Origin of the sequence: Myxococcus sp. AB025B (assembly GCF_006518215.1) — a bacterium.
GTDB lineage: Bacteria > Myxococcota > Myxococcia > Myxococcales > Myxococcaceae > Myxococcus > Myxococcus fulvus.
Map to the genome: position 1 here is coordinate 1 of NZ_SRLW01000024.1, position 53,038 is coordinate 53,038.

The window sequence follows — 53,038 nt, forward strand, 5'->3', positions numbered from 1 at the left end:
CGCCTGCGACATCCCCCACCAGTCCACCGTCACCACCACCATCCGCGTCGCCTGCACGAACGGCCGCACGAACGAGCCGTCCGCCTCACCCTGCCCGCCGAAGAAGCCGTGCCCGTACTGGAGCAGCCGCACCGGCGCCACGCCCTGCCCCCAGACACTCCGGGGAATCTGCAGCGTGAAGGGCACCTCCGCCTCGCCATTGCGCCGCACCCGCCCCTCGGCATCCCGCGCCAGCAGCGCTCCGGGCTGCGCCGTCTCCATGAACAGCGGCACCCGCAGCGTCCCCCTGATGCGACGCGCGATGTTCGCGTCCACGTCGTTCGTCACCTCCGTCACCGTCACCACCGGCGGCGTGGCCTCCATCGCCTCCATCGCCAGCCGACGCACGTCCAACATGTCCCGCGTGACGTTCTCCTCGGTCTCCGTCGTGAAGTCCCACGCCAGCTGCAGCTCCGCGCGCGGCACTCCCGCCGCCTCCAGCGCCGGGAAGATGTCCGCCTCGTAGCGCCGGGCCAGCGGCGCCAGCAGCGCATCCCCCGCCGTCTGTCCATCCCGGATGCGGCGGAAGCCCTCCGGCACCGGCACCGGCGCGCCGTCCTTCGCCTTCAGCCCGCGCAGCGCCACGATGTAGCGCGTCCCACCCTTCAGCCGCACCGCCGGCCGCACCAGCAGCGCCCGCCGCGCGTCCGCCGCCGCCCGAGGGTCCAGCTCCGCGAAGTGCAGCACGCCCGTGCCGGCTTCCGCCTCCAGCAACACCGTGCTCCCCGACGTCGCCTCCGTGGGCCGCGTCACCGGGGGCAGCCCCGTGTCATCCACCCCGCCCGGGAACAGCGCCAGCATCTGCGTGCCATGCGAATACCCATCCGCCGGATGCAGGTCCGTGAAGTCGAACGGCGTCCCATCCCGCGTCTTCAGCTTCGCGGCCGCGCTCAGCGTCACCCGGTGCCCCGACGGCAGCGCCGCGTCCTCCTTCAGGAAGTAGTCCGAGGGATACGGCAACAGGCAGTCATGCTCGGACGCCAGCGGGTTGCAGCCCTCCGGCACCTGCAGCGGCGGCAGCTCCGAGCCCGAGTCCGGGGCCCCCGCATCCGGTGTCCCCGAGTCGGGCTGCGCCCCGGCGTCCGGCGTCGGCTGGTCATCGTCCGAGTCCGAGCACCCGCTCAACGCCAACAACGACGCCGCCAACACCCAGGCGCCGTGCTTCCTCATTCGCTCCCACATGGCTTGGACGCTCCTCGCGCGAACACAAATGTCTGTGTCACGCGAGTGTCACCGGACACGCCGCGAGCGCAAAGCCTCATCTCACGACACACCGCGCCACGCACCGCCATGCAGCGTCAGCCCTCACCTGGGGCTGACGCTGAGCTTCCACGGATGTATCAGATTCCGCAGATATCCTCGGCGAGCGAGATACACGCGGCGATGAACTGCGCCGTCGTGCAGCCGCCGTTCTGGGTGCAGACGATGTCGCCGGTGCCCGGCTCGCTGCACCACTGCAACGTCACCCAACACGCGGCCTGGGTGACGGTGCGCTCACCTTCGATGGCCTGGGCGCTCACGTTGCTCTCGCCCGAGGCGTCCCGCACGAACACGGACCTCCCGTCGTTCAGCGTGGCCTCGTACCGGGGCCCCTTGTCGTCGACTGTCGCCTCCGGCGTGGTGCCCTCGCCACAACCGGCGAGCACGCCCATGGAAACAGCCGCGACCATCACGAATGACAGTGCCTTCATGCGCTTCTCCTGGTGATGGAGCCCACCGACCCGAGCTCCGTGGGCGGATATGCAATGAGTGTCGAGCCTTCTCCATCGTTGATAGCCACTAGCTGAAATGTTTCCAGCCTCGTCTCGGGTCTGGGATTACAGTCACTCGCAATCACTGCGCAGGGATTGAGCCTCGCGCGTGCCTCCATGGAAACCTTCCGGAGAACCCGGACCAAACCCGCTCCATGTGCTCACGTGGGAGCGTTCGCTGGTGGACGGCGGCGGCCGGGTGCGTGCGGGTGCGCGCCAGGGCCCGCGGCTTCGGGGTAGGTTGCGGCCACCATGCCGTCCGTGAAGCAACTGCGCCCGTTCGCCCTGGCAACCCTGGAAGCCTTCCTCGACGCCTCCGGGCCCGTGGTCCTCGTCCAACAGCCGCCCGAGCCCGTCTTCCAACAGGTGGCGATGCGGCTGGGCGAGGCGCGCACCGTGGGCATGGCGCACCGCACCCGGCTGGTGGACCGGCTCTTCGTCATGCTGCGCGGCTTCGACGCGCTGGAGGTCCACTTCCTGCGTCCGGCCGCGGACGGGCAGGAGCTCACCGTGGGACGGATGGAGGGCTGCACGCTCATCGTCCCGGACCCGTCCGTGTCCAAGCACCACGCCACGCTCAAGTGGCACGCCTCGGCGGGGGACTGCTCGGTCCGGGACGTGGGCTCGATGAACGGGACCTGGGTCAACACCGCCGCGCTGACGCCCGAGCAGGACGTGCTGCTCACGGATGGCGACGCGCTGGGTTTCGGCGATGCCCAGTTCCTCTACCTGCGCACCGAGACGCTGCACGCGCACCTGCGCATGGCCAGCCCCGGCGCCCGGGGCTGAAGCCCACACGCCCTGGGGAATGTCCCGGGCCGCGCGGACGTAGGGAGGACGCCCTGGCGCCCAGGCGAGCCTCGGTGACAGGGGCATCACCTACATTCAGCCACTTCGTGCGGCGGGGCATGCGGCCCGGCGCTATGACTGCGGTTCTCGTGCGCTTGGGAGCGTGTTGATGGTCAGGCCGTTGCTTCTCCTCCTGGTCTACGTGGTCGCCTGGACCGTCCTGAAGTCGTTCTGGCCCGCGATGGCGCGAGGGTGGCGCCGGTGGGTGTTGCTCGGCGGCTCGGCGCTGTCCCTGGCCGTCTGGCTGGTGCCCGCCATCGCCGGACGCACCGCCGAGGTCCCCGCCCTGCTGCGCATCCTCGCCACGGGCTGGTCCATCTCCGCCATCATCATCTTCCTCGTCGGCGGCCCCCTGGCCCTGCTGCGCCGGTGGATGGACCGCCGCGCCCGGGCGAAGGCCTCCCCTGACGTCATGACGACCCAGGCCCCGGTCCCCGAGGTCCCCGAGTCCGTCCCCAGCGGAACACCCGCCACCCACTCCACGCAGGCCAGCGCCCTGGAGTCGCTGACGTCCGCGAGGATGAGCCGGCGCAACCTCCTGACGAACGCGGGGCGCGCGGTGCCGCTGCTCGCCGTGGGGACGAGCACGGCGGGCCTGGCCAGCGGCTCCATGGGCTTCAAGGTGGAGTCGGTGGAGGTGCGCCTGCCCGGCCTGCCCGCCGCGCTGGATGGGTTCCGCATCGGCCAGATTACCGACGTGCATGTGGGCACCTTCATCGACACCCAGTACCTGCGCGACACCGTGGCCGCGATGAACGAGGCCAAGGTGGACCTCCAGGTGATGACGGGGGACCTCATCGATGACCTGGACCAGCTCGACGCCACCATGGCCGCGCTGGAGGAGTGCCGCGCGCCGCACGGCATGCTGGCGGTGCTCGGCAACCACGAGCACTGGCGCGGGCTGGACGAGGTCGTCGGGGCCTACGCGAAGTCCCAGTCACGCGGCGGCCCGGTGCGCCTGCTCGTGGACGAGTCCCACACCTTCGAGCACGGCGGTCAGCGCGTGCGCGTGGTGGGCGTGGACTACCCCATGTCCGGCCGCAGCCACCGCGTGAAGGCCGCGCGCATGAAGCAGTCCGCCGAGCAGGCCTTCCAGGGCGTCTCTCCCGACGAGGTGGTGCTGTGCATCACGCACCACCCGGACTTCTTCGACCACGCCGCCGAGCGCGGGGCGCGGCTGACGCTGGCGGGCCACACCCACGGTGGCCAGGTGGCCTTCTTCGGGATGCCGTTCTTCTTCTTCGCCTTCCAGTACATGCTGGGCCGCTACCGCCGGGGCGACCACCAGCTCTACGTGTCCGGCGGCACCGGACACTGGCTGCCCTTCCGCCTGGGCGTCCCGCCCGAGGTGACGGTGCTCACGCTCCGCTCGGCGTGAGGACTGGCGCGGACTGCTGGCCGTAGGTCTTGAACTTGTCCAGCACGCGCGCCATCTCCGCGTCGTCGAGCAGCACGGGCTCGCCCACCTGGAGCGCTCGCCAGTACATGGCCGCGAGCGTCTCCACCTCCACCGCCAGCTTGAAGGCCGAGGGCAGGTCCCGCCCCAGCGCCAGCATGCCGTGGTTCGCCATCAGGCACGCCTTGCGGCCCTCCAGCGCGTCCAGGACGTTTCGCGCCAGCTCCGCGGTGCCGAAGGTGGCGTACGGCGCGCACCGCACGTCGACGCCGCCCGCCGCGCAGACCATGTAGTGGAAGGCCGGGATGCCTCGGCGCAGACACGCCAGCGTGGTGCTGAACATGGAGTGCGCGTGCAGCACCGCGCCCACCTCCGGACGGGCCTCCAGGATGTCCCGGTGGAGCTGCCACTCGGACGACGGACGCCGGGGGCCATCGTGGCTTCCATCCATGCGCATGAGGACCATGTCCTGGGGCATCAGCACTTCGTAGTCCATGCCGGTGGGCGTCAGCAGGAAGCCCCCGTCCACGCGCACGCTCAAGTTGCCGCTCGTGCCCTGGTTGAGCCCCGCCGCGTTCATCTTGCGGCAGGTGGCAATCATCGCCTCTCGCACGACGCGCTCGTCCTTCATGAGCCCATCCTCGCGAGCTCCGGGAGGAGCGAGCGCAGGCCGTCCTGGCTCGTCGAACATACGCCTTGCACGTCCTTCACGGCCCCACCTCCGCGCGCTCCGGGAACAGCGAGCGCAGGCCCGCCTCACTCGCCGGACACACGCCCCGCTCGGTGATGAGCGCCGTCACCAATCGCGCGGGCGTCACATCGAAGGCGTAGTTGGCGCAGGGGCTGCCCTCCGGTGTCACCCGCACCGTGGCCACCTCCCCCGAGGCGAGCCGGCCCGTGACGTCGCTCAATTCGGAGCCCTCGCGCTGCTCGATGGGAATCCCTCGCACGCCGTCGCGCAGGCGCCAGTCGATGGTGGGCGAGGGCAAGGCCACATAGAAAGGCACGCCGTTGTCCTTCGCCGCGAGCGCCTTGAGATAGGTGCCAATCTTGTTCGCCACATCCCCCTGGGCCGTGGTGCGGTCCGTGCCGACGATGCACAGGTCCACCTGCCCGTGCTGCATGAGGTGGCCCCCCACGTTGTCGGCGATGACGGTGTGCGGGACGCCGTGCTGCCCCAGCTCCCACGCCGTCAGCTGCGAGCCCTGATTGCGCGGGCGCGTCTCGTCCACCCAGACATGCACGGGCAGGCCCGCGTCGTGCGCCAGGTAGATGGGCGACAGCGCGGTGCCGAAGTCCACCGTCGCGAGCCACCCCGCATTGCAGTGGGTGAGCACCTCCAGCCGCCCCTTCCTCCCCTTCTTCTCCCACGCGGCCTCCAGGAGCTTCAGGCCGTGCTCCCCCAGCGCGCGGTTGATGGCCACGTCCTCGTCGCACAGTTCCGCCGCGCGCCGCTTCGCCGCCTCCACGCGCTCGACAGGGGGCAGCGGCGTCAACACGCGGCGCATCTCCTCCAGCGCCCAGTGCAGGTTGACGGCGGTGGGCCGCGTCTCGCCCAACACCGCGAGGGCCCGCGTCAGCGCCGCGTCGGAGGCATCCGCGCGCAAGGCCAGCCAGACCCCATAGGCGGCCGTCGCGCCGATGAGCGGCGCGCCCCGCACCCGCATCGCGCGGATGGCGTGCGCGGCCTCGTCCAGCGTCTCCAGTCGCGCGGTGACGAAGGCGTGGGGCAGCCGCGTCTGGTCGATGATGCCCACCGCGCGGGCATCCGGCTCCAGCCAGACGGCGCGGGTGGGCTTGCCGTGGACCTTCATCGCCCGAGCACCCGTCCGGCCACCGAGGACAGCTTCTCCACCATCGCCGCGTCGCGGGCCTCCGGCGCGGTGATGAGCGCGTGCTCCAGCGCGCGCTGACACCCCTGCCGACAGGGCCCCTCGTGTCCTCCGAGCAGCGGCACCACCTGCTTCACCAGCGAGCGCGCCTTGCCCGCGTTGCCCACCAGCACGGAGACGACCTGGTCCACGGTGACGGCGTCGTGCTCGGGGTGCCAGCAGTCGAAGTCCGTCACCATGGCCACCGTCGCGTAACAGAGCTCCGCCTCACGGGCGAGCTTGGCCTCCGGCATGTTCGTCATGCCGATGACGTCACAGCCCCACGTCCGGTACAGCCGGCTCTCCGCGAGCGAGGAGAACTGCGGCCCCTCCATCGCCAGATAGGTGCCGCCCCGGTGCGCGGCCACGCCCAGCGCGTCGCACGCGGCCACCACCGCATCCCCCAAGCGCGAGCACGTGGGCTTCGCCATGGACACGTGCGCCACCAGCCCCGTGCCGAAGAAGCTCTTCTCCCGCGCGAAGGTGCGGTCCACGAACTGGTCCACCACCACGAAGGTGCCCGGCGGCAGGTCCTCGCGCAGGCTGCCCACCGCGGACAGCGACAAGAGGTCCGTCACCCCGCTGCGCTTGAGCGCGTCGATGTTCGCCCGGAAGTCGATGTCGCTCGGGGCGAGGCGATGCCCACGTCCATGGCGGGGCAGGAACACGACCTGGGTGCCCTCGAGCGTGCCGAAGCACAGCTCGTCGGAGGGCTCGCCGAAGGGCGAGGACACCTTCCTCCACGTGACGTCCTTCAGGCCATCCATCTGGTACAGGCCACTGCCACCGATGATGCCGATGACGGGCGCGGGGGCTCGGGACATGGGTCTTCTCCGGAGTCGAGGGACGCCGCCAGCGTACCAGCCTCCCCGCGGCCCACGTGGGTTGACAGCGTCACGCGGCGCCCTATATTCAACCTTATGGTTGAACAAAACGCGAGCCAGCTCGACCACACCTTCCATGCGCTGTCCGACCCGACACGTCGGGCGATGCTGCGCAACCTGTCGGTGCACGAGCGCAGCGTCGGAGAGCTGGCGGCGCCCTTCCAGATGTCCCTGGCCGCGGCGTCCAAGCACATCAAGGTGCTGGAGCGTGCGGGGCTGGTGCACCGCGAGGTGAAGGGCCGCACGCACGTCTGCCGGCTCAACGCCCGGCCGCTGTCGGACGCGCAGGACTGGATTCGCTACTACGAGCGCTTCTGGAGCGAGCGGCTCGACATGCTGGAGAGCCTGCTGCGCGGCGAGGCTCCCACGCCCCCTTCCCCCAAGAAAGGACGCACCCGGTGAACCCCTCGAAGACGGTCCAGGTCCAGCTCACCCGCTTCTTCCCCGCCAGCGCCGAGCGTGTCTTCGACGCGTGGCTGAGCCCCGAGACGCTCGGCCGGTGGATGTGGGGCCCGGGGGTGCGCGACGAGGAGGTGGTGCACCTGCGCGTCGACGCGCGCGTGGGCGGCGGCTTCTCCTTCCTCGTGCGCAGGCAGGGGCAGGACATCGACCACATCGGGACCTATCTGGAGATGGCCCGTCCCCAGCGGCTGGTCTTCACGTGGGCCATCCGCGAGGAGACGATGAGCGAGGAGAACATCAGCCGCGTCACCCTGGACTTCCGGCCGAGGGACTCGGGCTGTGAGCTGACCTTGACGCACGTCATGTCGGACACGTGGGCGGAGTACGCGGACCGCACGCAAGCGGGCTGGGCCACCATGCTCACCACGCTGGCGCGCGAGCTCACCGTGGAGGCCCCGCGCCATGGCTGAGCACGGCGTCGTGACCGAGCCCCAGACGGTGCGCCTCGAGCGCGTGCTGCCGGGGCCGATGGAGCGGGTGTGGGCGTTCCTCACGGACCCGGAGCTGCGCGGGAAGTGGCTCGCCGCCGGGGACATGGAGCTGCGCGAGGGCGGAAGCGTCGAGCTGCGTTTCCAGCACGCCAACCTCTCCCACGAGCCGGTGCCCCAGCGCTATCAGGTGATGCGCGACGGACATCGGCACACGGGCCGCGTCCTGCGATGCGAGCCGCCGCACGTGCTGAGCTACACCTGGGCCGAGCAGACGGGCGCCCCTTCCGAGGTCACCTTCGAGCTGAGCGCCCGGGGCGAGGACGTGCTGCTCGTCGTCACCCACCGTCGCCTCGTCACGCGCGCCGACCGCGTCAGCGTCGCGAGCGGCTGGGACACCCACCTGGGCATCCTCGAGGACCAGCTGCGAGGACGGACGCCTCGCGGCTTCTGGTCCACCCACGCACGCCTGGAGGCCGAGTACGAGGAGCGCTTCCCCCTGGATTGAAGTCCTCGGGCGCGTGACGGGCCCTCGCCCCGTTGCCCGCCGCGGCTCGCGACGTCGAGGCGCACCTTCCTGGGAGACGCATTCTCCCTGGGAGGTCGCCATGAAGGTCGAAGAAGCCATGACCGCCAATCCCGTCACCTGTCTGCCCGACACGGGCATCGAACAGGCGGCGCGTTGGATGGTCGAGTGTGATTGTGGAGCCCTGCCCGTCATCGACGTCGACAACCGGCCGCTGGGCATCATCACGGACCGGGACATCACCTGCCGCATCATCGCCAAGGGGAAGGACCCCTACATGCTGGACGTGACGGCGGCGATGAGCGCGCCCGCGGCCACCGTGTACCGCGACACCACGCTGGAGGACTGCCTGGCGTTGATGGAGCAGAACCAGGTGCGGCGCATGGTGGTGCTCGACGACGACAACACCGTCTGCGGCATGGTGGCGCAGGCGGACCTGGTGGAGCGTCTGGGCGCGGAGGAGACCGCCGAGCTGATGCGCGAGGTCTCCGTCGACACGCAGTCCGCGTCGCAGGTGCACTGACGACGGCGCGCGCTGGAGCCTCAGTCGCCGCCGAGCGCGAACGCGGCCATGCGCCGCACGCGGTCCGGCCCCGAGCGCTCCAGCACGTCGTTGTGCCCCGCGTCCGGCACCGTCACCACCGTGGCTCGAGGGAAGCGGGTACCCAGCTGGCGCCCCATCTCCACCGGGATGAGGGTGTCCTGCTCACCGTGGATGATGAGCACCGGCAGGTCGAGCCCCTGGGCCTTCGACAGGGTGTCGAAGCGGTCCCTCACGAGCAGCGAGGTGGGGAGGAAGGGCAGCATCGTCGCCGCCATGTCGGGGATGGAGGTGTAGGGCGCCACCAGCATGATGCGTGCGCCGTGGCCCCGGCGCGCCATCTCCACCGCCACGCCCGTGCCCAGGCTGCGGCCGCTGAGCACCGTGCGCTCCGGCGGGACGCCCTGGGTGCGCAGCAGCGCGAGCGCGGCCTCCGCCGCCGCGTAGATGCCCTGCTCGGAGGGCGCTCCGGGGGAGGCGCCGTAGCCCGGGTACTCGACGGCCAGGAAGCCCAGGCCGTTCGACTGGAGGAACAGGCCCAGGTCGAGCTGGTCGAGGAGCTGCTCCCCGTTGCCGTGGAAGTGCACCACCGTCGGCGCGCCCTCGGACCCTGGCAGCTGGAGCAGGTCCACGTAGGCCCCTTCGCTCAATGGCAGCCGGCTGAAGCCGTCCGCCGCGGGCAGCGCCGTGGAGGACTTCGGCGCGGGGAAGAGCAGCGAGCGCTGGAACGCGAAGGCCGCGACGCACAGCGCGACATAGAGGACCGCGAAGACGGAGAGGAGGAGGGTGAGCATGCGGCGGAGGCGGACCATGGCCCCGCCCAGTCTGCCCCATTCCGGACCGCGCTATGTGAACAGGCCCAGCGGAGTACCGGGGGGGTACCCCGGAAACACCCGGGTCAGGTCCACGCCAGGGCGGCAGGCGCGCAGGGCCTCCGACAGCGGGGCTCTCACGTCGGTCCACGCGGGCACGTCCCGGCCGTCCTGGAGCCGGTCCGCGGTCAGGGGCTCGAAGCGGCCATACACCCGCCCTCCGCGCACGCCGCCGCCGAGCACGAGCATCGCGCTCCCGACGCCGTGGTCCGTGCCTCGGCTGCCGTTCTCCCGCACGGTGCGGCCGAACTCCGTCAGGACCACCACCGTCACGTGCTCGAGCCGTGGGCCCAGGTCGCGCGCGAAGGCGGACAGCGCGCCGGACAGCTCCGCGCAGCGATTGGCGAAGGTGCCCGTGGCCGCGCCCTGCGCCGCGTGGGTGTCCCAGCCGCCCATCTCCGTGGCGGCGACCTCCAGGCCCACGTCGCCCTTGATGAGCCGGGCGATGTCCGCCAGTCGCTGGCCCAGGGGTGCGCGTGGGTACTCGACGCCGGAGGTGGGCGGCAGCCGGGCGAGCTGCTCTTCGTCCAGGTGCGAGAGGGCCTCGAAGGCGCCCTGCCCCGTGGTCCGCAGCGCGTCGTCCACGGCGCCGGCATAGAGCGCCTCGAAGCCGCGAGTGGCCCGTGCTCCTCGGTTGCCCACGCGCAGCCGGAACTCCTCCAGTCGCCCCATGGCCAGCGCGCCCGCGTCACCGAAGAGCGCTCGGGGCAGCGTGGACTGCAGCGCCACGGCGCGCAGCGGCGCGGAGGGGACTTGCGCCTCGGAGCCCAGCGCGCGGTTGAGCCAACCATCCGGCGTCGACTTGCGGCCCGGCGTTCCGGACTCCACGAAGTCCTGGGCATCGAAGTGCGAGCGGACCGGAGTGGGCAGTCCCACGCCGTGCAGCACCGCGAGCTGTCCTTCCTTCCACAGCGGGAGCAGGGGCTCCAAACGTGGGTGCAGGCCGAAGGGTGAGGACAGGGGCAGCGCGGCGCCCTCGCCCGTGGACTTCAGCGCGAGCGAGGGACGCGCGCGGTGGTAGGCCGCGTCCTCGACAGGCGGGACGAGCGAGAGTCCGTCCACTCCGCCCCGGAGGAACACCGTCACCAACGTGCGCCTGGAAGGAGGTGTGGCCGCCTGGACGCCACGCAGGAGACCTGGCGTGAACAGGAGCCCCGCTCCGGACAGACCCAGCGCATGCAGCAGACGGCGTCGAGAGAGGGACTGGGGCATGCGGCTGGGACTCCAGGGTGGTCGGCCTCGCGAGGCGGCGAGGTCCGCCCATTCAACACCCGGTCGGTCCGGAAGTTACGAGCGCACCTCCGCCCCCATGACGGCACATCGTTCAGGTGGCGCCGCCTCGAGCCTGCGTCAGGGCTGCTTCTTCTCGCGCAGTTGGTGGAGCACCTCGCGCGCGGTGGCGGCGGACGACGCCGGGTTCTGCCCGGTGACGAGCCGGCCGTCGGCCACGACGAAGCTCTCCCACAAGGGGCCCGACTCGTAGCGGGCTCCCAGCTCCTTCAGCCGCGTCTCCAGCGCGAACGGGACGATGGCGTCGAACTTCGCCGCCTTCTCCTCCGCGTTGCTGAAGCCCGCCACGCGCTTGCCCTTCACCAGCGGCTGCCCGTCCGGCCCCTTCACCCCCACCAGCGCCGCGGGCCCGTGGCAGACCGCCGCCACCACCGCGCCCCGCGCGTACCCGGCGGACAACAGCTTGTGGGTGGGTGCGTGCTTCGACAGGTCCCACATCACGCCGTGCCCGCCCACGACGAAGTACGCGTCGTACGCGTCCTTCACCTTCGCGAGCTCGAGCGTGTTCGCCAGCTTCTTCTTCGCCCGCGCATCCGACAGGAACGCCTTCGTGGACTCGGTCTGCTCCTTCTCGCTGCGAGGGTCCACCGGCGCGGCCCCGCCCTCCGGCGAGGCGATGTCCACCTGCGCCCCCGCGCTGACGAACGCCTCGTAGGGCGCGGCCAGCTCCTCCAGCCAGAAGCCGGTCTTCTCTCCCGTGTCCCCGAACTGCGAGTGGCTGGTGACAATCAACAGGACCTTCACGGCGGTCAGCATCTCTTCCATGACACGGCTCCCTCGCGGGCCCCCGAGGAGGGGCCCCACGGCGAAAGGGATACGCCTGGAGGTCCGCCCAGAAAACCGAGGGCTTCTTCACATAAGCTCAAGCCATGCTTGGCAATCGTGAAGCCCTCTGGACGCTGTGGGAAGTCAGCCGCGCGGGGACCCACGCCGCCGCCGCGGCGCGACTGGGCATCACCGCGTCCGCCGTGGGACAGCAGCTCAAGGCGCTCGAGCGACACACGGGGGTCGCGCTGTTCGAGCGCGTGGGACGCAGGGCCCGGCTCACCTCCGCCGGAGCGGCGCTCGTCGCTCGACTGGGAGAGCACCTGCCCGCGCTGGATGCCGCCGTGGAGGAGGCCTCCGAGACGCATCGCGTGGTGCGCGGCGAGGTGGCGCTGGGCGGCCCCTGGCCCTTCTTCCGCTACTGGCTACGCCCGCGGCTGCCGTCCCTGCTGGCCGCGCATCCCGAGCTGCGACTGGACGTCCGCTTCGATGTCCCCAGCCGCGTCGCGCGCAGGCTCCTCGACGGCGAGCTGGACCTGGGCATCGTCGGTCTGTTGCCCGAGGCCCCGGGCCTGGAGCTGCACCCGGTGGCCCAGGAGCAGTTCGTCGCCGTGGCCTCCCCCGGCTACCTGAAGCGCTGGGGGACACCGAGGAGCGCCCGCGACTTCGCCGCGCATCGCTTCGTCGCCTTCGACTCGGACCTGGCCATGCTCCTGCCCTGGTGGCGCGCGGCCTTCGGCGCGAAGGAGCCCCTGCCGGAACAGGTGGTCTGCCGCATCGGCAACCTCGACGAGATGCTCGCGCTGGCGGAGGCGGGCGTGGGGCTGGCGGTGCTGCCCGACTACCTGGTCCAGCCGGCACTGCGCGAGGGCCGAGTCACAGCGCTCGAGGCACCGCGACGCGCAGCGCGTCGTCCCTCGGGCACGCTCTGGGTGGCCTGGCGAAAGGCCGCCGCGCCCACCGCGCGATTCCTCGCGGTCCGCGACTGGCTCCTTGCGAAAGACAGACGTGTCCAGCGTGCATGAAGGGTTCTGTCACGGCCCGCTGGAGCGTCGAATCTCAAACGGGGCACATCGCGGCCATGTCTGGAAAGGAATCACGGATACCCGCCTCGTACGCCAGGACCGGTAGGCGGTGCCCAAGGCCTTGCCTATCCATCCCCCCTCAAAATTCTTCGAGGGGGAGCGCCCATGCGGTTGTCGTCGAACCAGGACCCCGAAACGCAGGCCGTCGTTCGCGCCGCAGTCTTGAAGATGAGGACCGTCGCGGATTGTGTCGTCACCCCTCGCACCGCCAGCTCGGGGACGGTCCAGGATGGGTTCCGGGTCCACGTGGCCACCCGAGGCCCCCTGACCGAGCAAGCCGTCCTCGAGCACCTGCGCGCCCACTGTCCTCGACAGCTCGGGCCCCTGGACATCGTCCTCGTCCATGCCCTGCCACCCTCGCGACGTCCAGGTGACCTGGAGGACCTGGGCCTCGCGGTGCTCGACGAGACACTCGTCATGCACTGCCAACGCGTCGTCGACGCCCTGCTGGGCTCCGGACACTTCAAGGTGTCCGTCGGCGACGCGGACTCCACGCCCGGAGCCTTGAGGCTCCGACGCGCGCCGGACTCCTCCCCCATGGTTGACCGGAGCAACCTTCCGGCCATCGCGACGAGCACTGCCGCACACTCGGTCCGGGAAGCGCTCGCCGACGGTGGCCCGGCCCTTTCTGGCGCGGAGCGGACGTTGACCGAGGTCCTGCTCGCGGCGGTGGCGCGGACGCCGGAGCAGAGAATCGTCCACGTCGAGGCGGACGGCGTGGAGCGGACCGACACCTACCGCGAGCTGCTGTCGAGGGCCCTGCGAGTCGCCGGAGGGCTGCGGAGTGAGGGGCTCACGGCGGGCCAGCGGGTGATGTTCCAGTTGCCAGGGACGCGCGACTTCATCACCGCGTTCTGGGGCTGCATCCTCGCGGGCCTGGTGCCCGCGCCCATCGCGACTCCCGCCGAGTACGCCGAGGGGATTCCCGGGGTGAGCAAGCTGTTGGCGGCCTGGAAGGCGCTGCGCGAGCCCCTCGTCCTCATCGACGCCTCGCAACAGGCCTCACTCCAGGCGTTCGCCACGAGCCACGGCCACACGGTGAGGACGGCCACCGTCGAGGAGCTCGCCCGCCATGAGCCGGCGAAGCCGCACCTGGACGCGACGCCCGACGACATCACGCTGCTCCTGTTCACCTCCGGCAGCACGGGCACGCCCAAGACAGTGCCCCTGAGCCACAAGGCCCTCCTCACCGAGGCTCGTGGCACCGCGCGGGTGATGAACACGGGCCCCCAGGACGTGTCCTTCCACTGGATGCCGCTGGAGCACGGCGGCAGCCTGGCGATGGTCCACACCCGGGACATCTTCTCCTCCTGCGCCGAGGTGCATGTCCCCACGCAGCTCATCCTCGGCGAGCCCCTGCGCTGGCTCGATTGGATGGAGCGCCACGGCGCCACGCTGAGCTGGGCGCCCCACTTCGCCTTCGGGTTGATTGTCGGTGAGCTGGGTCGCAAGCCGTCGACGCGGCGGTGGGACCTCTCCCGGGTCCGCATCCTGGTCAACGGGGGCGAGGCCATCGTCTCCAGGACGGCCCGGGAGTTCCTGCGGGCCCTTTCGCCCCACGGCCTGCGCGACTCCGCCATGTGGCCGGCATGGGGGATGTCGGAGACTTCGTCGGGCGTCACCTATCACTCCGACTTCAACCTCTCCACGTCGTCGGATGAGGACTCCGTCGTCGCGCTCGGGCCGCCCATCCCGGGCGTGCGACTGCGCATCGTGGACGACGAGGACCAGGTGCTGCCCGAGGGGGAGATTGGCGCCCTGCAGATCCAGGGGCCGTCGGTGCTGCGCGGCTATGTCGACAACGACGCCGTCAACCGCGAGTCCTTCACGCAGGATGGCTGGTTCCGCACGGGGGACCGCGCCTTCCTGCGCGACGGACGCCTGACGCTGACCGGCCGCTCGCGCGACACCATCATCATCAACGGCGCCAACCACTTCGGCCACGAGATTGAAGCCACCGTGGAGGAGCTGCCGTTCATCGACCGCTCGTTCACCGCCGCGTGTGCGCTCCGCTTGAATGGAGCGTCGACGGACCAGCTCGCGCTCTTCTTCCACCTGCTGCCGGGCACGAACGAGCAGGAGGCCTTGCGCAGCATCCGCGCCGCGGTGGCCAGGAACCATGGCGTCCAGCCCCACCACCTCGTCCCCGTCGAGCGCGCGGACATCCCCAAGACGGACCTGGGCAAGATTCAGCGCACGCAGCTCGCCAGTCGCTACGCGGCGAAGCTGGAGGCGGCGAAGCCCCGCTCGGACACGCACGAGCGGCTGCCCGCGTGGTTCTACCGGACCACCTGGCCCGCGGCGCCGCTGGACACCGACGTGCATGGCGCGGAGCGGACCTCCGTGGCGCTCCTCATCGAGGATGACGCGCGACTGGGTGAGGCCCTCCGCCAGGAGCTGGTGCGTCGCGACCAGCCGCATGTCACCCTCATCCCGGCCTCGACGCCCGGGCTCATCCAAGAGGGACCGCGCCGCTATCGCCTGGATGTGGAGAACCCGGTCCACCACCTCCAGCTCTTCAAGCAGCTGCGCGAGGAGGGGCTGCTGCCCCGACACATCCTCCACCTCTCCGCGCCCTCCGCGATGGGCGTCCCCGAGTCCTTCGAGGCGCAGCGCGAGGCCTGCCTGCGGGCGTGTGGCTGGCTCGTCCCGCTGCTCGGTGCGCTCGATGCGCAGCGGCCCGAGCAGGTGCTGTTGAAGGTCATCGCCAGCCACAGCCTGCGCGTCGGTGAGGACGACCGGGTCGCCGTGCATCACGCGCCCCTGCGCGGCCTGCTGGCGACCGCGCAGCATGAGCTGCCCTGGCTGCGCACGAGCCACGTGGACCTGCCCGCTGGAGATTCGGAGGGCAACGCGCGCCGCATCCTGGCCGAGGTCGATGCGCTCAGCGTCGAGCCCCTCGTCGCCTGGAGGGCGGAGGGTCGCCACGTGGCGAGGATGGTGCCCACGCACGCGGAGGGCTCGCTCATCGACGTGCCCGGCTTCGAGCCGAACAGCCTGTTTGTCATCACCGGGGGGCTGGGTCACGTGGGTCGGGTCCTCACCGAGTGGCTCGTCACCCGGTACCAGGCCCGGGTGCTGCTGCTCGGCCGTACGCCCGAGGCGGGCCTGCCCGAGGTGTCACGCGCGGCCCTCGCGGCGCTGCGGAGTCGAGGCGAGGTGCTGTATCGCGCCGTCGACGTCGGAGACGCGGACGCCGTGCGCGCCGCCATCGAGCAGGCGGAGGCGCACTGGTCGCGGCCGGTCGACAGGATGCTGCACCTGGCGGGGCACTACGCGGAGAAGACCTTGCTCCAGCTCGCGCCCGGAGACCTGGCCGCCGCGCTGGACCCGAAGCTCGCGGGTGCATGGAGTCTGTGGCGCGTCGCGAAGCACCGCCCTGGTTGTCGCCTCATCCTGTTCTCCTCGGTCGTCGGCGCCGTGGGTGGGGCGCTCCAGGGCGCGCATGCCGCCGGCAACGCCACGCTCGACGCCTTCGCCGAGCAGTGTCACGCACAGAGCCGCGGGGCGGCGGACGCGCCTGTCTGCCAGAGCATCGGCTGGAGCTACTGGCGCGATGAGCGCACCGCGGACCTGGAGGTGACGGGGCAGGCCGCGGCGCGGGGCCACGCCATCATGGAGCCCGCGCAGGCTTTGGAGTCGCTGGCCATCGCCGCCGCCGCGCCGCACACCGTCAGCTGGGTCGGGTTCCTTTCGGGAGGACATCACTTCCGCGCGAGGTTGGACGGCCGTCCGCGCGCGCTGCGCCGCATCGTCGCTCGGGGCGCCTCGCGCCATGTCGAGCTGGCGAAGATCTCCCTCGCGCCGATTCGCATCGTGGACGCGGCGGGGGTTCCGGTCTCCATCTCTGCGGCCGAGGCCACCGAGGCCATCCAACCCGTGGTGGAAGCGACGGACTCGACGCGGAAGATTCGCCGCCTCTTCGCCGACGCGCTCGGACAACCCGAGGTCGGCGTCGACGACGACTTCTTCGATGTGGGCGGCAACTCCATCCAGCTGGCGCAGCTGCACCGTGCATTGGAGACGGCCTTCGAGCGCGAGGTCCGCTGGGCGGAGGTGCTGCGCTGCCGCACGGTCAACGCGCTGGCGGCGCTGCTCGCGGGTGACTCGACGTCCGAGACGCAGTTCGTGAGCTTCCGGGGGCTGCGCTACGCCTACCGCGTGGTGCCGGGCCCCGAGAAGCCGCTCATCGAATCGCCGCTGCTCATCATCAGCGGCGCCTTCCAGGACATGTATGCGCTGCCGAAGCTCGAGCACCTGCTGCATCCGCTCGGCACGCTCATCATGGCGGACCTGCCCGGCACGGGCGTGGCGGACGACCTGGCGCCGGAGTTCGGCTTCGACTTCCTCGCGGATTGTCTGGAGCACCTGCGCGCGCACCTGGGGCATCCGCGCATCAACGTCATCGGCATCTCCTACGGCGGTTCGACGGCCTACGAGTTCGCGCACCGCTATCCGGACAGCATCGACCGCCTCATCCTGGTGGGGGCGGCGACGGAGCTCCCCGACCAGTCCGCCGTGCGCATCGACATCCGCGCCGAGCAGATCCTGGCGGGAGAGCTCGACACGTTCGTCCAGGGCCTGGTGGAGGCGACCATGAACCAGGACCCGCGCAACCACGTGCGTGAAGCGGAGGCCACCCGGGTGCTGGTGGAGAAGGCCTTCCATGCCGTCACGCCGCGCGAGGCGCTGCGCTACGCCGACGTGCAGAACCGGTTAATCGCCGAGGCCCGGGACCCGAGCCTGCGCATCCTCAAGCGCCCCGTCCTCGCCTTCACCGGCGAGTTCGACCCGCTCACTCCGCCGGCCCACGTGCGCAACCTGGCCGCGACGATTCCCGGCGCGCTGTTCACCACCATCCGGGAGGCCGACCACCTGGTCCTCATGGAGCGTCCCGAGGAGATGGCCGACCTCATCCGCCGCTTCCTCCAGAACCACGACCTCCACGGGCTCGACTACCTCTCCGGCGTCGAGTGCCCCACGAGCAACCCTCCGCCCCGGAATGAACTCGTGGGTGGCGCCTCGCCCTTCAAGCCCCGAGGAGAGGGGTTCCAGCAAGGCGCGTCCGCGGAGTGACGGCCGGACCGCTCGAGGCGCGGCGCCGGCACGAGCCCACTTTCCCGGTGTGCCCGCATCAGCGGGTATGTGCGCCTGTGTGACTGGTGGGACCACGGCCTCGATGTGTCTGCGGCCGGTCATCGACCACATAGGCCATGAACCTTCGAGGTTGAATGAGTGATGATGAATCTCTGAGGACGTCAGTGGCAACTGGTATGCCCCGGTTCGCTCGCCGCTTCGCTGGCGGTCGAATCCGGGGGTCACATGAGAGCTTCAAGCGTTGTCGCGCTGTTGCTGCTTGCGAGTGGGTGCGCATCGACTCGCGTTGTCCATCTCGACACGGGGCGCGGAGGGCTTATCTCCTACACGCCCGTCGAGTCCGCACCTGTCGAGATGGACGAAGACGCATTCAAGCACGCGGTCACCCAGCTCGTGCTCGACATGAAGCTGGATGTCGCATTCCGCGAGCTGGAGCAAGGAGCCCCACGCGCACTGCTTGCTTCATCCGGAGGACTCGTCGATGGGGTCCACGGGCAGCAGTCCCATTCAGCGTACGAGCGCATCTGTCAGCGGCAGGCAGAGCCTCTCACCTGCATGGGCATGCTTTCCGGCGGGCTGACACTCGGGCCCATGGAGCGGCGGATGATGGCGCTCTATTTCGCCCTCGATACGGTCTGGGACGGCGTCGAGGAAGCGATTCGAGACATGGTGAACGCGGCGGCCTTGCGCGCCATGGTGACGACGATGATCGGGACGGCGCTCGTGATGCTCGTCGCTCCGGAGCCCATCACGAAGCTGGTGGCCGTCGCCCTCACCGCATCCCTGATTGCCTACCTGGGAACGGGACCTGTCTGGAACCTCGGGCAGGGCTTCCTGCACCTCATGGATGAGTCCCGCGACGCGATGAGCGTCGAGGAACTGGCACGAGCCGGACATCGATTCGGAAGGGTGCTGGGCGACAACGGGGCTCGGGTCCTGGTGGTGGTTGCCCTCTCCGCGCTCGGAGGAAGGAGCGCGATGGCGGCCCAGGGCCCGAGGCTGCCGGGCTTCGCGCAGGCCGCGAGCCGCGCTCCACTGGAAGGGGGCTTCCTGCTCGCGGGAGCGCTGGGCGGAGAGGTCCAGGCCATCTCCGTCTCCGCGGCGGGAGTCCTCAACGTGACGCTCGCGCCCACCGCGGTCGCCGCGACCGCGATGGGAGCTGGCGAGGGGACGGGCTCCGTGGTGGGCGCTGTCGGGGGCATCCAGGGGGACGCCGAAGGCAACGTGCATCACATCTGCACGGACAAGAACACGGTCTCCGACGTGAACGGCGGCCCCTGGACTCCGGAGTTCGAACGCGTCTTCAAGCGTGCGGGGATGAAGCTGGATGACCCCGCGAACCTCGTGCGCATCAAAGGGCACCAGGGCCCTCACCCGCGCGAGTACCACGAGGCCGTCTTCGAGCGCATCGAGCGCATGACGCGACAGTGCCGGGGAACAGCGCGCTGTCGGGCGTTGCTGGTGGAAGAACTTGCCCAGATTGCTCGGGAACTCGTAAGGGAGGGCTCCGTGCTGCGCACCCTCATCACGAAGGGGTCCCAGGAATAGACATGGAACGACGCTTCTTCAGCATGAAGATGGATGTCTACCTGAAGGGCGGACGCTGGCGCTTGGACGACCTGGTCGATGCCCGAGGCCAACCGCTCGAAGACCCCTGGATGTTCGGACAGGGAAAGCCTGTCGAGCTTCGAGAGCGGCTGCGCGTCCCAGTCGAGCAGCCGGGGGAGCCTCTCGACATCGGGTTCGCGGGCGCGGGGCTGACCCCCGTCGTCAGGGAGCGTGTCGCTTCCATCTTCCGCGAACTGGCTTCGGATGACGTGCAGCTCTTCCCTGTCGATGTCGAGGGGCAATCCCAGCCCTACTTCATCTTGAACGTGGCTCGGGAGCTTCGAGGCATCGATGATGCCGCATGCCGAGAGGTACAGCGCATCACGGCGGATGAGCCACTGCACGCGGAGCTTGTCGGGCAGTACCGGTCCGTCATCGGACTGCGCATCGACAGGGCGAAGGTGGGTGAAGCGCGCGTGTTCCGGCTGTGGGGCTGGCCAACGCCCATCATCGTCGACGAAGAGCTCAAGGAGGCACTGGAGGCCAATGGTGTCTTCGGTGCGAAGTTCGAAGAGGTTTGAGTCGTCCCACCTCGTGCACGAGCGGCCCCTACTGCCGCTGGAACTCCGGTGAGCCCAGCAGCAGGCCGGCGATGAGGGCCACGTCGACGGGCCCTCGCTCCGCCTCGGCGCTCGCCGATTCCTTCCGGCGGGAGAGCGCGTCGAGCACCGTCGCCTTCGTCTCCTCCGACGGCGGTGTGCCCAGGAGCGCGAGCCCGAGCGCCTCCAGCCACGCCTCCGCCGTGGGCGCGGCGGGCCACGCGACGGTCTCCATCACCACGCGCGCTCCAGGCATCCTGCCGGACACCAGGTCCAACCCGAAGTTCAGCCGCGCCACCAGCGAGCCGCTGTTCACCCACGGCGCCGCCACCTCGGAGAAGCCCGTGGGCGCAGGCGCCCGGTACAGGGGCTCCCCCATCTTCGCCACCGCCTGCACCAGCCGGGGATGCACCTGCACCTCCGCCCCCGTCGCACGCAACGCGGACACCACGAACTCGAAGGGTGTCTTCACCTTCGCCCCACGCGCCTCGGGCGCCCAGAACTCCGGCGCGTCCAACAGCGCGCGATACACCGACGACAAATCCCCGTCCGTGTCGAGGAACACCTTCGCCAACCGGTCCACCAGCGCCGGCGGCGGCGAGTCCGACACGAAGCGCCGCGCCAGCTTCGTCGCCAGATGCCGCGCCGTGGACGGATGCCGCGCGAGCACGTCCAACACCCGCTCCCCATCCGCCTCCCCACCTCCCGCCGCGAGCTCCTGTCCCAGCACGCGCTTCGACTCCGGGTCATGCGCCCGACGACGGAAGATGAACTCGGGCGCCTCGCGCGGCTTCTTCACGCTCCACCCCGTGAAGCACCGCGCCACCTCGCGGACGTCCGTCTGCGAGTAGCCGCCCTCCACGCCCAACGTGTGCAGCTCCAGCAACTCCCGCGCGTAGTTCTCGTTGAGCCCCGGCCTGGGCTCGGCGTCCATCTCCACCTCGCCCTCGTCCTCCACGTCCCTCCGCGCGCGGCCCCGCTCCGGCATGCCGTCACGCGTGCTCCTCCAGTTGTCCAGATAGACGAGCATCGCCGGGTGGCGCGCCGTGGCGCCGAGCAACGTCCGGAAGCGCCCGAAGACATGCGGACGGATGGCGTCGCGCTCGTACGACGTCACCATCCACCGCACCACGCCCTTGTCCGCGGAGACGTTGAAGTGGTTGAACCAGAAGTCCACCAGCACCTCCTCGAGCGGATTCGGTCCCTCGACGGCGCGCAGCAGCTTCGCCGCGGAGAGCTCCGCACCGATTCGCGCCGGGCGCTCCAGCTCGCGGCCATCCAGGAGCGCCTGCTCCCGCTCCTTCCGGTTCGGGTACGCGTCGAGCAGCTGGGACATCGACATCTCCAACGTGGGCAGGGCCTGGAGCTTCCCGGCCAGCGCCGGCGACATCGGCGCGTCCCGACGCACGAGCCGCGCCTCCACCCAACCGCGCACGCCCAGGCGACGCACCTCCGCCAGCTCCCGCGCCGACGGACCGAAGGCCCATCGCTGCAGCAGGTGCACCTCCGCGCCCGGTCCGAAGCCCTCGACAGGCGCCTCACTCCGCGCCGGGTGTGAAGTGCTCGCACACGAGAGCAGCAAGGCCGACAGGAAACCGAGGGACACGAGGCGCATGGATACCCCCGAGAACCCACGAGCACGCGCGAGGTTACGACCCGTGCTCCGAGATGCCTGCTCGCCCACCCTGTCAAACATCCCTTGCCTCCTGAACACCTGCTGGCTCGCACCAACCGTTGCTTGTACCCGAGCCCCGCTGCTTTTCGTATGGAGGCCAACGATGAAGACCCCCGCGCCCCTGGGGTGGCTGCTCTCGCTGGTGATGCTCGGCGGGTGCTCCGCCCTCTTCGATTCCGGTGGTGATACCGGCAGCAACTCGGACCGGCTCACAGCGCCGTTCGAGCCGCACGTGGACCTGCTCGCGGACGTCAACCGCGACGGCGTGGTCGACGAGCGGGACGAAGCCGGCGAGGAGACCTGGAGCGCCGAGCGTGGCGCCATCTTCCTGGCCAACATCGACGACGACCAGAAGGCCTGTCCCTTCAGTCCGTCCTTCACCCAGCTCAGCGACGAGCAGCTCGCCGGCTGCAACGACGCCCAGGACACCGAGGTCAACGGCGAGGAGGACTTGAAGGACCTCGCGCGGCTGCGTGTCGCGCCGTGGCCCGGAGCGCCGAGCTACGCGGTGGGCAGCGTGTCCGTGACGGGCGCGGGCTCGGACAAGGTGCGCCTGTTCAAGCGCATGGATGGGGAGTTCCTGTCGTTCCGCATCGCCAACGTGCTGCCGCTGTCGGCCCGCGATTTGCGCGAGGGCGTGGACCTGGCCATCGAGGCGAACGACATCGTCCGGGACGCCGCGGTGTGGGATGGCCGCGTGGAGGTGACGCTGACCGTCTACCACGTGGACCGGCCGCGGGAGCTGTTCCGGGACACGGTGATGATGCGCGTGGCGCCCGTGGTGCTGTTCCATCACCTGACGCCGGTGCGCAACGTCTACGTGTCGCGCCTGGACACCGAGGCGTCGGCGCGCTTCCGCGAGGACCTGGGCGGCGCGCTCGTCAGCTCGAGGGAGCCCACGCTCTTCTCCGAGTTCGCGGTGGACGACCTGTGGGCCCAGGACTACTTCGAGCCCGCGTACATGGCGCTGCCCACCGAGGGCGGCGGACAGCACGTCATCCAGGTCAACCTCCGCTCGGCCAACGTCAACGCGGACGAGCGCCCGGTGCCGCTGCGCGAGGCCGGACGCATCGTCTACTGGCTGCGCGGCCGGGACCAGGCGGCGGTGCAGCAGTACCAGTCGGGTATGCCGCCCGAATCGCAGACGCTCAACTCCATGGGCAACACGGAGGTCATCCCGCCCTACGAGAAGGACGGCGTGAAGTATCCGCTGGGCCGGCTGCTGCGCGGCAGGGGCCCTGACTCCGAGCCGGACTTCCAGCTGGACCCGAGCTTCACGCGGATGCTCGACGCGCAGGCCGTCCAGCCGGTGGTGTACCTGGACACGTCGTGGCTCGCCGTGGCGCACGTGGATGAGACGGTGAGCTTCCTGCCGGTGGACTCGCCGCGCGGGTGGATTGCCCTGGTGGCTGACCCGGCCCTGGCGCGGCGCATGTTGATGGACGCGCGGGCGCGGGGCCATGGTGAGGCGAAGCTCTTCGAGGGCAAGCGCTGGGTGCTGGAGCAGCCGGCGGAGATGACGGTGTCGACGCTGCTGGACCACGCCGGGGTGATGGACACCAACGCGATGGCCGCGCTCGAAATCGAGGAGCAGCTGGCCGTGCTCCGAGAGGAGACGGGAATCACCGACGCGGAGCTCGTCCGCGTGCCCTTCCTCTTCCAGGGTTCAACCCACGGCGCGACGGCGCTGCAGCCCGGCACGGTGAACCTGCTGTCGGTGTCTCGCTCGCTCGTCATCGCGCCGGACCCGCATGGCCCCGTCATCGACGGGAAGGACCTCTTCAAGGCGCAACTGGAGCAGGCCCTGGCACCGCACGGCATCCGCGTGCACTGGTCCGACACCTGGGACCTCTACCACGTGGGGGGTGGTGAGGTGCATTGCGCGACGAACGCCGCGCGCGTCCCGTCCCCCGTGAAGTGGTGGGAGGGCGGCCGATGAGCTCCGTGCTGTCACGCGGCCCGCGCGCCGCCCTGTCGTTGATGTTGATGCTGCTCACCCTGCCCGCCCTCGCGCAGACGGACGGCCTGGGCACGCTGCGCGAGGAGGTGGCGAAGGCGCGTCAGCAGACGCCCGAGGCCTTCACGCGGCTGGAGGCGGCCGTCGCCCAGGTGGGCGTCTGGGATGCGCGCAAGCGCGGGACCCTCGCCGCCGTCGCGCCGCTGTTCCGCCAGCTCGGCCCCCAAGGACTGTGGCCCATGGTGGAGCGGCTCGCGTTCGACACGGGGCAGGCATCCCAGCCCGAGCGCGACTCCGCGAAGCTGGCCCTTCAAGTGGGGATGATTGAAGCCACCGGCGAGCTGCGGGACGCGCGGCTGTTGCCCCTGTGGAAGCACCTGCTCGAAGGTCCGGAGACCCGACGTCCCGCGCGCCGTGCGGCGGCGACCGCGCTGGCGAAGCTGGAGTCGGATGAGGCCGCGACGCTGCTCATCACGCTGTCTCGCGAGTCTGGCACTCGCGGGCTCACGGTGCTGCGCGCCATGGGGTCCTGCCGCAGGCTCACGGTGGCGCAGCGGCTGGCGGAGGTGCTCGCGGCACGGCCCGAGCCGGAGGTCACCCGCCGTGTCGCGCAGGCGCTGGGAGACATCGGCTCCGCGTGGGCCTGGAAGACGCCGCAGATGAAGCACCGGGAGGAAGAAGGCGCCGTGCGCCGCGTGGCCGCGGAGGCCCTGGTCCACGCGTGGCCGGACTCCTCGGGGGACACCCAGCGCGCCCTCACCCAGGCGGTGCTGCGCGTGGACGCACCGGAGACGCTCACGCTCATCCAGTCGGCCCGGACGCGGATGCCAGATGCGCAGCGCGCGGGCCTGGAGTCGCTGGAGCGGCAGGTGGTCGACAACCCGCTGCGCTGAAGGGCATCAGGGCGCTTCGATTTCCATGCGGTAGCCCACCCCGCGCACCGTCTGGATGGCGAAGCGCGAGGCGCTGTTCCACCCCAGCTTCTTCTTCAGGCTGGAGACGAAGTTGTCCACGGTGTGCGGGTCCACCACGACGTCGCGTCCCCACACCGCGTCCAGGATGTCGTCCCGGCGCAGCACCCGCTCGCGCTCCTTCACCAGGAAGGCCAGCAGGTCGAACTCCGTGCGCGTCAGCTCCACGCTCGCGCCGTCGGGGTTCTCCACCTTGCGGCGGTCCAGGTCCATCCGGTAGCCGCCGAAGCGCACCTGCTTCGCGGGCGCGGCGCCTCCCGCGCGGCGCACCAGCGCGCCCACTCGCGCGAGCAGCTCCCGCAGCCGGTAGGGCTTGCCCAGGTAGTCCTGCGCGCCCGCCTCGAAGCCGCGCACCACGTCGTCCTCCAGCGTGCGAGCGGTGAGCATCAGCACCGGCGTGCCGACGCCCTCCTCGCGCAGCGCGCGGCACAGCGAGTAGCCGTCGCCGTCGGGCAGCATCACGTCCAGCAGGATGAGCTGGAAGGCGCCACGGGAGAGGTGCTCGCGGGCCTCGCGCACGGTGGAGGCCTCCTGCACGGCGTAGCCGCCCTGGTGCTCCAGGCTGTCGCGCAGCGCGAGCCGCAGGTTCGGGTCGTCCTCCACGAGGAGGATGGTGGGCTGGGTGGGGTTCATATCGTCGCGGTCGGGGGAAACGAGAGCTCGAAGGTGGTGCCCTCGGGGCTGGAGGCCACCACGCGCAGGGTGCCTCCGTGAAGACGCATGATGCGGCGGCACAGCGCGAGCCCCAGGCCGCTGCCGGGCACCTCGCGGCCCTGGCCGGGCAGGCGGACGAACTCGCCGAAGACGCGCTCCCAGTCCTGGAGCGGAATGCCCACGCCGTTGTCGGAGAAGCGCACGCGCCCGCCAGGCAGCGCCTCCACGCGCAGGCGCACCGGCTGCCGGGTGTTGTAGGCGCACGCGTTGCGCGCGAGGTTGGAGAGCAGCAGGCGCAGCAGCTGGGAGTCGGCGCGCAGGGACAGCTCGCCCACGTGCGCCTCCAGCTCCACGGGCACCTTGGACCAGGCCTCCAAATCACGGCGCATCAGCGCCACCAGCTCCTCCAGACGCACCGGCTCCAGCCGCGCCACCCAGCGGCCCTTGTCGATGCGATTGAAGGACAGCAGGTTCTCCACCAGGAAGCCCAGGCCGTCCGCCTCGCGGACGATTCGGCCCGGGTAGTCGCGCGCCTCGGCGCCCTCGGCCAGCCGCCACTCGAGTGTCTCCGCGAGCAGGCGGATGGAGGCCAGCGGCGTGCGCAGCTCGTGCGACACCGTGGCCACGAAGTCGCTCTTCAGCTCCAGGAAGCGGTACTTGCGGTGCTGCGCGAGGAAGGCCAGCGCGGCGATGCCCACCGCGAGCCCGGCGCACGACAACACCATGCCCGTCTTCAGCCGGTAGCGTCGCTCCAGCGCCGTCTGTGCGCGCGCCCACTCCGGCGTCACCACCGACAAGGGCAGCGCGTCCACGGCCACCACTGGCGCGTCACCGAGCAGCTTCACCGCCCCTTCCGCGTCCAGGAGCCCGCGCTCGCGCATCTCCCGCGTGAGCGACGCGAGCAGCACACCCGCGTCCACCGCCACGCCGCGCACCTGGTTGCCACCGCGCGGCTCCAGGTACCACCCCGCGCGCACCAGGGCCGGTCCGGGGAGCGAGTCCGGCAGCGGCAAGGGGCTCTTCACGAGCTCACTCGCGCGGGCCCGCAGGTCCTCCACGGGCGCGCCCACCTTCGACGAGAGCGCCGCCACCCGCGTGAGCAGGAACTGGAAGTCCGTGGGCGTGAACCGCGAGCGGCGCGACAACAGCAGGCGCTGCAAGCCATCCAACCGGCCCCCGCGGCCGTCCGACAGGCCCTCGCGCACCAGGGCCTGCATGAGCTGCGGCACCGGGTCGCCCTTCTCCGCCAGGGCCTCGAGCACCACGAGCAGACCGGGCACATCCCTGGTCGAGGCGAGCACGTATTGCGAGCGGTGCTGGAGCAGCGCCATCAGCGCCACCGTGGACGCGCGTCGGTCGCCTCGGGCCAGCGCCGTCTCCACCGCGCGCGTCCTGGCGAGCCGCTCCGCCCACGGGTCGTCCTTGTCCTCCGCCACCTCGGTGCCCGCGCGCAGCCGTGCGTACCGCTCGCTCGCGGGGGCGTCTTCACCGGTGTCGTGGAGCGCCAGCCGGGGCAGCACCTGGGTGCCTCGCTCGCGCAGGTAGAGGCCCGTCGCGGGGGCCAGCGGGTCCGTCACCGCGGCCTCCAGCGCGGGCCTCGCCGCCTCCAGGCGGTCGCTCAGCGTCTGCGTCAGGGACGCGCGGGCGTACTGCTCCAGGGCCTCGCGCCGCGAGTCGAGCGAGCGCCGGGCGTCCTCGCGCTCCTCGGCGAAGATGCGGTGCAGGGAGCCCAGTCCCCAGGCGAGCCCGAGGAGGCCGAGCACCAGCGCGACGAGCATGGGCAGCAGCCGGCGGAGCATCGTCGCGGCTACCTCCCGGAGCTCGGGAGCAGGTCGGGGTCCAGGCTCGCGCCGTCCGCGCCGGGGCCCTCCTTGCGCGAGTCGAGCGAGCCCGCCTTCTTGATGAGCGCGCCCAGGCTCGCCACGTCCGGCCGGCTCACCAGCGGCTCGCCGAGGTCCTGCCAGAGCGCGTGCAGCCGCGCCCAGTCGAGCGAGCGCGTCCAGGGCGAGCCGCGCAGCTTCTCCGCGAAGGCGGCGGCCACGTAGGTGAGCCTCGTGTCGGGCGAGGCACGCGCCATGGACGAGCGCAGGGCGCTGGAGGGCAACAGCTTGTGAGCGCGTCGCCACATGGTGTTCTCGCCCTCCTCGTAGAGGATGCGCAGGACACCGAAGGCGATGGCCGGAGCAATCAGCTTCACCTCGTAGATGGCGGTGACGGACGCGCCCGCGGCCAGGGGCACGGGGTCCGGCGTCACGCCGTCACCGAGCGGCTCCGGAGGAGTCACGGACGGATTCTCGTAGCCCACCAGGCGATAGCGGGCCACCGCGCGCTTGTCGAACTCGAGCTGCACGCCCACGTCGCTGAAGGCCGTGCGCGTGCGCAGCGTCACGCGCACCACGTGGTAGCCCTTGCGGCTGGGCGAGGGGAACCCCTCCACGTCGACGATGAACGGACCCGCGTCCTCGCCGCCCTCCTTGGGAGAAAAGCTGTTGACGAAGTCCTCCACCCGCACCGCCTCCTCGGCCGGGAGCGAGTCGCGCTCCAGGTGGCCCCGCGTCAGCGCGTACGAGGCCGTGCTCACCCGCAGCGGGTACGTGGAGGCGTTCTCCTCCTCGGTGTCGATGGTGGGGTTGACGCCATGGCCCCGCAGGTCCGAGTCGCGCAGGAACTTGCTGCCCGGCACGTAGCGGCGCTCACCGGAGCCCTCCGTGGCGAGCAGCGACACCTGGGGCAGCGCCCACGGCGGCGCGCGGTCCCGGATGTCGCCCTCGCGGGGCACCGCCATCCAGGCGACTCCGTCCGACTCCAGTCGCAGCGGCGGCGCGAACGGTGTCAGGGACGCGAAGGGATGATGCGACACGGGCAGCGCCTGGAGCGCCACCGCCACGCCGAGCGTCCGTCCCGCCTCCACGCGCACGCCCTCGCGCATGGCGGGCTGGAAGGACTCCTTCTCGAAGCGCAGCGTGTAGAGGCCCGCGGGCAGGGACGCGAGTCGATACTGGCCCCGCTCATCCGTCATCACGGTGCGCGGCGTGGACAGCGCGGGGGACGCGGCGTGGACCGTCACTCCCGCCACGGGACGCCCGTCCTTCGCCTCCGAGACCACGCCCGTCACCTCGCCCACCTGGGCCCACGCCGGAGCGGCGAGGCACAGGAGGACTCCGCAGAGGGAGCGAAGCAGGGCGCTCTTCGTCGAGGGCTTCACGCGGACACCGGGCACGGCCTTCCTTGGGATGGTGCGAAGCCTGCCGCAGGCGGCCCGCCGGCATCATCACGGTTCCATCATGGCGCCGTCAGCCCGCCTGCCCGCCCTGCTTCTCCGACGTGAAGGGCACATCCAGCACCGGCCGCGACTTCGCGTCCGGCAGGTCGTAGTGCCACCACTCCATGCGGTTGGGCGTGAAGCCCGCGCCCAGCATCGCCTCGCGCAGCACCTCGCGATGACGGCGCGACGCCTCGGTGCCTCCCGCGTAGCCGTGGTGCGCGGCGGGCGTGAAGGTGTCGAAGGCGGTGGGCATCTCCACCTCCTGCCCGTCCAGCGTCACCAGCGTCAGGTCCACCGCGCCGCCCCGGTTGTGGTTGGAGCCCTTGCGCGGGTCCGCCACGTAGCCAGGCACGGGCATGATCTTCCACATCTCCCACTGCACCGCGCGGGGCCGGTAGCAGTCGTAGACCTTGAGCCGGTAGCCCTTGGGCCGGAGCACGTCCGCGGCCGCCTTCAGCTTGCGCGCGGACTCCGGCAGCAGCAGACAGCGCGCCGTGTCCGGGTACACCTTCTTCTTCAGGAAGTTGTCCTCCGTCGCATAGCGCAGGTCCAGCGCCAGGTCCTCCACCACCGTGGAGGCGTCCACCAGCGGCGAGGTGCTCGCGGGCCTGGCCTTCTTCTTCCCCGCATCCTCCGCGAGCACCGGAGCCGACAGGCCCAGCGCCGCCACCAGCAGCCACGTCCTCATGCTCCGGCCTCCACCGTGTAGCGCGTCGGGTCCGGCACGCCGGCCTCCTCGAAGCCCTTCTTGCGCAGCAGGCAGCTGTCACAGCGCCCGCAGGCGCGGCCCTGCGCGTCCGGGTCGTAGCAGGAGTGGGTGATGCCGTAGTCCACGCCCAGGCGGACGCCCTCGCGGATGATGTCCGCCTTCGTCAGGCCGGACAGCGGCGCGTGCACCGTGAAGCGTGCGCCCTCGACGCCCGCCTTCGTCGCCAGGTTGGCCATCGCCTCGAAGGAGCGGATGAACTCCGGCCGGCAGTCGGGGTAGCCGCTGTAGTCCACCGCGTTGACGCCGATGTAGATGTCCGTGGCGCCCACCACCTCGGCCAGTCCCAGCGCCAGCGAGAGGAACAGCGCGTTGCGCGCGGGCACGTACGTCACCGGGACGCCGTGGCTCATCTCATCCGCGGGCCGGTCCTTGGGCACGTCGATGTCCGCCGTCAGCGCGGAGCCGCCCACCTGGCGCAGGTCGATGCCCACCACCCGGAAGTCCTTCACGCCCAGGGCCGTCGCCACCTCGCGCGCCCGCTCGAGCTCCACCGCGTGCCGCTGGCCATACGCCACCGCCAGGCACACCGGCTCGAAGCCCTTCGCCTTCGCCATGGCCACGCACGTCGTCGAGTCCAGGCCCCCCGAGGTCAGCACCACCGCACGCTTCGTCATCAGTCCCTCCGCACTCCCTGCACCTTGTACGCAGTCCTGCACGTCGTCGGATTACACGTACACGAGCCCGGCAGGAAGACGTCCGTCAGCGCGCCGCACGCGAGCGCCACGTCGTAGCCACTCTCCGTGGGGGCCGGCGGGCTGGCGTCGGGGATGCCGCCGTCGAAGCCGTTGCAGTCGCGGTTGAGCAGCCGCGCCTGGCTGTCGCTGAAGAGCGTCACCTTCAGTGACTCCTCAATCTGGGAGTCCTTGCAGGTGCTGCCACAGGACGCGCGCAGCGACGTCGCGCGGAGCATGGAGTCGACCTGCTGCCCCTCGAACTTCGCGTCGCGGTTGAAGCCCTGCACGGTGAGCCAGCCCGTGCCGCCGTCCTCGTTGCGGGAGAACGTGCCCTCGAAGCGGAACACGCCCGCGTCGTCCACCTGCGCGAACTCCGGCATGGAGGCGTCGCAGGTGGTGTTCGCCGGGTCCAGTCGGGCCTCGAACTGGAAGGTGCCCAGGAACTGGTTGCCTGGGTACACCGGGTCCGTGTTGCAGGCCATGGCCGCGACGACGGCGGCGGCGGGGAGGACGGAGAGCAGCAGGGGCTTCAGGCGCATACGGCCGGGCAGGCTACACGGCTACCCGAGGTCGAGCACGCAAAGGGCCACCGCCCGGAAGGTCTCCCCCTGTGCGAGCACCGCGCCCACATCCACCCGCGCCGGGTCACCCCCGCGCACCTTGGCATCCAGCCGGGCCAGCACGCGCCCCGCCGCGAGCGACGAGGGCACCGCGCGGAAGGCCGCCACGGCCGCTGCGTCGAAGCCGGGGACTTCGCCCGGGCGGGAAAGCTTCACGCCCGCCTCTCCGAGCGCCAGGGCCAGCGCGCACAGATAGCCCAGCTCCACCGCGTCGAAGCACGCGAGCGCGCCCGCGCCCAGCACGAGGGCGTCCGGCGCGGTGAGGTACGCCTCCACCCCGCCGATGGGGTCCACGCCCACCGACAGCGCCCCGGCGCCCAGGGACGTCAGCGCGGGCCGCAGCGCGGCGAACAGGCGCGGGAAGCTCTCGGTCGTCACCGGCAGCAACCGGGCGGGCGGCGCGTGCTGGAAGCCCGAGGGCAAAGGCAGCGGCGACACCGGCACGCGCGTCACCAGCGCCGTGCTGGAGGACAGCGCCGCGCCGAGGCCATCCGCGCGCTCGGCCGCGTCCTGACGTCCGACGAGCCGCAGGGCCTCGGCGTAGAGCGTCCAGCCATCCACGTCCAGCGGGGATGCGCGCAACAGCCCCGGCCACACGCGCGTGGCGAACACGGCGCCCTCCGACACGGGCGACAGCCGCTCACAGGCCAGGCGGAGGACCTCCGGCGACAGGCCCGCGCCGTCGAGGAGGCGCTCGGCGAGCCGGGCCGCGGGCGCCACCAGCTGCGCGTCCAGGTAGCCACGCAGGATGGACTCCAGCATCCCCGGCTCGTCGGTGAGCCGCTCGCGCAGCCGCAGCGCCTCGCCCGTGAGGCCCCGCTCCTCCGCGAGCCTCGCGCGGCGGGCCAGGCGCTCCTCGGTCTCCGGCAGCGCCTCCAACTGGGCGGCGGCCTCGGCCACCTGGCCCAGCATCTCGTACGCGTCCGCCCAGCGCTCGCGGTGCTGCGTCGCGGCGGCGGGCCCTTCCGTGGCCACCAGGCGCTCGGCGAGGGACACGAAGACGGCCGGGTCCTCGGCCTCGTCCACCAGCGCGAGCAGGTTGTGCAGCGCCGTCACGCAGGTGGCGTCATCCTCGAGCGCGCGCTCGAAGGCCGCGCGGGCCTCGTCGGTCCGCTCCAGCGGGCTGAGCAACAGCTCGCCCTGCTCCAGGTGCAGGGTGGCGCGTGCGCGCGCGTCCTCCTCCACCTCGATGAGCTGGCCCAGCGTGCGCGCGGCGGCGTCGAAGCGCCCCAGGCTGAACTCCAGCATGTGGCGCTCGAGCAGCAGCGACTTGCGGCGGGACGTCCAGCCCTCCGCCGCCATGGCGAGCGCTTCCACACGCGACGCGTCCGGCAGCGCGCGCACCCGGTTCAGCACCGCCTCCGAGAGCACCTCCGGGTGCTTCTCCAGGCCGGGCAACAGCAGCGTGAGCCGGGCCGCGAAGCCCGCGTCGCTCGACAGCTCGTCCAGGGCGCGCAGGCGCTGAAGCTCGGGCGCGTCCGGGTCGCGCAGCACCTCGTCGCGCAGGGCCACGGCGAAGGCCGCGTCCCTGGACCCGGACAGGGCCGCCAGCTCCAGCAGCCCCTCCGCGTCGTGCTCCGCGCGCAGCCCGTCCGCGAGCGCGGAGGCGTGGGCGGGGTCCGCGTCCGCCTGCGCGACCAGGGCCCACAGCGCCTCGCGCGTGCGGGCCGCGTCGCCGGCCTGCGCGGCCATGGCCAGCGCGTCCGTCAGCTCGCCGGCCAGCATCGCGGGCGCGAAGCCGACCTCGAGCGCGCGGGCGAAGGCGCCCAGCCGGCCGAAGCGCTCGGCCAGCTCCGACGGCGCGAGCATGTCCGGCGCCTCGGTGGCGATGCGCTCGATGACCTCCAACGCCTCGCCGTGCTCGCCCGCCTTCTCCCAGAGGTCCGCGGCCTCCAGCAGCAGCGGCGGACGCTCGTCCGGAGACGCGAGCCGGGCCGCCTGCAGCAGCGCCGTCGCGGCCTTGGGCGCCTCGCCCGAGGCCCGGTACAGGTGGGCGACCCGCAGCGTCGCGTCCACGTCCGGCTCGACGGCCGCCGCGGCCCTGGCCGCCTTCAGCGCGTCCGGCAGCCGCCCCGCGCTCTCGAAGGCTCGGGCCGCCGCGAGCATCAGCGAGCGACGCTCGCGTCCCGACGTCAGCTCGGCGCGGGCCACCTGGACCTCGGCCCGGCGCGAGGGCACGTCCGTCAGCAGCTTCTCCAGCTCCTCCAGCGCGACGGCGTAGCCCGCGCCCGAGGCGCCGCGCCCCACCACCGCCTCCAGCGCCTCGCGGGCCGTGGACGTCTCGCCCTCGGCCTCCAGCAGCGCGGCCAGCTCCAGCCGCAGCAGGGCCGCCTCGTCCGCGTCCTCCAGGCGCGGCACCAGCCGCTCCAGGGCCTGACGCAGCCGGGCCGTCTCGCGACGCTCGCGCAGGCCCGTCACCAGGGCGCGCAGCGCGGTGACGTCCTCGGGCGCGGCCTCGGCGGCGCGCTGGGTGAGCTCCCACGCCGCGTCCGCGTCCGCGAGCGACTCGGCGGCCACGGTGGCGGCGGCCAGGAGCAGCTCGGCGGCGCGGGCGCCTCCCGCGGCCTCGGCGCCGGACTCGTACACCGCCAAGAGGTCGCCGTGGCGGCCCATCGCGCGCAGGCCCGCGACGGCCCGGTCGATGACGGAGGCGTCCGCGGGACGCAGCCGCGCCAGGGGCAGCAGCGCGTCGATGGCCTCCCTCGGGTCCTCGAACAGGTCCGCCGCGCGGCGGTACAGCACCTCCGCCGTCGCCGTGTCCTCCGCGCGCCGGGCCAGCTGCAGCGAGGCGCGGTACAGGCCCGGCGCGTTGCCCGTGCGCGAGTGCACCTCCGCCAGCAGCGACAGCGCCTCGCGGCCGCGCTCGCCGTCGGGCTCCAGCGACACCACCGACTCGAAGGCATCCGCCGCGTCGTGGTACGCGTTCGCGCCCAGCGACGCGTGGCCCAGCCGCAGCCAGGTCCGCGCGCGCACCGGCACCGGCAGCGCGTCTCCACCCGCGTCCAGGAGCCGCCGGTCATACGGCCGCGCGGCGGCGGGGCCACCACTGCGAGCCGCCAGCTCCGCGCGGGCGGACAGCGCTTCCACATCGTCGCCCGCGCTCGCCAGGTACACGTCGAAGGCCTCGGCGGCCAGCAGCGCCTCTCCCGCGTCCAGCAGGCGCGTGGCGCGCTCACGCAGGAGGGGCAGCGACTGCTCGCGAGGCAGGGCTCGCGCGCGCTGGGCGAGCAGCTCCGACAACCGGCGCACGTCCGTGGCCGCGCGCTCGCGCACCTGCTCGAAGGCCTCGACGCTCGCGGGGTCCAGCTCGAAGGCGCGGTCCTCGCACAGGAGCGCGCGCTCGCGGGCGCCTCCCGCGCGGAAGGCCCGGGCCGCCGCCAGGTAGCTGGCCGCGGCGTCCACGTCGGACTGACGCTGGGCGCGCCGCAACATCAGCTCCGCGAGCGACTGGTGGTCCTCGGACTCCTCCAGGAAGGCGCGGTGCCGGGTGAAGACGGGCTCGCGGAACGGGTCGGCCTCCAGCAGCACCGCGTCGAACTCGGCGGCGTCCGCGTGCCGCTTCACCTCGTGCAACAGCTCCGCGGCCTGCGCGGTGAGGTCCAGGTCGTCCGGGCGCGCCGCGCGCGCGGCGATGAAGGCCGCGGCGGCCGCGTCGGGGCGCCCCGCCCTGTCGCGGTAAAGCACGGCGGCGCGCAGGAGCAGCTCGGCGCGGCGCTCCGCGTCCGGCTCGCCCTCGGCGCACTCCTCGTACCAGGCGGCCAGCTCCGCCATGCGGCCGTCGCGCTCCAGCAGCCGGGCCAGCAGCGCCTCGGCCTCCTCGAGCGAGCGGTCCTCGCGCAGCGCCTCGCGCAGGAAGCGCTCCGCCTCCTCCGCGTCCGCGAGCACGCCCAGGTGCAGCTTCGCCAGCCGCAGCCGCAGTGCCGCGGCCTGCCTGGCGTCGTCCAGCAGCGGCAGCGCGCGCTCCAGCCACAGGGCCTCGGCCTCGGCGTCGTCGCGGCGCTCGGCCAGCGCGGCGCCCAGGCGGGCGGTGCCCAGGTCCTCCGCCAGCGAGAAGGCCCGGTCCAGCGCGCCCTCCGCGGCCGCGAGGTCCAGCTTCACGTCGCGCAAGAGCTCCGCGCGGCGGCGCTCGGACACGGCGGCCTCGGCGGGACGGCCACGCGACTCCAGCAGGTCGCGTGCATCCGCGAGCGCGCGCAGCGCGTCGTCCGCGCGGCCGGTGGACTCGGCGAGCCGGGCCTCTTCGTCGTAGGCCGCGAGCGTCGCGGACACGTCGCCCACCTGGAGGCTGAGCGCGGCCACCTGACGCAGCTCCGTGAGCAGCTCCAGCGAGCGCCCCGTCTCGCGGTACAGCGCGGCGAGCCGCAGTCGCAGGGGCAGCGGCGTCTGGGCCATCTGCGCCGCGTGCGACAAGAGCGACGCCGCGACGCCCGCGTCCGCGAGCGACGCGCGCGCCTTGTCCGCCAGCACCACGAGCCGCCGCACCGTGTCCTCGGACGGTGCCAGCGAGCGCGCGTGGGTGACGAGCACCTCGAAGGCGCCGCGCGGGTCGTCCTTCTCCAGGAGCGCGGAGAGCCGCTGCACCGCGGCCTCGCACAGGGGCCGCTCGGCGAGCAGCTTCCGGTACGCGCCCACCGCGCGCTTCGTCTCGCCCGCGCTCTCCGCCAGCTCGCCCAGCCGCAGCCAGGTGGCCTCGGCGGATTCGACGTCGCCCGAGAAGTCCACCGCCAGGGCCAGCGTCTCCTGGAGCGGCAGCGCCTCCACCACCGCGCCGCGCAGGTAGAGCAGCTCCGCCAGCGAGGCCAGCTCCGCGCCGCGCGCGGGCACCAGGGCGTGCGCCTTGCGCGACAGCTTCAGCGCGCGCTCCAGGTCCTCCGCGTCGCGCGCGTAGGCGGCGCCCTCGCGCAGCAGCGTGGCGGCCTCCGTCGCGCTCGCGCTCTCGGCGGCGGTCTCCAGCAGCGCCGCGGCCTCGCGCAGCTCGCCCCGGCCCGCGACCAGGGACACCAGCTGGCGCCGCGCGTTCGCGTCGTCCGGGGTCAGCCGCAGCGCGTGGCGCAGCGCCGCCTCGGCGGGGCCCGGCTGGTCCAGGCGCTCCAGGTAGAGCGACGCCAGCTCCGAGTACATCGTCGCGGCCTCGCCCGACCCCGCGTGGGGCGCCTCGGCCGCGAGCACCTCGGCCAGCGCGGCCCAGTCTCCCAGGGTCCGCAGCACGCGCAGCAGCGACGCCGTGGCGCCCGCGTGTCGGGGCGCCAGCGCCAGCGCCGCCCGCAGGCTCTCGCGCGCGTCGGCCAGCGCTCCGCGCGACTCGAGCAGCGCGGCGCGGGCCAGGTGCGCCTCGACGCGGCGGGGCGTGGGGCCCTGCCTCGCGGCCTCGGCCAGCGCGCTGGCCTCCTCGTCCGGACGCTCGTCACGGCGGGCCAGGTCGGCCAGGGTGAGCCAGGCGTCGCAGCGCTCCGCCTCCGAGGGCGACAGGGCGACGGCGGCGAGCAGCGCCTCGCGCGCCAGCGGCCGGACGTCCTTCTCCGCCAGCGTCGTCCCCAGGGCGAGCAGTCGCTCGCGGGCGCGCGCGCCGAGCTGGGCATCGGCGACCACCGCGCGACGCCACACCTCCAGCTCACCCGCCTCGTCCTCGGACTCACGCGCCAGCTCCGCCAGCGCCAGCAGCAGCGGCGCGGGGCGGCGAGACAGCGTGGCGGCCTCGGAGAAGTCCTCGCGCGCGGCGGACACCCGGTGGGCCGCGCGGTGAAGCACGGCGCGGCGCGCGAGCAGCTCCGCGCGCTCCTCCCCCGACGACGAGGTCACCAGGGCGCCCAACAGCTCCAGACGCTCGGCCTCCTCCTCCACGGAGCCCGTGCCCGGCGGGGGCAGCAAGTCGAGCAGCGCCTGCGCCGCCCACGTGTCGTGCGGCTCCTCGAGGCGCAGGCTGCGCAGCGAGTCCATCGCCGCGCCCGCGCGCCCCAGCGACAGCGACAGCTCCGCCAGCTCGCGACGGGCCGCGCGGCGAGGCTCGCCGGACAGGCGCGGCCACAGCTCCACCAGCAGGTCCGCCAGCGCCTCGCGGGCGCCCGCCTTGCGGTGCAGGTTGGCCAGCTCCACGCGCGCGTCCAGGTCCTCCGGCGCGCGGATGCAGTACTCGGCCAACAGGCGGCGCGCGGAGTCGGTGCGGCCCGCGCGCACGGCGGCGCCCGCGGCCTTGCGCGTGAGGGACACGCGCTCCGCCTCGCGAGGCGCGTCGGCGTCCACGGGAGGCAGCGCCAGCACCGCCTCGAAGTCGTCCAGCGCGGCCCGCGCATCGGTGGGTAGCTTCAGCTCACCCCGGCGCTGCCGCGCGGGAGCGAAGGACGCGTCGCGCTCGAGCGCCTCGGCGAGGAACGCCTCCTCGCGGCTGGTGCCCGCCGCCAGGAGCGACGCGCGGAACAAGAGCCGCGCGCCCGCGCGGTCCTCGGGCACCAGCACGGCGCGGCGCGCGTACAGGCGCGCGGCCTCCAGCTTCTCGCCCCGCTCCAGCTCCAGCTCGGCCAGGGACTCCAGCACCTCGGCCGCCAGCGGGCCCTCGGGGCTCGCCTCCAGCGCGGCGGACAGGCGCAGCAGCGCGGCGGACTTCTCGCCCCGCTCCAGCAGCGCGCGGGCGCTCTGCAGGAACAGCGGCGCGGCCTCCTCGGCGCGCTCGGCGCCCATCAGGGCCTGCGCGCGGCCCGCCCACAGCTCGGCCAGCGCCTGCGTCTCGCCGGCCTCCGTGTAGAGGGCCTCCAGCCGCGCGGCCAGCGCGTCGTCCAGCCGGCGCAAGGGCAGCGCCTGTGCGTACGCGGCGATGGCGCCCTCGCGGTCGCCGAGCATCTCGCACGCGCGTCCCAGTCGGGCCCGCACGTCCGCCAGCTTCTCCGGCGCCGCCGTGCGAGGCAGCGTGGACAAGAGCGACTCCAGCGCGCGCCGCGCATGCTCGGGGCGGTCGCAGCGCAGGGACAGGTCCGCCAGGTCCAGCAGCACCGCGGAGTCGGGCGCGAGCCGCGCCGCCTTCTCCAGCGCCACCAGCGCATCGCCCACGCGCCCCAGCCGGGCCTCCAGCACCCCGGCCAGCTCGCGCAGCGCGGCCGCCGCCAGGCGCTTGTCGCCCTGTGCCTCGGCCACCCGCGCGCGCTCCTCCAGCGCCACGGCCAGCCCGGCCATGTCCGCGCGCTTGCGCTGCAGGGCGCACAGCTCCCCCAGCGCCGGCAGGTCATCCGGCTCCGCGCGGAGCACCTCCTGCAGCGAGTGCACCGCCAGGTCCAGGTCGAACGCCAGGTCGCGCGCGGCCACCGCGAGGCGCCGGTACTTCTGCGCGCGCTCCTTCACGTCGGTGGACAGCCGCGCCAGCGCGGACAGGCACCGCGTGAGCAGCGGACCGTCGCGGCGCGCCTCGGCCAGCGCCAGCAGCGACTCCAGCGACGGCCGGTGGTCGGCGTCCGCCTCCAGCGCGAGCAGCAGCAGTCGCTCCGCCTTCTCCGGCTGCTGCAGCCGCCCGCGGTACAGCTCGCCCGCCTCGGCCCAGGACGCGGCGCGCTTGGAGGGCTCGTCCTGGAGCGCGGCGGACTTCTCCAGCGCGTCGGCCAGCTCCAGCGACTTGCCGGTGATGCGGAAGTACGGAATCAGCTCCTCGAGCGCCAGCGCGTCGCGAGGGTCCAGCGCGAGCGCGGACTCCAGGTGCTCGCGCGAGCGCGCCGGGTCTCCCAGCCGCGAGCGGTACAGCCTGGCCAGCGCGTGGTGGCTGGCATGCGCCGCGTGGCGGATGCCCTCCGAGCGCGGCGCCGGCCCCGCCAGCTCCAGCGCCTGCTGATAGCCCGCGAGCGCCTCCTGCAGCCGGCCCAGCCCCTCCGCCACGCGCGCGGCGGCGAACAGCGGCTCGGGCTCGCCGGGCAGCAGCGACACCGCCTCGCGGTAGCGCAGCAGCGCGTTCTCCGGCTGCTTCAAGCCCTCTTCCCACACGCGGCCGGCCATCAGGTCGGCGTGGCCCACCCGGTCCAGCTCGTGCCGGGCCATGGACACCTCGCGCAGGCGGTCCAACGCCTTCAGCGCGCGCAGGTGCTCGCCGCCGCGGTGACACAGCTCACCGAGCAGCAGCAGCGCATCGGCCTGGTCCGGCGCCAGTCGCAGAGCGGCCTCGCAGTGCAGGCGCGCGCCGGCGATGTCGTCCTCCGTCTGCGCGCACAGCCGGGCCAGGTGCACGTGCGCGTCCGCGGCCTCGTGCGGGTCGCGAGCGAGCGCCGCCAGCCGGCGATAGGCCCGCACCGCGCCGGCCCTGTCGCGCGCCTGGTCCGACGCGCGCGCCAGCGCCTTGAGCGACGGCAGGTGGTCCGGCTTGAGCCCCAGCAGCTCGTGCAGCGCCTTCACCGCGACCTGGGGCGCGGTGTCGCGAGAGCAGCGCGCGGCGGCCTCGGCGGAGAAGAAGGCCGCGGCCTCCTCGGACGTGCGCCGGGCCAGCGCGCACAGCGCCAGATAGCGCTCGGCCGCGCGAGCCCCCTCGCCCCGGCGCTCGCGCACCACCGCCTCGCCCCACAGCGCCGCGGGGCTCCGGTCCCGCCTGCGCTGGAGCGTGGCCGCCACGTCCAGGGCCAGCTCGTGCGCCTGGGGGTCCGCGACCAGGAGCGACAACAGCCGCTCCGCCGCGAACGGGTGCGCGTCCTGCGCGTCCCCGGCCTGCAGATACACCTGTCGCGCCTCGGCCAGACGGCCCTGGGCGACCAGCCCCTCCGCGTCCGCGAACGCCCGCGCACCCTCGAGCGTGAGCAGCAGCTCCTCGTCCGGCGCGGACGGAGGCGGCAGGCCCCCCGCCGCGAAGCGCAGCCGCAGGCCCGTGCTCGACACCTCGGCGGCCGACAGGCGCGCGGTGTCCAGCGACGGCATCTTGTAGCCACGGCTCACCGCCGCGAGCTGACACAGCGCGGGCAGCACGCGCGTGGAGAACCCCGAGGCCCCGCGCACCTCCACGTCGGGCACCAGCGCCAGCGCACCCACCGCCGCGGACAACAGCCCCGGCACCTGCACCGACGGCGTCGACGAGAAGCCGTACAGCCGCACGTCGTACAGGTAGACGGCGAGCTTCTCGCCATCCGCGTCGAAGGCGACCTTGAACGTGAACGGCGTGCGCTCCGGCGCGGGCAGCCGCCCCTGGCCCTCCAGGTAGCCGGGACGGAAGTGCAGCCGCAGCTCCTCGATGCCCGCCAGCTTCCCGGCCAGCTCCGCCACCCGCCGCGTGACGAGGTCCGCGTCGACGCTCAGCTCCAGGAAGCCGAAGCTCAGCTTCTTGCGCTGATAACGCGTGGCCCCGGCGCTGACGTTGAAGGGGAAGCTGACGTCCGGAATCTGGAGGGCGAAGTCGGAGATGCGCAGCCCGGGCGTGACTTCGAGCGCGGGGAAGCCCACGAAGGCCCTGCGGTCCAGCAGGCGCAGCTCGGGTGCTGCGGCGCGCGCGTCGGGCGCCGCGGTGGGCTTGGGGGAGTCGCTCTCGTTGGCCATCGCGGGAGCCTGGACGCTACCACGGTGCCCAAGCCCCCGAAATTTATGGCAATCCCCCGCCCGGGGGGCAGCCGGAGGGGCAGAGCGGCCCCAGGGCCGCCCCCGTGCGGTTCGTCATGCGCGCGAACGCGAAGTCGGACAAGATGCGCCCGGCGTGCTGGCTCCCGACTCTCTCGTCCTCGACGGTCGCTTCCGAGTCCTCCGTCCGTTGGGCTCGGGCGGCATGGGGGAAGTGTACCTGGGTGAACAGGTCTCCTTGGGCCGCAAGGTGGCCATCAAGGTCCTGCACCACGACCTCAACGCCCAGCCCGGCATGGCCGAGCGCTTCAAGCGCGAAGCCCGCCTCCTCTCCGCCGTCGAGCACCCCGCCGTCGTCCACATCGTCGACTTCGGCGAGTCGGGGGATCACGCCTGCCTGGTGATGGAGTTCGTGGAGGGCGAGAGCCTCTACGACGTGCTCACCCGGGGGCCCATGCCGCCGGGGCGCGCGCTGCCGCTGCTCCACCAGCTCGCGGAGGGCCTGGCCGCCATCCACGACAAGGGCATCATCCACCGCGACCTGAAGCCGGAGAACGTCTTCATCTCCCCCGGCGCGCGCGGTGAGCAGGCGCGGCTGCTCGACTTCGGCATCGCGCGACTCGTGGAGCCGGACGCGCAGAGCAACGTCAGCCAGGTGGGCGTGGTGCTCGGCACCCCCGAGTACCTGTCGCCGGAGCAGGCGGTGGGCGCGAAGGTGGACACGCGCAGCGACCTGTACACCTTCGGCGTGCTCATCTACCGCGTGCTCTCCGGGCGCCTGCCGTTCGACGGGCCCCAGGCGCGTCACTTCCTCGCGCAGCACGCCTCGCACGCGCCGCTGCCATTGGACCGGGCGGCTCCGTCGCTGTCGCGCTACATCGGCCTGCTGTCGCTGGTGATGAAGCTCTTGGAGAAGAACCCGGCCAGGCGCACGCAGAGCGCGCACGAGCTGGCGGACGCGCTCGCCGCGGCCCACGCCTCGCTCTCCGCGCTGACACCGGGGCTGGGCACGCCCGCCTACGCCGGGATGCCCGCCACCGTCACCTCGCCCTCGGGCACGTCCGTCTTCGGCACCGGCGAGACGCCCGCGGCCGCCGCGCCCGGCCCCACCGGCACCTCCGTCTTCGGGGGCGCGGACGCCCCGGTGCCCGCCACGTCCCAGCGCATCAGCCAGGGCACGGCCGCGTACGGCGCGGTGGCCACCTCGGGCGCGCACAGCCTTCCGCCGGGCATGGTGCGCACGGGCACGGCGGCCTTCGGCACCCGGCCGTCGGGCGCGAGCCCGTCCCTGTCCGGCAGCAACTCGGTGGTGAAGCCGCAGAACCTGACGGTGATGCTCACCGACATCCAGGGCTTCACCGAGCGCACCAGCCGGCAGACGCACGAAGAGAACGCGCGGATGCTGGAGACGCACGACCGCCTGCTGATTCCGCTGGTGAAGGAGCACGAGGGGCGGCTGGTGCAGAAGCGCGGGGACGCGCTCCTGGTGGTGTTCCGCTCGCCCACCGCGGCGGTGCTGTGCGGCATGGCGATGCAGGACAAGCTGTGGCGCCACAACCAGTCGCTGCCCGACGGGGAGCGGCTGAACGTGCGCGTGTGTCTGCACGCGGGCGAGGTGCTGCTCACCGCCGACACCGTGCTGGGCGAGCCCATGGAGGTGGTGGAGACGGTGGAGCACGTCGCCGCCGCGGGCGAGGTCACCTTCACGGAGGCGGTGAACCTGGCGCGCAACCGCGCCGAGGCGGAGGTGGAGCCGTGTGGCTCCATCACCCTGCCCGGCCGCGAGGAGCAGTTGCAGCTCTACCGCTGCCTGCGCATGGCCGAGGGCCCGCCCTTCGGTGGCCGCTTCGAGAAGCAGAGCGCGCTCGCGGTGCACCTCGCGCCGGCGCTGCGCAGGACGGGCGTGGCCTGGGCCTCGATGACCCAGCGGACCCGTGAGCGCCTCCAGCGCGTGCGCGACTTCTCGCCGCGACAGTCGCTGCGGGGGGTGGGTCCGTGGCTGCGCGAGGAGCTGACGCCCGCGAAGTTGAAGGCGCGCGCCCAAGCCACCGTGGCGCTGGCGCGAGCGAAGCCGAAGCACGCGGGCGCGCTGGCGGGGGTGCTCCTGCTGCTCGTCGCCGCGTGGGTGTGGCATTTGAATCGCCCCGCGGTGAAGGCCCTGTCGCTGTTGGAGGACGGCAGGACGGAGGAGGCGCTCGCGCTGCTGAACGCGACGTCGAACGAGGAGCAGAAGCAGGCCTCGGTGCGACGCGCGCTCGCGGCGACGCACCACGCGCTGGGCAATCACGACAAGGAGCGGGTGCTGCTCGCCACGTTGGACGACGAGGGTCGCGCCGGCGTGGAGGACTCGATTCTGGACGGGCTCGCGGAGGACTACGGCCGCAAGGACTCCGACGACCTGCGCAAGCTCTTGAGCAACATCCCCCGGGAGCGGGTGCGTCCGTACTTCATCGACCTGGTGGAGAGCGACTTCTCGCTCAAGCAGTGGGGCGCGGTGCGCTACCTGGACGCCGCGAAGGAGACGGACGGGTTCGACCTGGTCGAGGGCTACGCCAAGGCGCTGGAGGCCAAGGAGTGTGAGCTGCGCCGGCTCGCCGCGCGGAGACTGGGCGTGCTGGGCAACATGGACGCCGTCCCCGCCCTCGTCCGCCTCGCGGAGCTGGAGGTCGGCAAGAGCGGAGACTGCGGTCAGGCCGAGGCGAACCGAGCCCTGCAGCGGCTGAACAAGAAGGGCGGCTGAAGGGCCGGGAATCCCGTCCCGGGCCCGACGGAGCGCGCGTCAGTCGTCGCGGTGGGCGTGCCCCTTCTTCTTGCCCTTGCCGCGACCGTGGCCGTGACGGTGGTCATCGTCATCCCAGTCGTCGTCCCTGTCCCGGCGTGCCTTCACCTTCTCGTCCACCTTGAGCAGGTTGCGGGAGAAGGCGTCGTATTCGAGGTGCAGGTGGCCCCGGGCCCCCGGCGCCGAGGCCTCGAACTTCACCTTCCAGACATCGCGTCCGGTGCGGTGCGCCTCCTTGAGGCGGCAGTCATAGCGGCGCGAGCGACACTCCCCGAAGCCCCGGTCCACGGCCTCCTTGTAGGACATGGAGGACGGACGTGGAGGAGGCCGCGAGGGCCCGGGACGCGGCTCGGAGCGCGAGTGCACGACACAGCCCGAGGCGAGCAACAGACCACCGACAAGCAGGGCGATTCTCATGCCCGACATGACGCAACAACCTCGCGAAGCTTCAAAGCCACGCGGGGTGCGGGATGTCGACTGGAAATCTACAGCCCCTCGGGAGACGCGTAGGAGTTGGTCCAACTAATATTCCACGACCACAGGTCGACGATGGGCTTCCTCGGACGGGAGCCAGCGCGAGGGCTCCGCATGCCGCCACGATGGGCGCTTCCTCTACTGCTCGTGATGCTGGCCGGATGCAGCGGCACCACGAAGTCCGTGCGCCTGCACACGGGCCGCGGCGAGCCCACCATCCTCACCCCTACCAGCGGCGATGGCGCGCCAGTGGAGTTGGACGAGGACGACTTCGCTGAAGCCGTGGAAGCGCTGGCCCAGAGCGTGCGGCCATCCCCCCATCCCCAGGATGCAGCCCGGCGGTTGTTCGAGGTGGATTCGCGCAGCGGTGCGTACCTGTACGAGCCACGCGTTCATCGTGTCATCCCGCTGGGACCGGGCGCCCACCTGGAGGGCGAACCACCCACGACCGAGGTGGAACTGACGCGTGCCTACCTGCGCTGGTGCGAACGCTCGAACAAGCCCGGCGATTGTCTGCGCATCCTGGTGGAGACCTCCACTGTCACCGGCGATGGCCGTTACGCCCTGGCCATGGCCTTGGCACAGGGCGTCGTGTGGGAAGAGATGATGGATGCCTTCAAGGGCATGGCCGACCCGCAGGCCATGATGGCGGCGGTTCTCTGGACGTGGACCACGTACTGCATCCTGCTCGCGGTGCCCGAGCCTCTCTCGAAGGGCGTGGCCGCGGTGATGACCGCCTCGCTCATCGCCTATGTCGGGGTCGATACCTTCTGGAGCCTCATCGTGGGCTTCAAGCGATTGGTGGAGGAGGCAGAGCAGGCCACCACGTTCGACGAGCTACGCGAGGCGGGAGAGCGCTACGGCCAGGTCATGGGCCGCAACGCGGCGCGAGCGTTCGCCATGCTGGCCACCGCCGCCATTGGAAACACGGCGGCGGGCCTGGGGGCGAAGGTGCCAAAGTTTCCCGGCGCCTCGCAGGCGGCGGTGCAGGCCGAAGCCCAGATGGGCATCAGGCTCGCGGCGGTCGCGGACGTCGGCACGGTGGCGGTGAGTGCGGAGACCGTCACCATCGCCCTCGCGCCCAACGCGGTGGCCATGGCGGCCGGCGGCAAGGGAGGCGGAGCCTCCGCGAAGACGCGTCCTGCGGGCTACAAGGCCTGGGGCTCGTTCAGCGGATTCAAGAAGGCAATGGGCCCGGCGGGCCAGGACAAGCAGTGGCACCACATCGTCGAGCAGACCCCGGGCAACGTGACGCGCTTCGGCCCCCAGTCCCTCCACAACACCGAGAACATCATTCCCTTGGACAAGGACCTGCACACGGAGGTCAGCGCCCTGTACTCATCGATTCGCCATCCCATCACGCAGTCGTATACACAGACCGTGAGGCAGTGGCTGAGCACGCAGTCGTATGAGGCGCAGCGCAAGTTCGGGCTGCTGGCCATCGAGAACGTGAGCAAGGGGCTCTGGTGATGACACTGGAGGAACTGGTCGAGCGAATCGCGAAGAACGTCGCGGCCCAGACCGATGCCATCCGGCGAGGAGATGCCAGGACGGGCAACCGCCACGCCAAGCAGTACATCGCGGCGCTTCAGCAACTCCGAGCCCAGGGGAACGCAGGTCGAGAAGCCCTCACAGTCCTGCTGACGCATCCCCGCACGGACGTTCGCGCCATGGCGGCGGGCTTCCTGCTCCGCTACCGGACAGAAGAAGCCAAGGCCGTGTTGGAGGCGGCGGCGAAGGAAGGCGGCGTCGGTGCCCTCGACGCCATCATGACCCTGAAACACTGGGAGAACGGGACCTGGGCGCTGGACCCGGAGTAGCCTCCACCGGAAATCTACAGCCCCTCGGGAGACGCGTAGGAGACGAAGAGCTCCCCCGTGACATAGGCGCGAGAGCCCTTGCTCGCCGGGCGCAGGAAGTCGTTCACCACGGGGCCGCCCTGGGAGAGCTGGTGCTTGTCCGGATGGGCCAGGTTCATGCGGCTGCGGGCCACGCCCTTGCTGCCTCGGTGGATGAAGGTGACGGTGCCGTCTTCTCCAATCGCCTCCACCACGCCGATGTGGGTCATCCCATCATTGCGGCGACCATCGCGGTTGCGGTCATACGTCTCGCGGAAGAAGACGAGGTCGCCCGGACGCGGCGCGTGCTGATGCAGCCGGCCGCCCTGCGTCGCGCGGCGGAAGATGGCCGAGACGGCGTTCTCCCCGGCGAGGAAGCCGTGCGCCACCAAATCAATGCCCGCGGAGAGATACGCCAGCCGCACGAAGCCCGAGCAGTCGTTCGGCATCCCCCGGCTCACGCGCCCCAGGTTGCGCTCACCGACGAGCTGCATCGAGCGCGACACGATGAGCCGCGCCAGCTGCATCGGCGTGCGGTACGCCTCCCAGAACCCCGCGGAGTCCGTGGCCGGACTCGTGACGAGCGCGACCGCCTCCAGCGCGGCGGAGATGACCCCCGTCACCAGCGGCCGGGCCTTCTCCTCGGACATCACGGTGGCGACGACGGCCGGCGCACGCTCGCCGCGAGGTGCCTCCGCGACCACCGGTGCCACCGTCTCGCTCGCGGACGCAGCCTCGGGGGCCACGGCAGGAGGCGTGTCGGACGCGGGCACCTGGGTGCCCTCCCCGGTGGACTCCGGCACTGAAGAAGGCACCACCTCCGGAGACGTCCCGACGTCGCGGGACTTCACGGTGGCGCAGCCGATGAGGGCACACAGCGGAACGATGGCGAGCAGGCGAGGACTGGACAACCGACGACCCTCCAACAAAGGCGGCCGCATTCCATCCCACAGGTGGGGCCTGTCGCCAAGAACTCGAAGTGTCAGCCCTCCCAGGTGGACAGCAGTGCGCGGACCCGCGTGTACCTCTGGAGGAGTGCGGCACGGTGGGCGCTGAGCATCACCATGGAGCCGATGACGAACAGGCCCATGATGAACAGCGAGGCGGCCGCGACGCGGTGGTCCCTCATGCCGAAGCGCACCAGGTTCGCCGCCACACACGTCACCAGGAACGCGGTGCCCAGGTACACGTAGGAGCGGATGCGCAACGCGATGCCGAAGCCCACGCCCACCACGCAGAGGAACACACACAGGAGCATCGCCCCGCCGTCGTCGAACATCAGCGGCTTCCATGCACCCGCCACGTAGATGACGGTGACGGCCACCGCGCGCAGCCGTGCGTAGGTGTCCTGCTCGATGACGCCCCGGAACACGCGCAGCAGCGCGAGCAGCGAGAGGCCCGCGGGGATGACGTAGAACTGCGGCTCGCCGTGCCCCGTGCCCTGCCACACCAGGAAGAGCGCGACGTTGAAGGCCACCACCGACGCGAGCGAGGCCGAGCCCCTGCGCGTCGGATGCGAGGCCAGGGCCGCGAAGTGCGCCGCATGTCCCACCAGCAGCGCGGCCACCTGGAGCGGCTCTCCCCACGGCGCGGAGAGCAGACCCGCCATCGGGAACAGGTACGCGCCCCACAAGGCGGGCCTCCGGAAGACCGTGAGCCCCGAGCCCTCACGCTGCACGAAGAAGTACAGGCCCGTGAAGAGCGCGCCGCCCACCAGCGCCGCCAGGCTGTCACCGGAGTTCGGAGACGCTCCCATCCCGAGCAGGCGCATGGACAGGTACCCCAGCGCGAGCACCGCCTGGGCCAGGAACGCGGCGGGCTCGTCCTCTTCCCTGGAGGCATGGCGCACCAGCGCGAAGAGCAGCACCGCCAGCGCGCCACACGCGACCAGCGCCTCGCGCAGCGCATCCCCCTGCGGCCCCAGCAACCCCAGGCCGAACATCACCTCCATCAGCGCCACGACGGTGAAGCCCAGCCCCACGCCCCGGCGCACCTCCCGGCCCGCCACGAACAGCGCGAGCGCGGCGAGCAGCCCACTGAGCGCACCGAGGTACGGGAGGATGAACTCCGAGCCACGCCCCGTGGAGTACACCGCGCCCAGGTGCATCATCACGCCGTGCGCGGCCACGAGCGACGCCAGCCAGCCCACCGCCTCGCGCTCACTCCGGCGCCACACCACCGCCCACGCCGCCCCCAGACCGAACACGAAGCACAGCGGCGTCCCGATGTGCCGCAGGTCGCGCAGCGCCGACAGCGACAACAGCGCCAGCACCCAACCGCCATGGTGCAGGGCCGCGCCCACACGCACACCTCGCGCGTCCAGGAACATGCCCGCCACGCACAGCGCCAGCCCCGCGCCACTGACGACCGCGGGCAGCCACACGAAGGGCACCGCCGCCACCAGCGACAAGCCGAGCAGCGCCGTGGCCACATTCGCCATCCACCGCTCGCGCGTCGCCATCAACACCAGCGACGCCGCCCCGGCCCCCAGCGCCACATGCGGCGCGAGCGCACCAGGCCCCGCGTCCACGAGCCTCGCCAGGAGCAGCAGCCCCAACACGCCCGTGCTCCCCGCCCACAGGGGTTCGCTCCATGTGCCGCCCAGTCCGGGCATCAAGCGCTCCACGGCCTTGTTGAGCGAGCGCTGCGCGCTCCCCGACTGACAGAAGGCGGACAGCACGGCGGCCCCCAGCGCCAGCGCGACGATGGGCAGCCCCGCCTCGGGCCGCCACTCCAGGAAGTGGTGCGTCTGCGTCTGTCCCACGCACGCGAGCGCGAGCCCCAGGAGCGCCGGCACCAACAGCCAACGCAGGGACAGGAGGAACGCGGACGCGGCGACCACACCCGCGAGGCCCGCGAGCCTCGACGGCGACGGGTCCTCCAGCACGGGCAGCGCGGCGATGACCAGCGCGGTGATGACGGAGACCTGACGCAGCTGCGCGTCCGGCGGACTGCGGAAGAAGGCCCAGAGCCTCGGCGCCACGTGGTGCTCGGCCAGCGCGAGCGCCAGCAGGAGGACCGTGACGATGGGCCGCGCCTCGGGAACGGTGATGAGCAGCAGCGCGGCGCCGCACACGCGCAGGAACGGCATGGGCCCGGGCATCAGCGCCAGCGAGGCCGTGAGGAAGTACACCGGCAGCGGCCCCATCCACGACGTCAGCAGCACCATCGGCGTGAGCAGCGCGAGGCTGACCTGCATGCCCAGCGACAGCCGGTTGCGGACCGCCACCTCGTTCGAGCGCAGCAACAGGGTGCTGAAGCCGGGCACGTGCTCCACCGCCCGCGTCACGGCGAGCGACAAGAGCGGCAGCGCGAAGGCCCACGTGGGCGTGTCCCCACCCATCGCCAGGAAGCCCACGAAGGCGAAGGGCACACCGAGGCACGCGAAGAAGGGCTGGCGCGTGGCGCGCGTCCACAACAGCGGCAGCACCATGGCGCCCAGGCCCATCCAGGCGGGGTGCGCATCGTCCCAGCGCACCACCGTGGGGGCCATCACCAGCGCGGAGGCCACCGTCGCCGCCATCGCGAAGCGGCGGCCCCCCGCGCCCACCCGCAGCACCGCGGGGACCTCCTCGAGCACCGCGAGGACGGCGAGCACCGTGGCCAGGCCCAACAGCGCCATGGGCCCCGTGGCGTACAGGCCGATGGCGGCGTACAGCGCGGCCACGCCGACGCTGAGCGCGGCGGGCATGGCCCTCGCGGTGAGCAGCGCGGCGAAGGCCGTGGCGAGGATGAAGGTGTTCTCCTGAGAGGACTTCGCCTCCGCGACCGCGAGGAAGGGGAAGGTCCACGCCACGAGCGCCGCGACGGTGGTGCTCGGGCTGCGCCCCCAGCGCGCCGCGCTCAGTGAAGACCCCAGGGCCCAGAGGATGAACGCCCCCATGGACATCGCCGGCGTCATCAGCCCGCCCCAGGGCGAGAACGAGCGCCCCAGGTCCGGCAGCAGCGCGAAGGCCGCGATGAACACCGCCAGGGGCCGCGCGAGGGGGAGCGTGCGAGACACCACGGCGATGGCTCCGGCCGACAAGAGCATCACCACGCCCAGGCCACTCACGGTGCCGATGATTCCCGCCAGGAACCCGAAGAGCGCGTAGAAGACCGCCACCCCGCTCAGCTGCCGCAGCAGCCGTCCCCGCTCGGCGACGACGGCGAGCGCCAGCGCGACGAAGACCAGCGAGAAGGCCATCGCCGTGACGGACACCTGGAGCGCGAGCTTCGGCACCAGGGCGTCCGCCAGCAGGACGGCGTAGGCCACGACGTACGCGTTGCGCAGGCTCCACGCGATGACGAGCATGCTCGCGCCACACAGCACCGCGCCCGCCATCGGCGTGAAGCCGAAGTCGCTGAGCAGCCCCATCAGGAAGCCGGCCGTGGCCAGCAATCCCCCCACGGGGGCCACCAGTGTCCGCGTGCGCGCGGTGCACACCAGGGACACGCCCGACAGTCCGAGCGCCAGCAAGCCGGCCACCACGGACGCGGCCTCGACCGAGAGGACCTGGATGGCCAGCGGCGGCACCACCAGCATCAGCAGCGCGCCGACGACCTTCAGGTAGAAGCGGTCCACGAGCAGGCCGGTGCCCAGACACACCACCGACATGCCGAGCACGCTCCAGAGGGCCGGGCGCGCGTCGGGACCGGCGATTCCGTGGAAGGAGAAGAGGACGCCGGCCACGGCCGTGCAGCGCAGCAGCACCTCCGCGAAGGCGACGTCGCGCGCCTGCCCGGTGCGCTCACCGCGCCACAGCCGCGACACCGCGAGCACCACGCCCGCGAGCACGAAGGGCAGCGCCGTCAGCGCGCCGTACTGCACGGGCAGCCGCTCCGCGACGGGATAGCCGAGCGAGGCCTTGAGCGTGTCGAGCAGCCGCTTCAGCGGCCCCGGCACCAGCTGGCCGCTGGTGGCATACGAGAAGTAGAGCGCGGCATAGGCGGGATACACCCATGGCAGTCGATGCAGGGCGCCGCTCGCCAGCGACAGCAGCGTCCAGGTGATGACGGCGGCGGTGACGAAGAACGTCGGCGGCGGGGCACCGATGGCGGCGACCAGGCACATCGCCTGGAGGGAGACCACGCCCAGCGACAGCGTGTCCGTCGCGCGCTCGGGGGGCAGGGCACGGAAGCGATGGGCGGAGGCGAGCAGGAACGCCACGAAGGGCGCATAGAGGCCCGCCTCGGGCGGGGTCCCCGCGTGGACGAGCGCCAGGTGCAGGCGCACCGCGTAGGCGAGGAGCAGGTACAGCGGCGCGGCGAGCGCGAAGGCCAGCGCGCTCCCTTCTCGAGAACTCGAAGGGGTGCGCGAGGACAGCAGGAAGAAGAGCACGCACGGCAGGAGGTTGAGCCACAGCGCGGCGCCCCCGAGCCTCGCGGCCAGCGGAGCCAGTCCCATCATCAAGATGCTGGCGACGAGCGAGGCCTGGACGAAGGGACGCGAGGGGGCATCGAAGGCCTCGGCGGGCTTGCGCACGAACCAGGCCGAGACTCCCGCCCAGACCAGCAGCGCCGGAGTGAGCCACCACGGCCCCAGGTTGCCGTCGCCGAACCCGGTGGGCGACAAGGCAATGCCCGCGAGGGGAGCCGCCGCCGAGCCGATGACCCCGAGGATGCGCCCCGGACCGCGCAGGGCCTCGCGCCGCCCGAGGACCGCGCCCATGATGGAGAAGAACGCGGAGGCCCCCGCCGTCGCCAGGAAGATGGCCACCGAGCGACTGACGGAGCTCATCCCGGCCCAACGCTCGAACACGAAGTAGAGCAGGCCCGAGAGGACGAGGAAGGCCCCGACGAACCACATGATGCTTTCGTAGAGGAACGGCTTCCACACGCGATTCCACGACGAGGCCTGCTCGACGAGCCGGGCCGTCGGGCCCCCAGGCTGGGGCGCCTCGAACGACGGCGCGGAGGCGTCCTCGGGGAGCGGATGCGCCTCGGCGCCCGCTCCGGACACGCGAGCATGCGGCGACGGGCGAGGACCTGGACGTCGCGTCGATGCCGCCCTCGCGGCGCGCTCGGCCTCACGCTTCGCCTCGTCTCGCGAAGCAGAGGAAGCACCTTCCGTACGCCACGCCGCCGATGTGCTCGACGCGTGCCCATCATCGGCACGCGACGCGGATTCACCCGAGCTCCACGTGCCGCTCGCATCTCGCGTCACGGAGGCATCCGGACGAGGCACGTGCTCACCCTCGCCCCACGGCAGGCCCGTCTTCGGACGCTCCGAGCCCGGCGTGACCTCGCTCACACCGTGAGCATCGCGCACCACCGAGGCACCACTCGCCACCGACGCGTCCGCGCGAGGAACAGAATCACCCTCGCGCCACGACAGACCCGCCTGCGGATGCTCCGCGGCCACATCAGCGCCAGCCGTGACACCCCTTGCGCCGTGGGCATCCTGAATCACCGAGGCGCCACTCGCCACGGACGCCTCCGCGCCCCAAGCTCCGTCCGCCTCTCGAATCACCGCCTCGCCCGAGCGCTGCGAGGACGCCTCCGCGCCCCACGCTCCGCCCGCCTCCCGAATCACCGCCTCGCCCGAGCGCTGAGAAGACGCCTTCACCGCCTCGCCCGAGCGCTGCGAGGACGCCTCCGCGCCCCACGCTCCGCCCGCCTCCCGAACCACCGAAGCGCCGCTCGCCGCGGAATCTCCCGGGCCCCGCGCGAACGGCTCCGCGGCATCGCGCGTCACGGCCTCGCTCGACCGCCACCCGGCCTCCGCGGCAACCGCCGCCGGTTCCACGGGCAGCACCGTGGCCCCCGCGTGCACCCCATCCACATCGGGAACCACCGCGGGCCACTCACCGGGGCGCGAAGGCGCTCCGCCGCCAGCCGCCGCGGCGCCGCCCTCCGTGCGCGGCGGCTCCACCCGACTCGCCGTCACCGGCGCCGGCGACTCGGCAAGCACGGAGAGGAGGATTCGGGCCTGGCGCTCGTAGCGCTCGGACAGGAAGCGACGGACGTTGGGGGGAACCTCGGTGGCATCCCAGCGCGTCAGCTCGGACAGGAGGAAGTGGACGTGCGCAAGCTCCGCGTCCAGCTCGGAACGAGGCCGCGAGGTCATCGCCGTGCCACAGAGCGCGCACTGGTGGAACTGACCCAGGCGCTCCTGTCGGCAATCAGGGCAGTACATGAAGCTCCCCCTCTACAACGGACATGCCACCCAGAATGCCTGGGATATCCAGCGCGTGGAAAGCCGCCCCCTCATTCCAGGTGCGTCGTCCGGGTGGCACCTGTGCAAGCAGGTGCACAACGGGTGCACGCACTCCGACGTCCTCGTCACGCCTGAAGTCCCCCTGGCCCCACCTCTCATTCCGTGGGAGCGTCCGCGCCCATGAGCAACGACGAGCTGACCCTGCGTCCCATCCGACCCACGGATGATGCCGCCGTGGCGGGCGTCATCCGCGCGGTGATGCCCGAGTTCGGAGCCGATGGCCCCGGCTTCGCCATCCACGACCCCGAGGTCGACACCATGAGCGCCGCCTACGCGCGCCCGCGCCACGCGTACTTCGTGGTGGAGCGCGCGGGCCGCGTCATCGGTGGCGGCGGAATCGCCCCGCTGGAGGGCGGAGACCCGGGCGTGTGCGAGCTGCGCAAGATGTACTTCCTCCCCGAGGCGCGAGGCCTGGGAGCGGGCGAGCGCATGCTGCGCCGCTGTCTCGACTTCGCGCGCGAGGCGGGCTTCCAGCGCTGCTACCTGGAGACGCTCGCCTCCATGACCCAGGCGCAGAAGCTCTACCGCCGCCTCGGCTTCGAGCCGCTCTGCGCGCCCCTGGGGAGCACCGGCCACTTCGGCTGCGACCACTGGTACGCGCTGGACCTCACGAAGCCCGCGAGCTGAAGCGCCCCCGCCCCCCTGCCCTGCCAC

34 protein-coding genes and 1 pseudogene are annotated in these 53,038 nt (G+C 72.2%); 16 read left to right on the plus strand and 19 right to left on the minus strand.

The annotated features are described in order from the left end of the window. A pseudogene (locus FL311_RS06200) lies at positions 1 to 1,221 on the minus strand (hypothetical protein); the annotation flags it as partial. Positions 1,222 to 1,379: 158 nt separating this feature from the next. Further along, on the minus strand, positions 1,380 to 1,730 hold the full coding sequence (locus tag FL311_RS06205; RefSeq protein ID WP_141324014.1) for a hypothetical protein: 351 nt from the start codon (positions 1,728 to 1,730) through the stop codon (positions 1,380 to 1,382). A 312-nt stretch (positions 1,731 to 2,042) separates the two neighbouring features. Here FL311_RS06205 and FL311_RS06210 point away from each other — a divergent pair, with 312 nt between their 5' ends. Both FL311_RS06210 and FL311_RS06215 read left to right on the plus strand, forming a co-directional pair. After that, positions 2,043 to 2,579: an FHA domain-containing protein gene (locus FL311_RS06210; RefSeq protein WP_141324015.1), complete on the plus strand. Its 537-nt coding sequence runs from the start codon at positions 2,043 to 2,045 to the stop codon at positions 2,577 to 2,579. 169 nt (positions 2,580 to 2,748) lie between these two features. Next, positions 2,749 to 4,017 (plus strand): metallophosphoesterase, encoded by a 1,269-nt coding sequence (locus tag FL311_RS06215; RefSeq protein WP_141324016.1) that lies wholly within the window; start codon positions 2,749 to 2,751, stop codon positions 4,015 to 4,017. Here FL311_RS06215 and FL311_RS06220 read toward each other — a convergent pair. The 3 genes from FL311_RS06220 to FL311_RS06230 all read right to left on the minus strand — a co-directional run bounded on the left by FL311_RS06220 (position 3,998) and on the right by FL311_RS06230 (position 6,730). After that, positions 3,998 to 4,666 carry a class II aldolase/adducin family protein gene (locus FL311_RS06220; protein WP_141324017.1) on the minus strand — a complete coding sequence of 223 codons (669 nt, stop codon included), beginning with the start codon at positions 4,664 to 4,666 and terminating at the stop codon, positions 3,998 to 4,000. The genes FL311_RS06215 and FL311_RS06220 overlap by 20 nt on opposite strands. A gap of 76 nt (positions 4,667 to 4,742) precedes the next feature. Beyond that, positions 4,743 to 5,849 (minus strand): S-methyl-5-thioribose-1-phosphate isomerase, encoded by a 1,107-nt coding sequence (gene mtnA, locus FL311_RS06225; RefSeq protein WP_141324018.1) that lies wholly within the window; start codon positions 5,847 to 5,849, stop codon positions 4,743 to 4,745. Then, the gene (locus tag FL311_RS06230) at positions 5,846 to 6,730 is read right to left on the minus strand and encodes an S-methyl-5'-thioadenosine phosphorylase (RefSeq protein ID WP_141324019.1); all 885 of its coding nucleotides are present in this window, start codon (positions 6,728 to 6,730) and stop codon (positions 5,846 to 5,848) included. Before FL311_RS06230 ends, mtnA begins: the two co-directional genes overlap by 4 nt. A gap of 96 nt (positions 6,731 to 6,826) precedes the next feature. Between FL311_RS06230 and FL311_RS06235 the strand changes: the two genes are divergently transcribed. The 4 genes from FL311_RS06235 to FL311_RS06250 all read left to right on the plus strand — a co-directional run bounded on the left by FL311_RS06235 (position 6,827) and on the right by FL311_RS06250 (position 8,729). Then, a complete protein-coding gene (locus tag FL311_RS06235; RefSeq protein ID WP_141324020.1) occupies positions 6,827 to 7,192 on the plus strand; it encodes a helix-turn-helix transcriptional regulator in 366 nt (121 codons plus the stop codon). Continuing rightward, positions 7,189 to 7,662: an SRPBCC domain-containing protein gene (locus tag FL311_RS06240; protein ID WP_141324021.1), complete on the plus strand. Its 474-nt coding sequence runs from the start codon at positions 7,189 to 7,191 to the stop codon at positions 7,660 to 7,662. Before FL311_RS06235 ends, FL311_RS06240 begins: the two co-directional genes overlap by 4 nt. After that, the gene (locus tag FL311_RS06245; protein WP_141324022.1) at positions 7,655 to 8,188 is read left to right on the plus strand and encodes an SRPBCC family protein; all 534 of its coding nucleotides are present in this window, start codon (positions 7,655 to 7,657) and stop codon (positions 8,186 to 8,188) included. Before FL311_RS06240 ends, FL311_RS06245 begins: the two co-directional genes overlap by 8 nt. Before the next feature lie 100 nt (positions 8,189 to 8,288). After that, positions 8,289 to 8,729, plus strand: a complete 441-nt coding sequence (locus FL311_RS06250; protein WP_228556703.1) for a CBS domain-containing protein — start codon at positions 8,289 to 8,291, stop codon at positions 8,727 to 8,729. Between the two features lie 20 nt (positions 8,730 to 8,749). Here FL311_RS06250 and FL311_RS06255 read toward each other — a convergent pair whose 3' ends face one another. The 3 genes from FL311_RS06255 to FL311_RS06265 form a co-directional block, all read right to left on the minus strand. Next, complete coding sequence (locus FL311_RS06255; protein WP_228556704.1) at positions 8,750 to 9,541, minus strand: alpha/beta hydrolase; 792 nt, start codon at positions 9,539 to 9,541, stop codon at positions 8,750 to 8,752. 51 nt (positions 9,542 to 9,592) lie between these two features. Beyond that, positions 9,593 to 10,831 carry a DUF1501 domain-containing protein gene (locus tag FL311_RS06260; RefSeq protein ID WP_141324024.1) on the minus strand — a complete coding sequence of 413 codons (1,239 nt, stop codon included), beginning with the start codon at positions 10,829 to 10,831 and terminating at the stop codon, positions 9,593 to 9,595. 138 nt (positions 10,832 to 10,969) lie between these two features. Continuing rightward, on the minus strand, positions 10,970 to 11,653 hold the full coding sequence (locus FL311_RS06265; protein WP_368668543.1) for a type 1 glutamine amidotransferase domain-containing protein: 684 nt from the start codon (positions 11,651 to 11,653) through the stop codon (positions 10,970 to 10,972). 125 nt (positions 11,654 to 11,778) lie between these two features. Between FL311_RS06265 and FL311_RS06270 the strand changes: the two genes are divergently transcribed. The 4 genes from FL311_RS06270 (at position 11,779) to FL311_RS06285 (ending at position 19,985) form a co-directional block, all read left to right on the plus strand. Then, positions 11,779 to 12,699 (plus strand): LysR family transcriptional regulator, encoded by a 921-nt coding sequence (locus tag FL311_RS06270; RefSeq protein WP_141324026.1) that lies wholly within the window; start codon positions 11,779 to 11,781, stop codon positions 12,697 to 12,699. Between the two features lie 228 nt (positions 12,700 to 12,927). Then, the gene (locus FL311_RS06275) at positions 12,928 to 17,835 is read left to right on the plus strand and encodes an alpha/beta fold hydrolase (protein ID WP_194869079.1); all 4,908 of its coding nucleotides are present in this window, start codon (positions 12,928 to 12,930) and stop codon (positions 17,833 to 17,835) included. A gap of 246 nt (positions 17,836 to 18,081) precedes the next feature. After that, entirely contained in the window at positions 18,082 to 19,404 is a 1,323-nt protein-coding gene (locus tag FL311_RS06280) for an AHH domain-containing protein (protein WP_141324028.1), read from the plus strand. Positions 19,405 to 19,406: 2 nt separating this feature from the next. After that, positions 19,407 to 19,985 (plus strand): DUF1629 domain-containing protein, encoded by a 579-nt coding sequence (locus tag FL311_RS06285; RefSeq protein ID WP_141324029.1) that lies wholly within the window; start codon positions 19,407 to 19,409, stop codon positions 19,983 to 19,985. Between the two features lie 28 nt (positions 19,986 to 20,013). Here FL311_RS06285 and FL311_RS06290 read toward each other — a convergent pair whose 3' ends face one another. Continuing rightward, positions 20,014 to 21,618, minus strand: a complete 1,605-nt coding sequence (locus FL311_RS06290) for a DUF1800 domain-containing protein (RefSeq protein WP_141324030.1) — start codon at positions 21,616 to 21,618, stop codon at positions 20,014 to 20,016. A gap of 163 nt (positions 21,619 to 21,781) precedes the next feature. Between FL311_RS06290 and FL311_RS06295 the strand changes: the two genes are divergently transcribed. Continuing rightward, positions 21,782 to 23,617, plus strand: a complete 1,836-nt coding sequence (locus FL311_RS06295; protein WP_141324031.1) for a protein-arginine deiminase family protein — start codon at positions 21,782 to 21,784, stop codon at positions 23,615 to 23,617. Further along, a complete protein-coding gene (locus FL311_RS06300; RefSeq protein ID WP_141324032.1) occupies positions 23,614 to 24,528 on the plus strand; it encodes a hypothetical protein in 915 nt (304 codons plus the stop codon). The genes FL311_RS06295 and FL311_RS06300 overlap by 4 nt, the downstream gene beginning before the upstream one ends. Before the next feature lie 6 nt (positions 24,529 to 24,534). Here FL311_RS06300 and FL311_RS06305 read toward each other — a convergent pair whose 3' ends face one another. The 7 genes from FL311_RS06305 to FL311_RS06335 form a co-directional block, all read right to left on the minus strand. After that, positions 24,535 to 25,239: a response regulator transcription factor gene (locus FL311_RS06305; protein ID WP_141324033.1), complete on the minus strand. Its 705-nt coding sequence runs from the start codon at positions 25,237 to 25,239 to the stop codon at positions 24,535 to 24,537. Beyond that, positions 25,236 to 27,059 (minus strand): HAMP domain-containing sensor histidine kinase, encoded by a 1,824-nt coding sequence (locus FL311_RS06310; RefSeq protein ID WP_141324034.1) that lies wholly within the window; start codon positions 27,057 to 27,059, stop codon positions 25,236 to 25,238. Before FL311_RS06310 ends, FL311_RS06305 begins: the two co-directional genes overlap by 4 nt. Before the next feature lie 8 nt (positions 27,060 to 27,067). Beyond that, positions 27,068 to 28,465, minus strand: a complete 1,398-nt coding sequence (locus FL311_RS06315) for a von Willebrand factor type A domain-containing protein (protein ID WP_194869080.1) — start codon at positions 28,463 to 28,465, stop codon at positions 27,068 to 27,070. Positions 28,466 to 28,553: 88 nt separating this feature from the next. Beyond that, a complete protein-coding gene (gene ddpX, locus FL311_RS06320) occupies positions 28,554 to 29,213 on the minus strand; it encodes a D-alanyl-D-alanine dipeptidase (RefSeq protein ID WP_194869081.1) in 660 nt (219 codons plus the stop codon). Then, entirely contained in the window at positions 29,210 to 29,908 is a 699-nt protein-coding gene (gene queC / locus FL311_RS06325) for a 7-cyano-7-deazaguanine synthase QueC (protein ID WP_141324036.1), read from the minus strand. Before queC ends, ddpX begins: the two co-directional genes overlap by 4 nt. Next, on the minus strand, positions 29,908 to 30,507 hold the full coding sequence (locus FL311_RS06330) for a hypothetical protein (protein ID WP_141324037.1): 600 nt from the start codon (positions 30,505 to 30,507) through the stop codon (positions 29,908 to 29,910). Before FL311_RS06330 ends, queC begins: the two co-directional genes overlap by 1 nt. Before the next feature lie 21 nt (positions 30,508 to 30,528). Further along, a complete protein-coding gene (locus FL311_RS06335) occupies positions 30,529 to 40,077 on the minus strand; it encodes a flagellar hook-length control protein FliK (RefSeq protein ID WP_141324038.1) in 9,549 nt (3,182 codons plus the stop codon). Positions 40,078 to 40,300: 223 nt separating this feature from the next. Here FL311_RS06335 and FL311_RS06340 point away from each other — a divergent pair, with 223 nt between their 5' ends. Then, a complete protein-coding gene (locus tag FL311_RS06340) occupies positions 40,301 to 42,835 on the plus strand; it encodes a protein kinase (protein ID WP_255510315.1) in 2,535 nt (844 codons plus the stop codon). 39 nt (positions 42,836 to 42,874) lie between these two features. On the opposite strand, the gene FL311_RS06345 is transcribed toward FL311_RS06340, so the two are convergent. Next, entirely contained in the window at positions 42,875 to 43,300 is a 426-nt protein-coding gene (locus FL311_RS06345; RefSeq protein WP_141324040.1) for a hypothetical protein, read from the minus strand. Between the two features lie 162 nt (positions 43,301 to 43,462). On the opposite strand from FL311_RS06345, the gene FL311_RS06350 reads away from it, so the two are divergent. After that, on the plus strand, positions 43,463 to 44,818 hold the full coding sequence (locus FL311_RS06350) for a hypothetical protein (RefSeq protein WP_141324041.1): 1,356 nt from the start codon (positions 43,463 to 43,465) through the stop codon (positions 44,816 to 44,818). Then, positions 44,818 to 45,168, plus strand: a complete 351-nt coding sequence (locus tag FL311_RS06355; RefSeq protein WP_141324046.1) for a DUF2019 domain-containing protein — start codon at positions 44,818 to 44,820, stop codon at positions 45,166 to 45,168. The genes FL311_RS06350 and FL311_RS06355 overlap by 1 nt, the downstream gene beginning before the upstream one ends. 14 nt (positions 45,169 to 45,182) lie before the next feature. Here the strand turns inward: FL311_RS06355 and FL311_RS06360 are convergent, their stop codons facing one another. Together FL311_RS06360 and FL311_RS06365 are read right to left on the minus strand one after the other, a co-directional pair. After that, positions 45,183 to 46,097 carry a C40 family peptidase gene (locus tag FL311_RS06360; RefSeq protein ID WP_228556705.1) on the minus strand — a complete coding sequence of 305 codons (915 nt, stop codon included), beginning with the start codon at positions 46,095 to 46,097 and terminating at the stop codon, positions 45,183 to 45,185. 71 nt (positions 46,098 to 46,168) lie between these two features. Then, the gene (locus FL311_RS06365; protein WP_228556706.1) at positions 46,169 to 52,303 is read right to left on the minus strand and encodes a hypothetical protein; all 6,135 of its coding nucleotides are present in this window, start codon (positions 52,301 to 52,303) and stop codon (positions 46,169 to 46,171) included. Positions 52,304 to 52,504: 201 nt separating this feature from the next. On the opposite strand from FL311_RS06365, the gene FL311_RS06375 reads away from it, so the two are divergent. Then, positions 52,505 to 53,011: a GNAT family N-acetyltransferase gene (locus FL311_RS06375; protein WP_141324043.1), complete on the plus strand. Its 507-nt coding sequence runs from the start codon at positions 52,505 to 52,507 to the stop codon at positions 53,009 to 53,011. Positions 53,012 to 53,038 lie beyond the last annotated feature (27 nt).

What these genes read in the sequence shown, in the direction of transcription:
- FL311_RS06250 (WP_228556703.1), top strand. Translation starts at nt 8,289, where the DNA reads ATGAAGGTCGAAGAAGCCATGACCGCCAATCCCGTCACCTGTCTGCCC.
- FL311_RS06340 (WP_255510315.1), top strand. Translation starts at nt 40,301, where the DNA reads ATGGGGGAAGTGTACCTGGGTGAACAGGTCTCCTTGGGCCGCAAGGTG.
- FL311_RS06205 (WP_141324014.1), bottom strand. Translation starts at nt 1,730, where the DNA reads ATGAAGGCACTGTCATTCGTGATGGTCGCGGCTGTTTCCATGGGCGTG.
- FL311_RS06350 (WP_141324041.1), top strand. Translation starts at nt 43,463, where the DNA reads ATGCCGCCACGATGGGCGCTTCCTCTACTGCTCGTGATGCTGGCCGGA.
- FL311_RS06230 (WP_141324019.1), bottom strand. Translation starts at nt 6,730, where the DNA reads ATGTCCCGAGCCCCCGCGCCCGTCATCGGCATCATCGGTGGCAGTGGC.
- FL311_RS06275 (WP_194869079.1), top strand. Translation starts at nt 12,928, where the DNA reads ATGAGGACCGTCGCGGATTGTGTCGTCACCCCTCGCACCGCCAGCTCG.
- FL311_RS06300 (WP_141324032.1), top strand. Translation starts at nt 23,614, where the DNA reads ATGAGCTCCGTGCTGTCACGCGGCCCGCGCGCCGCCCTGTCGTTGATG.
- FL311_RS06235 (WP_141324020.1), top strand. Translation starts at nt 6,827, where the DNA reads ATGGTTGAACAAAACGCGAGCCAGCTCGACCACACCTTCCATGCGCTG.
- FL311_RS06355 (WP_141324046.1), top strand. Translation starts at nt 44,818, where the DNA reads ATGACACTGGAGGAACTGGTCGAGCGAATCGCGAAGAACGTCGCGGCC.
- FL311_RS06345 (WP_141324040.1), bottom strand. Translation starts at nt 43,300, where the DNA reads ATGTCGGGCATGAGAATCGCCCTGCTTGTCGGTGGTCTGTTGCTCGCC.
- FL311_RS06295 (WP_141324031.1), top strand. Translation starts at nt 21,782, where the DNA reads ATGAAGACCCCCGCGCCCCTGGGGTGGCTGCTCTCGCTGGTGATGCTC.
- queC (WP_141324036.1), bottom strand. Translation starts at nt 29,908, where the DNA reads ATGACGAAGCGTGCGGTGGTGCTGACCTCGGGGGGCCTGGACTCGACG.
- FL311_RS06215 (WP_141324016.1), top strand. Translation starts at nt 2,749, where the DNA reads ATGGTCAGGCCGTTGCTTCTCCTCCTGGTCTACGTGGTCGCCTGGACC.
- FL311_RS06285 (WP_141324029.1), top strand. Translation starts at nt 19,407, where the DNA reads ATGGAACGACGCTTCTTCAGCATGAAGATGGATGTCTACCTGAAGGGC.
- FL311_RS06280 (WP_141324028.1), top strand. Translation starts at nt 18,082, where the DNA reads ATGAGAGCTTCAAGCGTTGTCGCGCTGTTGCTGCTTGCGAGTGGGTGC.
- FL311_RS06330 (WP_141324037.1), bottom strand. Translation starts at nt 30,507, where the DNA reads ATGCGCCTGAAGCCCCTGCTGCTCTCCGTCCTCCCCGCCGCCGCCGTC.
- FL311_RS06310 (WP_141324034.1), bottom strand. Translation starts at nt 27,059, where the DNA reads ATGCTCCGCCGGCTGCTGCCCATGCTCGTCGCGCTGGTGCTCGGCCTC.
- FL311_RS06255 (WP_228556704.1), bottom strand. Translation starts at nt 9,541, where the DNA reads ATGCTCACCCTCCTCCTCTCCGTCTTCGCGGTCCTCTATGTCGCGCTG.
- FL311_RS06210 (WP_141324015.1), top strand. Translation starts at nt 2,043, where the DNA reads ATGCCGTCCGTGAAGCAACTGCGCCCGTTCGCCCTGGCAACCCTGGAA.
- FL311_RS06260 (WP_141324024.1), bottom strand. Translation starts at nt 10,831, where the DNA reads ATGCCCCAGTCCCTCTCTCGACGCCGTCTGCTGCATGCGCTGGGTCTG.
- mtnA (WP_141324018.1), bottom strand. Translation starts at nt 5,849, where the DNA reads ATGAAGGTCCACGGCAAGCCCACCCGCGCCGTCTGGCTGGAGCCGGAT.
- FL311_RS06245 (WP_141324022.1), top strand. Translation starts at nt 7,655, where the DNA reads ATGGCTGAGCACGGCGTCGTGACCGAGCCCCAGACGGTGCGCCTCGAG.
- FL311_RS06305 (WP_141324033.1), bottom strand. Translation starts at nt 25,239, where the DNA reads ATGAACCCCACCCAGCCCACCATCCTCCTCGTGGAGGACGACCCGAAC.
- FL311_RS06220 (WP_141324017.1), bottom strand. Translation starts at nt 4,666, where the DNA reads ATGAAGGACGAGCGCGTCGTGCGAGAGGCGATGATTGCCACCTGCCGC.
- ddpX (WP_194869081.1), bottom strand. Translation starts at nt 29,213, where the DNA reads ATGAGGACGTGGCTGCTGGTGGCGGCGCTGGGCCTGTCGGCTCCGGTG.
- FL311_RS06270 (WP_141324026.1), top strand. Translation starts at nt 11,779, where the DNA reads ATGCTTGGCAATCGTGAAGCCCTCTGGACGCTGTGGGAAGTCAGCCGC.
- FL311_RS06290 (WP_141324030.1), bottom strand. Translation starts at nt 21,618, where the DNA reads ATGCGCCTCGTGTCCCTCGGTTTCCTGTCGGCCTTGCTGCTCTCGTGT.
- FL311_RS06375 (WP_141324043.1), top strand. Translation starts at nt 52,505, where the DNA reads ATGAGCAACGACGAGCTGACCCTGCGTCCCATCCGACCCACGGATGAT.
- FL311_RS06335 (WP_141324038.1), bottom strand. Translation starts at nt 40,077, where the DNA reads ATGGCCAACGAGAGCGACTCCCCCAAGCCCACCGCGGCGCCCGACGCG.
- FL311_RS06365 (WP_228556706.1), bottom strand. Translation starts at nt 52,303, where the DNA reads ATGTACTGCCCTGATTGCCGACAGGAGCGCCTGGGTCAGTTCCACCAG.